Origin of the sequence: Nesterenkonia muleiensis, from assembly GCF_003600155.1 — a bacterium.
In the GTDB taxonomy this organism is placed as follows: domain Bacteria; phylum Actinomycetota; class Actinomycetes; order Actinomycetales; family Micrococcaceae; genus Nesterenkonia; species Nesterenkonia muleiensis.
Map to the genome: position 1 here is coordinate 224722 of NZ_QWLD01000016.1, position 57671 is coordinate 282392.

General features: G+C 61.1%; 50 protein-coding genes (2 of these 50 only partly in view). 12 read left to right on the plus strand and 38 right to left on the minus strand.

What is annotated here, in order from left to right:
• The 5 genes from DVO78_RS06050 to DVO78_RS06070 form a co-directional block, all read right to left on the minus strand.
• Positions 1-395, minus strand: partial view of an ABC transporter permease gene (locus tag DVO78_RS06050; RefSeq protein ID WP_120003907.1) — the 5' portion only. The gene continues 580 nt to the left of window position 1, outside the view; only the first 395 of its 975 coding nucleotides appear in the window; its start codon is at positions 393-395; the stop codon falls past the left edge of the window.
• Between the two features lie 115 nt (positions 396-510).
• The gene (locus DVO78_RS06055) at positions 511-2103 is read right to left on the minus strand and encodes an ABC transporter substrate-binding protein (protein WP_120003908.1); all 1593 of its coding nucleotides are present in this window, start codon (positions 2101-2103) and stop codon (positions 511-513) included.
• Positions 2104-2268: 165 nt separating this feature from the next.
• Positions 2269-3057, minus strand: coding sequence for an aspartate/glutamate racemase family protein (locus tag DVO78_RS06060; protein ID WP_120003909.1), 789 nt, complete (start codon positions 3055-3057; stop codon positions 2269-2271).
• Between the two features lie 12 nt (positions 3058-3069).
• A complete protein-coding gene (locus DVO78_RS06065) occupies positions 3070-3870 on the minus strand; it encodes an alpha/beta fold hydrolase (RefSeq protein ID WP_120003910.1) in 801 nt (266 codons plus the stop codon).
• A 126-nt stretch (positions 3871-3996) separates the two neighbouring features.
• Positions 3997-5196, minus strand: coding sequence for a PucR family transcriptional regulator (locus tag DVO78_RS06070; protein ID WP_162301570.1), 1200 nt, complete (start codon positions 5194-5196; stop codon positions 3997-3999).
• Positions 5197-5380: 184 nt separating this feature from the next.
• Here DVO78_RS06070 and DVO78_RS06075 point away from each other — a divergent pair, with 184 nt between their 5' ends.
• Positions 5381-6610 (plus strand): M20 metallopeptidase family protein, encoded by a 1230-nt coding sequence (locus DVO78_RS06075; protein ID WP_238385165.1) that lies wholly within the window; start codon positions 5381-5383, stop codon positions 6608-6610.
• A gap of 21 nt (positions 6611-6631) precedes the next feature.
• On the opposite strand, the gene DVO78_RS06080 is transcribed toward DVO78_RS06075, so the two are convergent.
• From DVO78_RS06080 to solA, 3 genes are read right to left on the minus strand one after another with little or no spacing between them, the layout of a single operon-like run.
• Positions 6632-7588 (minus strand): PDR/VanB family oxidoreductase, encoded by a 957-nt coding sequence (locus DVO78_RS06080; protein ID WP_120003912.1) that lies wholly within the window; start codon positions 7586-7588, stop codon positions 6632-6634.
• A gap of 3 nt (positions 7589-7591) precedes the next feature.
• Entirely contained in the window at positions 7592-8404 is an 813-nt protein-coding gene (locus DVO78_RS06085) for an MOSC domain-containing protein (RefSeq protein WP_120003913.1), read from the minus strand.
• A gap of 13 nt (positions 8405-8417) precedes the next feature.
• Positions 8418-9626 (minus strand): N-methyl-L-tryptophan oxidase, encoded by a 1209-nt coding sequence (gene solA, locus DVO78_RS06090; RefSeq protein ID WP_120003914.1) that lies wholly within the window; start codon positions 9624-9626, stop codon positions 8418-8420.
• Positions 9627-9809: 183 nt separating this feature from the next.
• Between solA and DVO78_RS06095 the strand changes: the two genes are divergently transcribed.
• Positions 9810-10130: a membrane dipeptidase gene (locus DVO78_RS06095; protein ID WP_120003915.1), complete on the plus strand. Its 321-nt coding sequence runs from the start codon at positions 9810-9812 to the stop codon at positions 10128-10130.
• Positions 10131-10447: 317 nt separating this feature from the next.
• Here the strand turns inward: DVO78_RS06095 and DVO78_RS06105 are convergent, their stop codons facing one another.
• From DVO78_RS06105 to DVO78_RS06150, 10 genes are all read right to left on the minus strand, one after another.
• The gene (locus DVO78_RS06105) at positions 10448-11476 is read right to left on the minus strand and encodes an oligopeptide/dipeptide ABC transporter ATP-binding protein (protein ID WP_202912100.1); all 1029 of its coding nucleotides are present in this window, start codon (positions 11474-11476) and stop codon (positions 10448-10450) included.
• A complete protein-coding gene (locus tag DVO78_RS06110; RefSeq protein WP_162301571.1) occupies positions 11473-12492 on the minus strand; it encodes an ABC transporter ATP-binding protein in 1020 nt (339 codons plus the stop codon). The genes DVO78_RS06105 and DVO78_RS06110 overlap by 4 nt, the downstream gene beginning before the upstream one ends.
• Before the next feature lie 10 nt (positions 12493-12502).
• Positions 12503-14056, minus strand: coding sequence for an ABC transporter substrate-binding protein (locus DVO78_RS06115; RefSeq protein WP_120003918.1), 1554 nt, complete (start codon positions 14054-14056; stop codon positions 12503-12505).
• 52 nt (positions 14057-14108) lie between these two features.
• A complete protein-coding gene (locus DVO78_RS06120) occupies positions 14109-15008 on the minus strand; it encodes an ABC transporter permease (protein ID WP_120003919.1) in 900 nt (299 codons plus the stop codon).
• Entirely contained in the window at positions 15008-16045 is a 1038-nt protein-coding gene (locus tag DVO78_RS06125) for an ABC transporter permease (RefSeq protein ID WP_120003920.1), read from the minus strand. The genes DVO78_RS06120 and DVO78_RS06125 overlap by 1 nt, the downstream gene beginning before the upstream one ends.
• A 12-nt stretch (positions 16046-16057) precedes the next feature.
• Positions 16058-17479 (minus strand): amidase, encoded by a 1422-nt coding sequence (locus tag DVO78_RS06130; RefSeq protein WP_120003921.1) that lies wholly within the window; start codon positions 17477-17479, stop codon positions 16058-16060.
• Between the two features lie 86 nt (positions 17480-17565).
• Positions 17566-18978, minus strand: coding sequence for an NAD-dependent succinate-semialdehyde dehydrogenase (locus DVO78_RS06135; RefSeq protein WP_238385166.1), 1413 nt, complete (start codon positions 18976-18978; stop codon positions 17566-17568).
• Between the two features lie 119 nt (positions 18979-19097).
• Entirely contained in the window at positions 19098-19877 is a 780-nt protein-coding gene (locus DVO78_RS06140) for an AroM family protein (RefSeq protein ID WP_120003922.1), read from the minus strand.
• 18 nt (positions 19878-19895) lie between these two features.
• Positions 19896-21527 carry a hydantoinase/oxoprolinase N-terminal domain-containing protein gene (locus DVO78_RS06145; RefSeq protein WP_120003923.1) on the minus strand — a complete coding sequence of 544 codons (1632 nt, stop codon included), beginning with the start codon at positions 21525-21527 and terminating at the stop codon, positions 19896-19898.
• Positions 21524-22675 carry a DUF917 domain-containing protein gene (locus DVO78_RS06150; protein ID WP_120003924.1) on the minus strand — a complete coding sequence of 384 codons (1152 nt, stop codon included), beginning with the start codon at positions 22673-22675 and terminating at the stop codon, positions 21524-21526. Before DVO78_RS06150 ends, DVO78_RS06145 begins: the two co-directional genes overlap by 4 nt.
• A 72-nt stretch (positions 22676-22747) precedes the next feature.
• Between DVO78_RS06150 and DVO78_RS06155 the strand changes: the two genes are divergently transcribed.
• Together DVO78_RS06155 and DVO78_RS06160 are read left to right on the plus strand one after the other, a co-directional pair.
• Positions 22748-24238 carry a PucR family transcriptional regulator gene (locus DVO78_RS06155; protein ID WP_120003925.1) on the plus strand — a complete coding sequence of 497 codons (1491 nt, stop codon included), beginning with the start codon at positions 22748-22750 and terminating at the stop codon, positions 24236-24238.
• Between the two features lie 123 nt (positions 24239-24361).
• A complete protein-coding gene (locus DVO78_RS06160; protein ID WP_120003926.1) occupies positions 24362-25261 on the plus strand; it encodes an alpha/beta fold hydrolase in 900 nt (299 codons plus the stop codon).
• Here DVO78_RS06160 and DVO78_RS06165 read toward each other — a convergent pair.
• From DVO78_RS06165 to DVO78_RS06185, 5 genes are all read right to left on the minus strand, one after another.
• Positions 25215-26036 (minus strand): FAS1-like dehydratase domain-containing protein, encoded by an 822-nt coding sequence (locus tag DVO78_RS06165; protein ID WP_120003927.1) that lies wholly within the window; start codon positions 26034-26036, stop codon positions 25215-25217. The two genes, DVO78_RS06160 and DVO78_RS06165, sit on opposite strands and share 47 nt — an antisense overlap.
• A gap of 2 nt (positions 26037-26038) precedes the next feature.
• On the minus strand, positions 26039-27283 hold the full coding sequence (locus DVO78_RS06170) for a CaiB/BaiF CoA transferase family protein (RefSeq protein WP_120003928.1): 1245 nt from the start codon (positions 27281-27283) through the stop codon (positions 26039-26041).
• Positions 27284-27298: 15 nt separating this feature from the next.
• The gene (locus DVO78_RS06175) at positions 27299-28291 is read right to left on the minus strand and encodes a hydroxymethylglutaryl-CoA lyase (protein WP_120003929.1); all 993 of its coding nucleotides are present in this window, start codon (positions 28289-28291) and stop codon (positions 27299-27301) included.
• On the minus strand, positions 28288-29559 hold the full coding sequence (locus DVO78_RS06180) for a hydroxymethylglutaryl-CoA reductase, degradative (RefSeq protein WP_120003930.1): 1272 nt from the start codon (positions 29557-29559) through the stop codon (positions 28288-28290). The genes DVO78_RS06175 and DVO78_RS06180 overlap by 4 nt, the downstream gene beginning before the upstream one ends.
• A gap of 132 nt (positions 29560-29691) precedes the next feature.
• On the minus strand, positions 29692-31527 hold the full coding sequence (locus DVO78_RS06185) for a helix-turn-helix domain-containing protein (RefSeq protein ID WP_120003931.1): 1836 nt from the start codon (positions 31525-31527) through the stop codon (positions 29692-29694).
• On the opposite strand from DVO78_RS06185, the gene DVO78_RS06190 reads away from it, so the two are divergent.
• The 4 genes from DVO78_RS06190 (at position 31526) to DVO78_RS18145 (ending at position 34923) form a co-directional block, all read left to right on the plus strand.
• Positions 31526-32752: a TRAP transporter substrate-binding protein gene (locus DVO78_RS06190; protein ID WP_120003932.1), complete on the plus strand. Its 1227-nt coding sequence runs from the start codon at positions 31526-31528 to the stop codon at positions 32750-32752. The genes DVO78_RS06185 and DVO78_RS06190 overlap by 2 nt on opposite strands.
• An 84-nt stretch (positions 32753-32836) precedes the next feature.
• A complete protein-coding gene (locus tag DVO78_RS06195) occupies positions 32837-33271 on the plus strand; it encodes a TRAP transporter small permease (protein WP_157983891.1) in 435 nt (144 codons plus the stop codon).
• Between the two features lie 8 nt (positions 33272-33279).
• Positions 33280-34563 carry a TRAP transporter large permease gene (locus DVO78_RS06200; protein ID WP_120003934.1) on the plus strand — a complete coding sequence of 428 codons (1284 nt, stop codon included), beginning with the start codon at positions 33280-33282 and terminating at the stop codon, positions 34561-34563.
• A 153-nt stretch (positions 34564-34716) separates the two neighbouring features.
• A complete protein-coding gene (locus DVO78_RS18145; protein ID WP_120003935.1) occupies positions 34717-34923 on the plus strand; it encodes an acyl-CoA dehydrogenase N-terminal domain-containing protein in 207 nt (68 codons plus the stop codon).
• A gap of 127 nt (positions 34924-35050) precedes the next feature.
• Here DVO78_RS18145 and DVO78_RS06210 read toward each other — a convergent pair whose 3' ends face one another.
• From DVO78_RS06210 to DVO78_RS06265, 12 genes are all read right to left on the minus strand, one after another.
• Positions 35051-35332: a CoA transferase gene (locus DVO78_RS06210; protein WP_157983892.1), complete on the minus strand. Its 282-nt coding sequence runs from the start codon at positions 35330-35332 to the stop codon at positions 35051-35053.
• A gap of 170 nt (positions 35333-35502) precedes the next feature.
• Positions 35503-36990: an amidohydrolase gene (locus DVO78_RS06215; RefSeq protein ID WP_238385168.1), complete on the minus strand. Its 1488-nt coding sequence runs from the start codon at positions 36988-36990 to the stop codon at positions 35503-35505.
• A complete protein-coding gene (locus tag DVO78_RS06220; RefSeq protein ID WP_120003937.1) occupies positions 36987-37631 on the minus strand; it encodes an FMN-binding negative transcriptional regulator in 645 nt (214 codons plus the stop codon). Before DVO78_RS06220 ends, DVO78_RS06215 begins: the two co-directional genes overlap by 4 nt.
• Positions 37632-37715: 84 nt before the next feature.
• Positions 37716-39347: a dipeptide ABC transporter ATP-binding protein gene (locus DVO78_RS06225; RefSeq protein WP_120003938.1), complete on the minus strand. Its 1632-nt coding sequence runs from the start codon at positions 39345-39347 to the stop codon at positions 37716-37718.
• The gene (locus tag DVO78_RS06230) at positions 39344-39934 is read right to left on the minus strand and encodes a GbsR/MarR family transcriptional regulator (protein ID WP_120003939.1); all 591 of its coding nucleotides are present in this window, start codon (positions 39932-39934) and stop codon (positions 39344-39346) included. Before DVO78_RS06230 ends, DVO78_RS06225 begins: the two co-directional genes overlap by 4 nt.
• The gene (locus tag DVO78_RS06235; protein WP_120003940.1) at positions 39931-41346 is read right to left on the minus strand and encodes a serine hydrolase domain-containing protein; all 1416 of its coding nucleotides are present in this window, start codon (positions 41344-41346) and stop codon (positions 39931-39933) included. The genes DVO78_RS06230 and DVO78_RS06235 overlap by 4 nt, the downstream gene beginning before the upstream one ends.
• A complete protein-coding gene (locus DVO78_RS06240; RefSeq protein ID WP_120003941.1) occupies positions 41343-42761 on the minus strand; it encodes a serine hydrolase domain-containing protein in 1419 nt (472 codons plus the stop codon). Before DVO78_RS06240 ends, DVO78_RS06235 begins: the two co-directional genes overlap by 4 nt.
• Entirely contained in the window at positions 42758-43648 is an 891-nt protein-coding gene (locus DVO78_RS06245) for an ABC transporter permease (protein WP_238385169.1), read from the minus strand. The genes DVO78_RS06240 and DVO78_RS06245 overlap by 4 nt, the downstream gene beginning before the upstream one ends.
• Positions 43641-44567 carry an ABC transporter permease gene (locus DVO78_RS06250; RefSeq protein ID WP_120003943.1) on the minus strand — a complete coding sequence of 309 codons (927 nt, stop codon included), beginning with the start codon at positions 44565-44567 and terminating at the stop codon, positions 43641-43643. Before DVO78_RS06250 ends, DVO78_RS06245 begins: the two co-directional genes overlap by 8 nt.
• Positions 44567-45961 (minus strand): M14 family zinc carboxypeptidase, encoded by a 1395-nt coding sequence (locus tag DVO78_RS06255; protein ID WP_120003944.1) that lies wholly within the window; start codon positions 45959-45961, stop codon positions 44567-44569. The genes DVO78_RS06250 and DVO78_RS06255 overlap by 1 nt, the downstream gene beginning before the upstream one ends.
• A gap of 88 nt (positions 45962-46049) precedes the next feature.
• Positions 46050-47645: a peptide ABC transporter substrate-binding protein gene (locus tag DVO78_RS06260; protein WP_120003945.1), complete on the minus strand. Its 1596-nt coding sequence runs from the start codon at positions 47643-47645 to the stop codon at positions 46050-46052.
• A gap of 226 nt (positions 47646-47871) precedes the next feature.
• The gene (locus tag DVO78_RS06265) at positions 47872-51411 is read right to left on the minus strand and encodes a proline dehydrogenase family protein (protein ID WP_120003946.1); all 3540 of its coding nucleotides are present in this window, start codon (positions 51409-51411) and stop codon (positions 47872-47874) included.
• A 127-nt stretch (positions 51412-51538) separates the two neighbouring features.
• On the opposite strand from DVO78_RS06265, the gene DVO78_RS06270 reads away from it, so the two are divergent.
• On the plus strand, positions 51539-52984 hold the full coding sequence (locus tag DVO78_RS06270) for a GntR family transcriptional regulator (RefSeq protein ID WP_120003947.1): 1446 nt from the start codon (positions 51539-51541) through the stop codon (positions 52982-52984).
• A 30-nt stretch (positions 52985-53014) separates the two neighbouring features.
• On the opposite strand, the gene DVO78_RS06275 is transcribed toward DVO78_RS06270, so the two are convergent.
• A complete protein-coding gene (locus DVO78_RS06275; RefSeq protein ID WP_120003948.1) occupies positions 53015-54430 on the minus strand; it encodes an aminotransferase-like domain-containing protein in 1416 nt (471 codons plus the stop codon).
• A gap of 52 nt (positions 54431-54482) precedes the next feature.
• On the opposite strand from DVO78_RS06275, the gene DVO78_RS06280 reads away from it, so the two are divergent.
• Together DVO78_RS06280 and DVO78_RS06285 are read left to right on the plus strand one after the other, a co-directional pair.
• A complete protein-coding gene (locus DVO78_RS06280) occupies positions 54483-55427 on the plus strand; it encodes a DMT family transporter (protein ID WP_202912101.1) in 945 nt (314 codons plus the stop codon).
• 9 nt (positions 55428-55436) lie between these two features.
• Positions 55437-56060 carry a LysE family translocator gene (locus tag DVO78_RS06285; protein WP_120003950.1) on the plus strand — a complete coding sequence of 208 codons (624 nt, stop codon included), beginning with the start codon at positions 55437-55439 and terminating at the stop codon, positions 56058-56060.
• Here the strand turns inward: DVO78_RS06285 and DVO78_RS06290 are convergent.
• Both DVO78_RS06290 and DVO78_RS06295 read right to left on the minus strand, forming a co-directional pair.
• On the minus strand, positions 56053-56490 hold the full coding sequence (locus tag DVO78_RS06290) for an NUDIX hydrolase (protein WP_120003951.1): 438 nt from the start codon (positions 56488-56490) through the stop codon (positions 56053-56055). The genes DVO78_RS06285 and DVO78_RS06290 overlap by 8 nt on opposite strands.
• Positions 56491-56514: 24 nt before the next feature.
• Positions 56515-57432 (minus strand): EamA family transporter, encoded by a 918-nt coding sequence (locus DVO78_RS06295; protein ID WP_120003952.1) that lies wholly within the window; start codon positions 57430-57432, stop codon positions 56515-56517.
• Between the two features lie 68 nt (positions 57433-57500).
• On the opposite strand from DVO78_RS06295, the gene DVO78_RS06300 reads away from it, so the two are divergent.
• Positions 57501-57671, plus strand: the start of a protein-coding gene (locus tag DVO78_RS06300; protein WP_120003953.1) for a LysR family transcriptional regulator. 678 nt of this gene lie beyond the right edge of the window; 171 of the gene's 849 nt are visible here — the first part of the coding sequence; its start codon is at positions 57501-57503; its stop codon lies off the right edge, out of view.

A 57671-nucleotide genomic window follows, 5' to 3' on the forward strand; every position in this document is an offset into this window, starting at 1 on the left:
AGGCCGGCGACCAGCAGTCCCAACGCCAGGGAGACAAGCACGGTGATGGCGATGCCGATCAGGGCAATGGATGCGGTAAAGGGAAGTCGTGCGACGATGACGTCGGCGACCTCGGTGGTGGGACGGCGCCACGAGTTGCCGAGGTCCAGCGTCAGCACACCGACGAAATAGTCCCAGAACTGCACCAGCACAGGCCGGTCCAGTCCCAGTCTCCCGCGGGTGGCCTCCACTTGCTCGGCGCTGGCGTCCATTCCGGCGATCACCCGGGCCGGATCACCGGGGACGAGGTGAACCATGATGAAGGTGAGCACCACAAGCGCAAGGAGCGCCAAGACGAACTCAAAGACCTTCCTTAGGAGGAATGCCGGCCAGGGCCGGGCCAGAACGGCGGGCATTGTTCACCTCTAGCAACTGTGGGGCAAAGATGTTCGGAACACATGGATTACATTAAGGGGCAGTGCCCGCCCAGCGACAGGACTCGAGCGGGCACTGCGGCCTCAGAAGGACTGGTCAGTCGAGGATGCGGAGGCTGGTCAGGTCTTCGTTGCCGCCGGGCCCGTAGATGGTGAAGCCGTCACGGATGACAAAGGTTCTGGTATCCATGGAGATCGGGATGAAGTCCACGGCTGCCAGTGCCTCCTCCTGGGCAATCTGGTAGTACTCGCACATCTCTTCCTCGGAGCCCGCGGCCAGCGCCGCGTCTAGGGCTTCGGTAGCCGCCGGGTTGTTCGACACGCTGGTGTTGCGGCCTCCCTCAGTGTGGGGAACACCGATGACGGTGCCCAGCCCCCAGGAGATCGTACCGATGTTGTTGACCGTGGCGAAGACGGTCACATCCCACCATTCAGGCTCCTCATAGATATCGGTGACCCAGGTGCCGACGTCGAGGTTCTGCAGCTCGACCTCAGCTCCCGCGGCGAGCAGCTGCTCCTGAACGTAGATGGCACCGGCACCGTTCTGACCGATGGCATTGGTGCCGATGACGTTGACCTGCACACCGTCGAGGGCCTCGGATGCAGCCTCCGCGTCGTAGTCCTCCAGCAGAGAGAAGTCCGTATTGGCGCATTGCATGTTCTCATCGCCGAGTGTGGCGATCAGCTCGCCGTTGGGATCGACGATCTCAGCCAGTGTCTCCCTATCGACGATCTGGGCCAGCGCCCGACGCATCTCCTCGTCCTGGAAGGGGCTCTGCTCCCCGTGGTTAAACAGGATGTAGAACTCTCCTGTAGTCACCGTGGTCTGATCGTAGCCTTCCTCGTCCTCGAAGCGATCGAGTTCCTGATCGGTCACCGGAGCGACGTCGAGCTCATCGGTCAGGAGCTGATTCGCGACGGTGTCATCAATGCCCACATAGAACTCCAGGTACTGCGCGGGCACGCCCTCGAGTTCCTCAGAATAGTCAGGCCAGCTGTCATAGCCCTCACGCAGCTCGAAGACGTAGCTGACCCCGTCATTGGCCTCGCTGAGCACATAGGGGCCGCTGAAGGCGGCCTCAACCTGCCCAGCGGCCGTGCTCTCGGGGTCCTCTAGACCGGCCGGGCAGACAATACCCGACTGCGGGATGGCAAGGCCCGCCGGCAGGTCCGAGTGGGGTTCGGAAAGTTCGATGACCACTGTGCTGGCATCGTCGTCGGCGGTGATGGTGGCCTCGCCGGGACCGAAGACACCGTCTCGCTGGACGGCACTTTCAGTCTCGTCGGCGAAGTAGGTGAGCGAGTCGGCCACAACTGTGGGGGTGATCTCCGTGCCGTCGGCACAGGTATGGCCTTCCCCGATGGTCAGAGTCAAGCCCGATTCCTCCAACTGGTAGTCATCGGCGATGCCGCCGATGAGTTCGCCGTCAATATCACGGCGCAGCACTGTATCGTAGAGCAGCCGTGCAGCGCGATAGTCGTCCGTTGCAGTGGTGGTCATCGGCAGGAATCCCACCGGGTCGGTGATCCAGGCGCCCCGGATGGTGTCGGTGTGCGGGCCGTCGCCGTTTCCCTCTGTGGTGCCGTCCGCTTCGATGCTTCCGTCCTCGGTGGTGCAGCCTGCCAGGGCCAACGCCCCGATGCACAGTGCGGCACCCAGCCTTCGGCCGCGCTTCGATGCCTGTGTCATGGTTTCCTCCCAGTCGGTGCGGTGTGGTGTAGTCCATCAAACCAAGGGGTCTGGGGCTGTTCATCGCGCAGGCGTTGAAAGATGCCCAGATCATTTACGACACATGTTGAAACTCGTGTGGTGTGCCGCCACGCACAACACGTCTGAAGGTGGTAGCACCACAGATCAGACGTGGCCGTAATGCTCACGGTGGTTGACCACTGAGTAGGCGTAATCGAGCAGCGTGCTCCAGCTGAAGAGGGGCAGATCGAGCTCACGCTGCACTGCACGGGCGAAAGGCTGGAATCCTGTGCACTCGAAGACCAACGCTCCGATGTCGGGATGCCGCTCGATGGCTTTGCGGCAGAGCGTAAGGAACTCGCGTTCGGCAATGGAGTAGTCAGCTGTGGGCAGCTCAGGCCTCTGGTCGCTGAGCCAGAGGTTGGCAAACTCCTCGATCGGGTGGTCCTCACGGTTGCCGATGAGGGCCACCCGGTCCTCATCCTCTATACCCACACTGTGCAGGTGGGTGTCGGTGAGCTGCTCCCGAGAGGCGCAGATGACGCCGACCTTCTTCTGCGGGCCGATGATCTGCTGTGCAAGCGGCACCTGCAGCAGGCTGGACATGAAGACGGGAACTTCGACGTGGGCGGCGACCTCACGCTGGAAGTAGGCGAAGTAGCCGCATTCGGCGGCAATGGCCCGAACACCCATCCGTTCGAGTCTCCTTGCTGCAGCGAGGATCGGCTCCAGGCAGGCTGACTTGTCCTCGGCGTAGACCAGCTGCTGGATATCGACACCGGCGGCGATGTCGTACTGGATGGGAAAGGGGTAGGCGCTGGCGTTGCGCACATCGCCGGGGAATCCAGGGTAGACCTCGTCGACCAGCATGATGCCGAGGCCCATGCCGTAGGCGTACTTTCCAGGCCGCGCGGTGATCCTGGTGACGCCCCAGTCGCGATTTCCGTACATCATGCTCTACAGCCCTCAGGCAGGCTGTAGGAAGGACAGAATCGCCGCATTGACCGCCTCCGGACTCTCCTGGGCCGACATGTGGCTGGCCCCGGGGATGAACCGGAGGGATGCCTCTGGAATAGTACGGGCCATCTCTTCGGAGGCTTCACGACTGATGTACTCTTCCTTCTCTCCGTGGAGCACCAGGGTGGGCGCCTCGATGCGCTTCAGGTCCTCCAGCACAAGAGTGGGCTGGGTGAGCCACACCTGGGTGACCAGTTTGATGAAGAAGCGCTCCCACGCCCGGGCGTCCGCAAAACGCCTCTTCGCCTTGCTGACGGCCTCACCCACGTGGGAGTGCAGGTCGGCAGTACTGCGGTAGACCTCAGGGGTAAGGGTCTTGTATGCCTCGATGACGCCCTCGCAGTAATTGGACGTGTGGTAGGGAGTGCCCAAAAGAACCAGCCGATCAACCAGTTCGGGATGTCGCAGGGCCAGCAGCAGCCCCGTGCAGCCCCCATCGCTGAATCCGACGATATGTGCCTTGGCCGCACCGAGCGCAGCCAGCAGCTCCGCCGCATCGTCGGCGAAGCGCTGATAGCTCAGCGGCTTCTCCGAGTCTGAGGAGCGGCCGTGGGCTCTGGTGTCCGGCGAGATGACTCGGAACATTTCGGCGAGCGCGGGGATCTGGTTCCCCCAGGATTGATGGTCGATGAGCCCGCCGTGCAGGAGAAGCACAGGAGGTCCCTCGCCATGCTCCTCAAGGTAGACCGAAATATCGTCAATGTCGATCACGCGTCCTTGGCCGCGGGTGGGCCGGATGAGCTCTTCCATGGTGTCAGCTCCTCAACTCCATAGATCGGTGGGCCGGTTCCATGCCATCAGAGGATCGCGTTGGTGTCACCGCGGCAATGGTGAAAGTTTTCACCTGGCTTTGCGACATCTGTTGCAGAGCCCGGCTCAGCGACGGTCGCGGATGGCCAGCCACAGCTGAAGGAGGAGTCGGTCGCGGCCGCTGTCAAGTGAGAGCCCAGTCTCCTTCTCGAACTGGCGAAGCCGGTAGTAGACGGTGGTCCGGTGCAGGTGGAGCAGCTCGGAGGTCCTCGCGGCGTTGCCGGCCTGATCGAGGAAACAGGCGACGGTGTGCAGAGTCTCCTCCGGCACGGACCCGACGTCCTCACTGAGCACCGGGGGCAGCCCGGCAGGATCAACGGTGGGCGCGATGACAGTCGCCAGCAAAGCCTCCAGCGGATGGTCGCTCCAGTGCGCCAGCGGCAGGTCCTTCTCCGCAGCGATCTTGGCTGCGGTCTGGGCATGGTCGTAGGAGCGCGACACCTGCCCCAGCTCGAGGGTGGATCCGATGCCGCAGCGTATCCTGTGCTTCAGACCCGGATCCAGCCGGCTCAGTTCGTGACGTGCCCGCTCGGCGACTTTGCTGAGTTCTGCCCCCGCGGTCACGCCGCGGCTGCCGATCAGCAGGAATCCACGGTTCTCGGTGACCGCAAAAGCCATGGAGCGCCGTCCTGCACGGCCTCCGGTGGCCTGTTTGAGGCCTCGGCGCAGCACAGCGGCGATCTCCTCGGTCGGGCGGGCGGCAGGGGGCTGCTCAATGGACACCGCCAGGACGGTGATATGCGTGGAGGCCTCGAAATACCCGAGGTCGGCGAGATCGCGGAGGGCGGTCTCCCGGTCTGCCGCGTCATCGGAGAGCAGCGTGAACAGCAGTGTCTCCACTTCACGATCGGTATCCAGGTCCGCCTGAGCCTGCCGGTCGAGGAGGCGCTCCATCTGATGGGCGACGGCCAGGCACTTCTTCATCTCAGCCTCGGTAAGGTCCCGTTCGTCGGTGAGGATCAGCCACATTACCCCCAGCAGCCCGTACCGGGAGCGCAGGGGGAAAGCCATCCGGTCGTACTCATGGCCCTCGATGCCCAATGCTTTGCCCCGCCGCGGCTCTCGCCACTGCAGGAAGCCGGCGGCGAAGGTCGCCTCACGAACAGGTCCCTCGATGCGGCGGTTGGCCAGCGAGCTCAGCCGCAAGGGGTCAGCGTCCTCGAAGTGAGTGCTGTAGCCCAGAAGACGCAGGTCGGCGTCGTCGACGGCTACGCTGCGCTTGATCTCCTGAGCCAGCTGCTCGGCTAGGTCTGTGATCGCATCCACCCCTGTCACCTCCTCCGCCCGGTCAGTTTCTCCATACCTTAGTGTGACATCGACATCGCTGGAATACCGGTGACCGAGCGACAAGACGCTCCAGGAGGCCATTCAACATCTGTATGAGTCACCGTCTGAGATTTTCGACGTCCACCCAGAGAACATGACCTTCGACCGTGGTTGACTCGTTCATATGATCTCCGGCCCCTTCCTGGCACGCCCCGACAACCCATTCCCGCAACGTGCTGATCACATGCTGGACGAACTCCAGCAGCTCAGACGCCGCTTTCACGCCATTGCAGAAGTCGGACTGGATCTTCCACAGACACAACGAAGCGTGCTGCAGGCCCTGGAAGGGCTGCCGTTGGAGATCACCCTGGGCAAAAGGCTCAGCTCGGTCACAGCGGTGCTGCGCGGGGGCAGGCCCGGGACCACGGTGCTGCTGCGCGGGGATATGGATGCCCTGCCGGTCGCAGAGGCCACCGGTCTGGAATACGCCAGCCCCCATGGGGCGATGCACGCCTGCGGGCACGATCTCCACATGGCCGGGCTGATCGGTGCCGCCCGGCTGCTCTGCTCTGTCCGGGATGAGCTTCCCGGGACGGTCGTTTTCATGTTTCAGCCCGGGGAGGAGGGCCACGGCGGCGGGGAGCTCATGATTGCCGAGGGCGTTCTCGAGGTCACCGAGGAGCACCCGGCCGCAGCCTACGCCGTCCATGTGGACAGCACGACGCCGTTCGGACACTTCATCACCCGGCCCGGCCCCCTGATGGCCGGGGTCAACGCCCTGGATATCCGCATCATTGGCACCGGAGGCCATGCTGCGGCCCCGCATCTGGCCGTGGATCCGGTGCCGGTGGCAGCAGAGGTCATCCTCGCTGTGCAGAGCTTTGCCGCACGCCGCCTCAATCCGGCTGATGCCGGGGTGATCTCCATCGGAAAGCTGTCCAGTGATTCAGCCGCCGGGAATGTGCTGGCCCGTGAGGTGGCCATGTCCACCAACATGCGGCACTTCTCTGACGAGGTGGGCACACTGTTCACCGATGAGCTGCCCCGGATGATCCGCGCCCTGGCCGAAGCTCACCGCTGCCGTGCCGAGATCACGCTCATTCCCTCCTATCCCGCCACCGTCAACGATGCCGCTGAAACCGAATTCCTCATGGACCGCCTTTCCGCACTTCACGGCACGCAGCGAGTGCGGCGGATGCCCGAACCGGCGATGGCTGCCGAGGACTTCTCCTATGTGCTCCAGAAGGTGCCCGGTGCCATGGTCTTCCTGGGAGCGAAGCCACCGGATCTTGCTGAGGATGACGTCGCTCCGATGCACTCAGAGAGGGTGCTCTTCGACGACCGTGTGCTGGCCGTCCAGGCCGCGAGCTTGGCGAATCTGGCCTGGAGCAGGCTGACACTCGGCACCGCGTGAGACAGGCTTAGCCGCAGCAGCTCAGTACCCGTAGAGCGGAGCGAGCTCGATCTCACCCTCAGCCCGGGAGACGCAGCACAGCATCACGTCCTGCCGCTCCAGGTCGCTGAGTGCAAGATCGCGGTGCTGGACTTTCCCGGAGAGGACCCTCAGCCGGCAGGTGCCGCAGGTTCCCGACCGGCAGGAGCTGCTCACCGCGACCCCTTGGTCCTTCAGCGTATCCAGCAGGCTCCGGTCGGCCGGGACATCGATCCGCGCACCAGTGGGCAGCCACACCGCGGTGAACGGCTGGGCGTGGGGGTCCAGTGCAGAGACACCACTGAAGTCCTCGAAGTGCAGGTGCTTTGCCCGCCAATGCATCGTCAAGGCGCGGACCTCCTGCAGCAGCGGCTGGGGGCCGCAGCAGAAGATCCGCCGGTCCCCCGGCTCAGCCAGCACGCTCCACAGGTCGAACCGACGTCCGGCGTACTCCTCCTTGGCGTGCAGGAGGACATCGATCCCGTCGAGCTCCTCCACGTACGCTGCATGAGCCCTCGAACGTGTGAGATAGACCAGTCGCGCCGGGGGCCCGTGACTGGCGATCAGGTGTCTGTAGATCGAGAGCATCGGTGTGATGCCCACTCCACCGGCGATGAGCAGCAGCTCCTGGGCCTCAGTGTCGATCCGGTACTCACCCTGGGGCGGTGAGATTCGCAGCAGTGTGCCCTCGGCGGCATGTGCGTGCATGCTGAACGACCCGCCCTCGCCGTGCGGGTCAAGGGCCACGGCGATCTCGTATCTGATCGGTGCCTTCTCCGGGACTGAGGTCAGCGAGTAGTTCCTGCCCAGCCCCGAGGGAGTCTCCACCTCCAAGTGCGCTCCGGGAGAGAACCCCGGCAGCGCGCCGGCGTCGGGACGCTGGAGATGGAACTCGACAATCTGCTGGGCCACCTGCCGGCGCCGGGCGACGAAGACGTCAATCCGCTCTGGCTCGCCCATAGTTCAGCGTCCGTCCCCGGCGTCAGCGCCCAGCATGTGGATCGGTGCTCCCAAGGTGACCGTGCCTGCGGCCTCCACCGTTGCGTAGAGGCCCATTTCAGTGTGCCCGTAATGCTGTTTGAGCAGGCGCGGCACGGGAATGTCGAGCTCTGCAGTGGCCCGGTTGACCTCGGTCGCTGCGCAGCGGGGTGTACCCATCTCCACAGTGAGCCCGGCTTCTCCCAGACCGAGCCGCTGCTGGGTCCAGTTCCGCTCCACCCAGGCCTCACCGGCGTCGAAGTAAATATTGGCGCGGAAGCGCAGCGGGTCGATCTCTTCGCCGACGCGCTCACCCAGCTCGCGCACTGAGGCGAGGTTCACTATGTGCACAGCACGTCCCATGCGGGCAGAGATCGTTGCCGTATAGGTGTAGTTGTAGTTTTCGCTCGTTCGGCGGATCAAGCGGGGGGCGTGGTGAGGGTCGAGGTCCAGGACCCGGGCCAGCAGCTGCTCCGCCTCGGCACGGTCTCCCTCATGCGCCAGGCAGCAGGAGAGCACCTGGTGCTCACGGACATAGACCTCGAGCTGCTGGGTCTCGGTGTTCAACTGGGTGCGGATTCCGGCCAGGCGCGGGTCATAGGTGGGCCCGTGATAGTTGTACGAGCTCAACGGCTTCTCCGGCAGTCGGATAGCTTCACCGCCGTGCCGTGCCAGTGCCCAGGCGCGATCGTGGGGAAACCCGCGTTCCGGGGAAAGCCGGACCTGCTCAAGGTGTTGGGCGCTCATCCCTCGGATCGGGTAAACGCAGAGGCCCGTGACGGTGCCGGTCGGTGCCATACCCGCACTCTACCTAGTCTGCGACAGCCGATTCGGCGGGCTCGGTCTCCAAAGCGAAGGTGATCGGGTACTCCGGGTCGGAGACAGCCGGCCGACTCAAGCTCATGGCCGAGATGTCGTGCTCAGTGCTTCCGGCAGTGGTGAGGTCGGCAAGGATCTGCCCCATGATGCTGCCGAACTTGGCAGCGTGACCGGCACCGTTGAACACCGCCACATGCGGATGGCCAGGAAGGGTGTCGAGCACAAAGCCGCGGTCCGGTGTCATGTCGTAGACGCAGGTGCGGTGCATCAGTGCAGGGCCCGCTGAGGCGGGCAGGTGCTGACGGAGGAAGTCGGCAAGCAGCTCGCCCTCCACACTGTCGCCGGTGAAAACCCGGTCCTTGCTGGCGATGAAGCGGCTGCGCATATCCCGGCCCAGCTTGGTGGCGGCCTCCCCGTAGACGGGGAAGCCGTAGTAGGTGTCCTCTGCTCCGTGGTAGATCCACACCGGGTGCTTGTCCGGGGTGAACTCGGAGAGCTTAGAGCTGGAGAAGTAGCTGACCTGTTCCTGGGACAGTGTCAGGGTGAAGCTCAGGCCCAGATCCTCCATGAGCTCGCCCATCCAGGACCCGGCGGCCACCAGCAGGTTCTCGGCGTGGATCGCACCGTCAGCAGTTCTGACCACGACGCCGTCGTTCTGAAGGTCGATGCCGAAGACCGCGCAGTTGCCGCGGAACTCCACCCCGGCAGACTGTGCCACTGACGTATGCGCGCTGACGGTGCGGCGGATGTCAAGCACACCGGCGTCGGGCTGGAAGAGGCCGAATGTCTCATCGGAGACCTGCCACTGCGGAAAGCGCGCACGCAGCTCTTCGGCGCTCAACGAGTCATAGCTGACACCGGCCTGGTCCATGACGCGCCGGGCGTTGGCGACGTACTGGGCACCTCGGGTGCCTTCCTCCGCGAGGTCGAGGCCACCGGTGGTGGTGATCAGCGGCAGCCCGCTCTCCTGCTCCACCTGATGCCACGCGGCGAACATGGCGTCGGTGAGGCGCACGTAGTCTGCCGAGGGGTAGACACGGCGAATGATGCGCGAGTGATCGCCGAACGAGCCGAAGGGGTGAAGCAGGTCGAACTGCTCCAGCACCAGCACTCTCTCCGCGCCGCGCTGGGAGAGCCAATAGGCGGCCGCGGACCCGACGGTCCCGCCGCCGACGACGATGTGTGAATAGGCCTGCGGCATTCGTTGCTCCTGAATAGACGTCGAAAGAAGTGGACCGAGTCCAGTCTCCGGCCCTGGGAGCAGAGTCCGCGACCGCTCGGCGTCGAATCTTCTCCGCCCGCACTGCAACAGCTGTAGGAAGCCCGATGCGGGGCCGCTCTGCTTGGATGGGCAGAGTTATGAACCGGCCTGTAGGGGGAAGCTTTGGAGCACGGAATCATCATCGACGGATGCAACCCGAGCAACTGGAACTCGCCTGCCGTCGTCGGCAGTCTGCTGCGGGGCAAGGTCAGCGCCGTCAACGCCACGATCGCGATCTGGGAGGGATTCGCGGAGACCGTCGACGAGACCGCCACCTGGCACCGCAGGTTCCGTGAGCAGGACAACCTGGTTCACGTCCGTGAAACCGCCGATATACAGCACGCCCATGAGACGGGAAGGCTCGGGGTGATCCTGGGCTGGCAGAACATCTCCCCGATGGAGAACTTCCCTACCCGCCAGACTGGTGTGAGACACCCGGGCTGATTGTGTATGAGACTGAGGACCTACTTGAAAGAGACCTCATCTTCCCCAACTAGGGATCCAGGACTTTGACGAAACCGGGGTAGTCGCCACGTGGCGAACGGGCTGCAGAACCATCGACATTGGCTGTCGCCATCGTTAGAAACAGGGAATGCGTGATGAACCGGTGCATGTGACGGTCGATGCAACCTGCACCTTGTCGTTGGTCCCTCAGCGGGCTCACCAATGAACTCGCGTACCCTCTCCTGAGAGATTGGAGCTGGGCACTCAGCCAGTCAGGGCAATAGTCCCGGATAGAAATCAGGCGAAGTCATCAAAGTCTACTCCTTGATGTCTTCGAAATGCTCAATAGCACTGGAAATGTCGTAGTCACGGGAACCGTCGTCGTTCACACGGTGACACGCGACACTACCACCGTCGGGCATGATGCGAATGGCTGGTCGCTCCTGCACACAGGTTTCTAAGGCGAAGGGACAGCGGCTGGCGAAGGGACAACCCTTAGTTTGGTTCTCCTGGCTGGGTGGCTCACCTCTTACTTGAATACGGTCCTTGGTAGTTGTCTTAACAGAAGGTAAAGCGCCAAGTAGAGCGACCGCATAGGGATGTTTGGGCTTGGCGAAGATCCCAGCGGCCGAGGCCTCCTCCATGATCTGGCCGAAGTAGAGTACGATCACCCTGTCTGCGATGAACTGCACCACGGAGAGGTCATGGGAGATGAAGATAGTAGCCACCTGGTGCTCCTGCTGCAACTGCTTCATAGAATTGAGCACTTGCGCTTGGACAGAAACATCCAGAGCCGAAACTGCCTCATCGGCTATTAGAACCTCCGGCCGGTTGATCAGCGCGCGCGCTATACTGATCCTCTGCCGTTGACCACCCGAGAACTCGTGAGGGAAACGGTCTAGGTAGCTCACGCTCAGCCCCACCGACTCGATTGCCTCCTCTACCCGGGAACGAATCTCACCGCGAACAAGTCCGTGGGGGCGGAGCGGCTCGGCTAAGGAGCGGCGGATCTTCCAGCGAGGGTTGAAGGACCCGAAGGGGTCCTGGAAGACCATCTGGCGTAAGCCGGGAATCTTTTTGGTATCCGAATCGGAGTCAGAGGCGTAGGTAACAGCTCCTTCAGTGACTGGCGCCATACCTAACAAAGCCTTGCCGATTGTAGACTTCCCTGACCCGGACTCACCCACGAGGCCGATTGTCTCTCCGGCCTCGATAAAGAACGAGACATCGTCAATAGCCACAACGTTGCGTCTACCTCTCAGCGGGTAGTGGACCGAAAGGTTTTCCACTATTAGAGGGGGCGTCTTTTCCTCGCCCCTTGTGCGCTGTCTCTCACGCATATTCATGCTGAGGCCACTCCCTCAACACGGTCGGCCAAGCGGTGACATCGGGTAGCATGCTCACCGCTAGTACGGTAAAGCGGAATATGATTACTGCTGCAGTCCTCCTGCGCCACCTGACATCGGTCAGCGAAGCGACATCCGGTAAAATGGGTGCCAGGCTGGGGCACTGTACCCGAGATGGTGGGCAGCACCTCGGAACCGATGTTATTCTCCGGAAGACAGTTCAGTAGCGCTACGGTGTAAGGATGTTGCGGGTCATCGAGCACGTGGCGCATATTGTTGCTGCGCTCCACAACCTGACCGGCGTACATTACCAGGATCTCATCGCAGGTTTCAGCCACCACTCCGAAGTCATGAGTGATGAACAGTATAGCGGCCCCCTCCTCTTTGCAGAGCTCAACAATAAGTTGGAGAATCTCAGCCTGAATTGTCACGTCGAGCGCAGTGGTGGGCTCGTCAGCGATGAGCACCTTCGGACGGCATGACATGGCCATGGCGATCATGGCCCGTTGCCGCATACCTCCCGACAATTCGTACGGAAAGCGACCAAGAAAGCTAGCGGGGCTTGAGATCCCTACGCGCTTGAGTAAGGCAATTGCTCTAGCCTGGGCGTCCTTGCGGCTCAAACCGAGGTGGATGCGCATCGGCTCGCAGATTTGAAACCCCACGGTAAAGGAAGGATTCATGGAAGACATCGGGTCCTGAAAGATCACTGCGATTTCCGAGCCTTGGAGCGAGCGAAGCTGCTTCTTTGGCAAGTCAAGGTAGTCCTTGCCCTGAAAAGTGACTTCTCCACTCACCTTGGCTTCCTTCTTGTCGAGCAGACCCATGAGCGCCAGCGAGATGGTGGACTTGCCGCAGCCCGACTCGCCAACTAGCCCACAGATCTTTCCGCGTTGCAGATCAAGGGAGACGTTCTCCACCACAGGAATGAGCTTGCGGCCGGCGCCAATGTACGACACCGATAGATTTCGTACGCTCAGAACTGGGCTATTTGGCCGGGTCAGCTTTGTGTTCATAGTCTTATCCTCAGTCCTCGTAGTAGAGCTCATGGAGGCGTGGGACGACGCTCACATAGTTGTAATAACCGCTCAGGTTCGAGCTGTGCGCCACGGTCACGTCAGGGGCATAGAGATAGATCCAGGGGACATCCTCGGCGAGGATGGCCTGGGCCTCGCTCCAGAGCTCCGCTTGGATTTCCTCATCCTCAAACTCAGCAGTTCGGACAATCTCGTCGAACTCCGGGTTCTCGTAGTTGGAGAAGTTGGCCGCGCCCTCGGAATCCAGCAACCAGCCAAAGTGATACTGGGGCTGGTTAATGTAGGAAAGCCAGTTCCCTATCAACGCCTGCGAATCAAAAAACTGCTCCTCGTACTGGGAACTGTTCAGAGTTTGGACACTCATGTCGATGCCGACCTCTGCATATGCATCCTGCAGAATAGTTGCAGTGTCTGCGGCGAAGGGATCTCCATTGTTAACTATGGCATCGAAAGAGATGTCCCCTTCAGAATAGCCAGCCTGCTCCAACACCTCTCGAGCCATACTCGGATCATATTCGTACTCCCAGACCTCTGAGGCGTAGTGGGGGGTAATCGGGGAGATGGCCGATTCGAGCCTCTGGCCGTATCCCATTAGTACTGAATCAATGACTTCCTCGTAAGGAGTAGCCCAAGCAAGAGCCTGCCTCACAGCGACATCGTCGAAGGGCTCAACCTGCACGTTCAAGGAGAGCCACTCTGTATTGCCGGCATCAGCGGCAATGACCTCAATATTTTCATCATCTTCGAGATCAGCGAGGTTCTGCGGCGGAATTGAAATAATCAGCTGAACATCATCCTGCTGAAGCTGTTGGATCTGGGTGGTCATTTCTGACACAAAACGGAGTGTGAACTGCTGGATAGCCGGCTCCTCTCCCCAGTAATCAGGATTTGCAGTCAGCACAGCCTCCGAGGAAGGGTCCCAGGATTCTAAGATGTAGGGGCCAGAGCCCGCTGCGTTGCTAGCCAGATAGGAGTCGATGTCATCAACCTCGTTCTCCAAGTACGCACTGTCCATAATGGACATCATGCCGAAGTAGTCGGGTAGGACAGGTTGCGGCGTATGCAGCTGGAACTCGACGGTGTGCTCGTCGATAGCCTCGACGCTCTCGATATTCGCCAGCTGATAAAGCGAACTGAGCTCGAAGCCCTCGAAGGACCAGAGCACATCAGCGGCAGTGAACTCGTTCCCAGACTGGAAGGTAACATCGTTGCGAAGGTTGAAAGTCCAGGTAAGGTCGTCTTCGCTGACCTCCCAGGACTCAGCCAACGCCGGGTCGTACTCCCCATCGACCTGGTTACCGTCCTCCCCAATGTGATTGGTAACGAGGGTATTGTAGGAGGCAAGCAAGATAGTATTGGGCACTGCACCATGGGCAGCTCTCGGATCAAGAGTGGCTCCACCATCAGTGAATGCCAGGGTGGCCGTATTTCCAACTACACCGGAATCGCCACCAGGACTGATCTCGGAATCGTCACCACAGGCACTCATCAACAGTGCCGCAAGGGCCAAACTGGCAAATATTCTAATATTTACTTTAGTCATAATTTTAATCCTTTTATTGAACGAATGAAATAATATTTAAAAGTGGATTTTATTATAATTTATATCGAGGATCAAAGACATCTCTTAACGTGTCACCTAATAGATTAAAGCTCAGAACTAATATAGCTATAGTAAATCCAGGAAAAAAGGTTATCCACCATTGCCCAGAGAGAATATAGTGCCTACCCTCAGAGACCATGAGACCCCATTCTGCATCCGGAGGTTGTGCCCCGAGACCAATAAAGCTGAGTGCCGAAACGTTAAGAATAGCGAAACCTAGAGCTAATGTGAGCTGCACTAAGATAGGGCTAATGCAGTTAGGAAGAACATGAGTGAACATAATCCGAAGGCTGCTAATACCTGATATCCTAGCTGCATAAATGAACTCGCTCTCCTTCATGCTCAGGACCGTGGAGTAGGTAACGCGAGCGAAAGGGGCAATAGCGCCAAAGGCTATTGCTATCACGGTGGTCCAGAACCCTGGACCAATAGCGGCGGCGATACTCATAGCGAGAATTAAATCCGGAAAAGAAAATAAAATGTCTATAAATCGGTTTATAATATTTCTAGTATAACCGGGGAAATATCCAGACACAAGGCCGAGAGTTACACCAAATATTGCCGATCCAAAAACAGCCAAGGCGGCCGCTGAAAGTGTAATACGACCGCCATTGATGACACGAGAGAAAATATCGCGCCCAAAGCTATCGGTGCCGAAATAAAACTCAGCTGAGGGTGCATTGAGTGCAGACATTGCGTCACGCGCGCTCGGTTCATGGGTCTGGATCCACGAGGCGAAGATAGAAGCGATTACTGCAATAAGGATCACCATAGCTCCAACAATGGCGAGGGGATTGCGCAACGCCCATTTCAAGGCAGAGCTAAATCGGATACTGGAGGCAGCAATTCTCGCGGTTCCGAGCCTTGGTGTTGTCACTACCGGATCTCTCATCAGACTCCCCTTGTTTTCGGGTCGACGATCATCTGGGCCACATCGGCCAACAAATTTACAAAAATGAACAACCCCGCAGTAAGCACCATTACTGTCTGGACGGGCGCGTAGTCATTGGCGTTAACCGCTGTGTAGATATAGCTGCCGATGCCGGGCCACCCGAAGATCACCTCAACAACTACTGCACCAGCAAGCAGATACCCCAATTGCATGGCGGAAATAGTGAAGATCGCCGGTGACGCATTCTTCAAAGCATGTCCACGAATGATAAAGCTAGGTGAAACGCCCTTAGCCCTTGCAGAGCGAATATAATCGCGTCGAAGGACATCCAGCATTGCGGAGCGAGTCATACGCGAGATGACAGCGACGCCAACTAGGCCAAGGGCAAAGGTGGGCAGTACCAGGTGTTGAGCAGCCATGATTGCGGTCCCCCACTCGCCCTGCAGAATCGCATCGAGTACGTAAAGGCCGGTGATACGCTCCGGGACATAGGCGTTAGCACTTAACCTTCCAGATGGGGCGGGCGCCACCTGCAGCTGAACATAAAAAATCTGGATGAGCTGAATGCCCAGCCAAAAGCTAGGAACAGAGAGCCCAACGAGGGCACCCACGCGAAGCAGCAGGTCCAGGGTGCCACCTGCCCGGGTCGCCTGCAGCATACCAATAGGTATGCCGATAACCAGAGCGAAGATGAATGCCCATAATGCTAGCTCAATAGTGGCTGGCAAGCGATTTCCCAAATCCTCCACCACAGGACGACTGGTGTGCCAAGCGATACCAAAATCTAGACGAAATAGATTCCAGATGTAATTCAAAAACTGCATCCACAACGGATCGTTTAACCCCATCTGCTCTCGCAAGGCCTCCAACTGGAGTTCACTCGCTTGGGTTCCGAGGACGGCGCGAGCAGGGTCCCCCGGCAGAACTCGGTTGACGAGAAAGGCAAGAGTAGCTACACCTAGCAAAGTAGGAATGGTACTTATCACCCGCTGTAGAATCATGATCGTCGGTAGCATGATTTTCTCCTCATCCTTCATGCCAGCTAAGGGTCAGACTCTTGCAGGCTCAGCAAGAAATTTGTGCCACTCGAAAACCGATTCCATCTCGGCTGCTACCTTCAAGATCAGATCCTCCCTGAAAAGTCCCCCCACCAGTTGCGCACCCACAGGAAGTCCATTCGAATCGAAATGAACAGGCAAGCTAATCGCGGGAAGCCCCGACATGTTGCACAAGCTTGTAAATGCGCAATCGCGTCCGAGGAGCGTGTTCTTCCAGACCCCAAGGTGAGCCTTATCCCTCACATCGTCATAGACTTCCCCCACTCGACTTGCCAAACTCGCCATAGTGGGAGTGACCAGGAGGTCGAAATCACGCCCCCACTGTGCCACGATTCGCCGAGACTCAAACTGCATCCTAAAAGCAAGATCTACATACTGGCCAGCATGCGCGCTCTCCGCGCGACTGCGCCATGTCTTGACATACGAGTCTGCTTTTTCGGGTTCGTCTAATGGAGTAGCCCAGGACGCAGCCCCGAGCAACAGATCTCCGAATCCATCGACAAGCTCAGGGCTGAACACTTCTGGTTCAACAGGGAACACAGTATGACCCGTGCCTTCTAGTTCAGTGGCAAGTCGTTTTGCGGCATCGACATTTTGGGGGTCGACATAAACATCAATAGGCGCCTCAGTCATAAGACCAATTCTGAGACGTCTAACCGGTCTATATAATGTATCTAAATATGTTTCATTTGGTATCGGTGGCGCATAACATGCGAGGGGATCTGGGACACTAAGAATATCAAGCAGTGCAGCCGTATCTTCCACGGTGCGAGTTATCACGCCGTCAGTAACGGCATCTTCCATACTTCTGATTATCGGGGTGATGCGACTCCTCGTAGGCTTGAGACCTATCAAGCCGGTCAGTGAGGCAGGAATTCGAGTGGAACCGGCTCCATCTGAGGCATGCGCTAATGGCGCAAGTCCTCCAGCTACAGCTGAAGATGCACCCCCAGATGATCCGCCTGAAGTGTAATCGATATTCCAAGGGTTTCGCGTTTTGCCAAACCTCACGTTCTCAGAAACACTCAATAGGCCAAGTTCCGGTGCATTGCTATGCCCCATAAGAACAAACCCAGCCTGTTCAAGGCGTTCTACGGCTGGCACACTGAAGTCCGAGAGCCTCTCCCTGACTCCGTATGATGCGTTGCTGAATGGCTGACCTTGCACTGGACTAAGGCACTTAATAGGTATCGGGACTCCTTCAAACTGGCGCGCCTTGCCACTGGTGATTCGGCGATCCGCTTCATGCGCGCGATTCATGACATCTTCGTCATCAAGCCAAATAATGGAATTAATGTCACCGTCAATCTCGTGTATTCGTTTCAGATAATACTCCGCTGCTTCAATTGCTGACACATCTCTGCTTCTCAATTTGTCTCTTAATTCATGTGCAGTCAGTGACGGTTTTAACATTAAAATATCTTTCTTTTATTTATTAATCTGATATAGGTCGCTTTGGTTCAAGTTTTAATGTTCGTTCCAGTTAACATTTTATCTAACTAATGAAGGCCACTTTCATTTATATATAATAGCCTTTTATTGACAAACTCATCCATTCCTAGCGGGCCAAGCTCACGACCGAAGCCGGACCGTTTAATGCCTCCAAAGGGCATGTCAGGCGCTCCCGACTCCCCAATATTCACCTTTGCCATGCCACATTCCAGCTGCTGAGCTATTTCGCAGGCCAACTCTTGATCCTCAGAGAACACAGCTCCTCCCAGTCCATAGGGCGAGCTGTTAGCGATAGCTAATGCTTCTTCAGCGGTCTTCACACGATAGAGCGATATCACTGGCCCAAAGACTTCCTCATGATAGATATCCATCTCCGGCCCTATCCCCGACAGGACAGTCGGTTCCATCCATGCTCCAGGCTGGTCCGGCCTACCACCTCCTACGTGAAGCACCGCACCTTGTTCCACTGCGTGTCTGACCTGCCGATGAACCCTCTGTGCGGCCACCTCCGAAGAGAGTGGTGAATAACTGTTTCTAGCAGGGGCTAGCTGATCGCCTGGAAACATTTCCGAAGCAGCTTTGCTGACATGGTCGACAAACTCATCGAAAATGTCATCATGAACAAGTAGCCTCTTATTGGAAGTACACGATTGACCCATATTCTGCATTCGCTGATTGAATGCCTGTAGGGCAACACTTTGAACGTTTTTGGCATCGAGATAGATATGCGCATCTGATCCACCGAGTTCCAGTACCACCTTCTTCAGATTCCGCCCAGCAACCTCAGCGATCGCCGAACCAGCACGTTCGGAACCCGTAACAGAAATTCCCTGAACCCGAGAGTCGCTAATCACAGTCTCCACCTGCTCATGAGTGGCAAAGATGTTTTGATATACTCCTTGAGGCAAGCCGCTATGCTTCAAGAGACCTTCTACCGCTAAGGAGGCTTGAGGACATATCTCTGCATGCTTCAGGAGGATGACGTTTCCTAGAATAAGATTAGGAGCCGCAAAACGTGCTATCTGATAATAAGGAAAGTTCCAGGGCATTATGCCCAAAATCACACCTAAGGGCCTCGATTGTATGATCGCTTTATGGCCACCTTTATTCTTGATTAGCTTATCCGCAACCAAGTCCTCAGCGTTGTCAGCGAAGTACCGGAAGATCAGTCCGCAAAATTTGACTTCTCCCTGCGCGGCAGGTAGTGACTTCCCCATTTCTCTCGTAGCGATTGCTGCGAGCTCTTTCTGCCTCTCATCGAAGGAGTCGGCGATCTGGTATGCAATATCAGCACGCTCCTTCATACCCAAGCGTGACCAAGACTCATAGGCTTCCTGAGATTTATCTAAGACAACCTGAAGAGATTCATTTCTTAAATATTCAAAGCGTTTTTCTATTTCATTAGATGAAGGGTTTTGTGTACGAAAACCTTTTTCTTCTGTTATTTGTAAATTATTCAAGATTTAACCTTTTTCGCCAATTTTGCATTTATTTTCCATTAAAAATTGGGTATAAATATTACATAAATATATAATGCAGCTCATTTTCTCACCGTACTTCACATATTCTTAGAGGACGATCACTTGGCGCCCAGCAATTTCAGCATTTCAGCGGCAAATTCGGCAGCTGCGTAACGAGCGTGCACAACTTGAACCCCCGTCTTTTCCGCAAGAAAATTTCTTTGTTCTCTTGTGTAACCCATGCAGTCTAATATTATTAGATCAGATCCATTTTCCTTGAATTTCCTCCCTACTTCAAGAAAGTTATAAATATTTTCTGCGTATGGAGAGCAGTTTTGAACTTGTAGTTTTCTAATCGAGGGCAGTCGGGAAAACTTTTCTTCAACTAATCCGATCTGTTCAGGAAGAGGACAAATAATGCTCACTCTGTTGTATTTTTCTGCTAGTTCTCTAACTGTGTAATACACCGCGTGCCCTGAAACTATGAGAGGCTTAGAATGAGGAATCTCCGAGAATTCTCCTGTGCAGGCAATCAGAATCGCATCGCACTTGTCTTCCACTTCCAGCTTCTGCACCGCAATTGTCGTACGAGAGGAGACCAACGCTTTGCTGACCACAACACTCTCTCCGCTCCTGAGCTTTGTCACGAGTCCAGGAGCATCCCCCACAGCTTTGCTCGAATAGATCTCATCTTCGGATGTATCGTCAAGAGCGCCTCGTTCAATAAGTTGAATGCCTGGCAAGAGACTTCTTAACTCGCTCATCATACTCACCCTTGGTGTTTGTCCTACTGAAATAATTCCCATTCTAGGATTCTCATACGATATTTTGTTTGTTAAAGAAAATTTGATCACTTCACGAATTTTTGATGCGTCGACTAGGTCGATTTTTTCTTTCATTCCTGCTTTCTCCTTGATTCAGGTCCCGATTGGAAGTATCGGGCTGTCAAGGCGGGCCAAAGGTCCGGCTACTTTGACGGAAATCCGTATGTTTTGTTGAGTGCTATACGACATTGGAGACTCCGATACGTCAACAACTTCAACTAGCAGAGGATCTGCTCCCGCTTCGATAGCTTTGTCGATTGCAGCCCTAGAGGCTGCATCAATCGCCACTTTGCGCTCCTCGAAATTGCTGACCTGCTGAGCACGGCCTCCCACCAGGGATAATGCGGCCCCAACAGCGTTGGCCACACCTCCATGTTTGGGGTACACGATTCCTTCTACGCCAGTTAGACCTTCTGGAACCAAAAAACCACCTCCACCAACGATAACGAGCGGAAGGTTTGCTTTTCCGTGAGAGAGGCGGTCGACCGCGTCTTGTATACGTTCATGGGCATTGATCAGGGCACACTGCATAGCTTGTCCTGTGCCAGAACTCAAATGAGAGCTGATTTTCTGACGCTCCTTTCTGCTCAAGATATTCGTCTTGACTCCACAGGCAACTGCTGCGTCAGTGAGAGTGGGGGTGGATCCGCCGAAGATCAGTGCTTCAGTGTGAAGGTGATGCCCAACGGAGCCAGAACCAATATCTCCGGTGCTGGGATCAATGCGAGTGCCCCCACCAACTCCGATGCTGATGATGTCCGGCATTCGGAAATTCGTACGTACCCCACCGATCTCCCGAGGCAGTGTCGATTCTCGGGGGAATCCACCGGTCACCACGCCTAAGTCACTCGTAGTGCCCCCTACGTCGACAACGATCGCGTCTGTGACTCCGGAGAGCAAGGCTGCACCGCGAATGGAATTAGCCGGCCCAGAACCAATGGTCAGCACTGGGAAACGTGCAGCATAGTTCACTGCCATAAGCGTGCCATCATTCTGGGCAAAGTAGACCGAGGAGTTCTCTAGGCCTTGTTCGTCGACGACAGTCATGAGGCCCTGAGTTACACTCTTAGCTACTCCATACAGCGCAGCATTGATCACTGTGGCGTTCTCCCGCTCAAGCAGACCAATAGCCCCGATATCATGGCTGCGAGAGACCGGCACTGAAAGCCCCAGATGATCGAGGACGATCTCTTCGACTTCCCGCTCCTGCTCCGGGAAGGAAGGGCTGAAGATCCCACAAATGGCGACGGCGTCGATAGGGCCTTTGATGCTATCGAGGAAGCGCCGGATAGAATCCTGATCAAGAGGACTGATCGGCATGCCATCGGCCATGAATCCGCCTGGCAGCACCGCTGATCCAGCAAGAATTGCTTTTCGAAGATCTTCAGGCCAGCCCATCAGCGGAGGAAAGCCCGTTGACGCGGGAGCGCCGAGACGAAGGACCGCAACGCGACCTAGATTCCGGCGATCCACAATTGCGTTAGTGGCGTGAGTGGTGCCCAACATGACTCTGGAGACTCGCGAGCGTTGATCTCCCAGGCTGTCGAGTACGGACTCGAGCGCTGCGCGAATTCCACTGGTTACATCTTCCGTTGTAGCTTCCTTAGTGGAGGTCAGAATGGTGTTGTCCACGTCCAACACCACGGCATCTGTATTCGTCCCTCCCACGTCGATGCCAACAGAGTATCCACCCTGCTCGAACTCGTTCTGAAAATGCGCTGTCATTCAATATCCCCCTGATTATCAGGGCGCATCGTCTGTGCGAGGCGTTTCAACGGTTGGTAATCGATGTCGTAGCCAAATGCCCGAGGGCCGGCAATCTCCAGCCCTCGAGTAGTACGCCACAAGGGATCACTAGGCCAAGCCAACACTGAGATGCGCTGGCCGAAGCGCAACTGTTCGGTAGAGACGGCGTGACCCGTCTCGCTGTCCACAACGGTCACTAAGTCAGGAACACTCGCCAGCACTTCTCCAGCTTCCAGAACCAGGAGATTCTCATTCTGCAGTTCCACCCGAAGCAGCCTGTCGCGCTGTTCTCCAAGACCCGCCACAGTGACCGCGCCCCGGACAAATCCGCCTTCTGTACGGCGCTCAACGTCGACGATTTTACCGGTGATGAACTTCTCCGCGCCGAGACTGCCTACTAGAGAAGAAACGGGATCCTCAGAGTTGAGCAGAACGTGGCCAACCTCGATCACGCGGCTGACTGAGCGTTCGATGACGGCACCGGGAACATGTTCAGCTTTAAGTGGTGAGGCAGCCAGACAGATAGAACCGCTCGCTACGGTCGATGCCCGAACGTGCCTCTCCAGCCATGTAGCGTTAATGGTTCGAATAACCACAACATTGCCTACCACGTCGCTAAGGACGCGGAAGTCGCGAGGCACCCCGGCGACATTCATCGCGACCATCGTTGCTTCGGGGAAGGCTCTACCCATCCCATCGGCGTCGAGGACGTCCAGCCCGAGCTGTGCTGCCCAACCGGCAGGAGCTACTCCGTTACTACCGCCAATCTCGCCAGGCATAACTGCTGTAACAGGCCGGCCGAGAGTCTGTTCAATCTCACGGAGAAGAGTCTCCGGTTGGTGCTCCGCAGAGAGCATCTCCACTCCCACTGTCGGCGCGCCCACTCCCGACATCACTATGACCAGGTCGTCGTCGGTCAGTTCTTCGACCTGGCGCAAACGAACCGTTCCGTGTTTCTCTAACGCAGCCTTCACCACGATCTGTGCACTATCGACTGATCCACCCCCGCCGGTGCCGAAGATTGCCGCCCCAGCAGCTAGCGCACTCACGTCAGAAGCAGCGATGGTCTTATGACCTGTCTGGAGACCATCAAGAGTCGCGAGATCATTGTGTGTGTCGATCACCATTCTTAGAGCTTAGGCAGCAACAGCCTCAGCTCAATGTTGTATTGACACATAAAATAATTACAATTTGTAGTTATGGCACAAATTTTGATCGAAAAGCTCCTTCAGCAGGCGTCGCGACTCGGCATTACACCGATCGCAGGGCCATTGAGAGGAGTACCTGTCTCCGGAGTTGAGATCGCCGAGATCGGTCAACTCAACACGTTGTCTCCCGGAACCCTTGTAGTAGCAGACTTAAAGGAACCACCCCCTTCGTATCGGCTGGACATCGCCGTCCGGCAGGCCAGCGCCCGGCGGCTGGGCGGGCTGGTCCTCCCTGCCGATATGAGCCTCTCGATGACCTCGCAGGATCTAGCAGAGCGCGGAGGCGTCCCCATCCTGTGCGCACCCGGGGTCACGCCTTCTGACCTGGCTGTGGCAGTGGACCGTATGGTGGGCGCCGGTGCCGCCGACACCGTCACCCGGGTGCAGTTCGCGGTCAGCCGCGCACGCGAGGCGGCCCTGAACGAGCCCGAGGAGCCGGTCGAAGTGATTCTCGCCGCAGCTGGCCAGGCTCTCGGGGCCGCCGTGGAGCTCCAGGAGGATCCGGCGGTGAGATGGAGCGAACCGGCCGCCGTGTTCATCGGTGAGGTTCCCCGCGGCAGACTAGTCTGCCGGGCCCCGGCGGAGGACCCGGTCGCCGACGCCGCCCACCTGGCGCTGCCGGTGATCGCCTCGGTGCTCTCCCGGGCGCTGCAACGACAGGTCGAACACCGCTTCGCGCCCAAACAGTCATCAGCAGAGCTCATCGCCCAGCTGGTGCTCGCCGACTCCTCCCGGGTCGAGACTCTGGCTGCGCAAGCCTACGGCCTGGGCTTTCCGGTCCAGCATTCCCACGTGGTCGGCTGGATCAAACCCACCGCCCGCGAGGACGGCTCAGGGCGTCCGCCCAGGGCGCTGCAGTCAGCGGTGGAACTCTACGCACTGGAGCTGTTCGAGTCGCGTGCGGAGCTGTGGCACATCGCCTTCAGCCGCGATGACGCCATTCTGGTCTCCACGGAGCGGCCCGGCTCCGGGGATCACCAGCGCAGGCTGCGGGAAGTGGCCGCCGACATCGCCGACTATGCTCAGACTCTGGCCGGCGAGGACTGGGACGTCACCGTCGGCCTGGGCACCCCGCAGACGGGAGCGGCGGGTCTTCGGCAGTCGGGGACGGAAGCGCACATCGCCGTTGAGACGGCTGTGGCAGGGGGGCGGGCCGGGCATATTCAGGTCACCGATGTCACCGGACTGCGCCGGGTGCTGCTGGACTTCTATGCCTCTCCGACCAGCCGCGAACTGCTCCAGGACATGCTGCGACCGCTGGACGCCCCCGGCAGGGCCAAGGCGGACACTGCGGTGCGCACCCTGCTGGCCTATCTGAGCAACCGAGGCTCACCAGCGAAAGCAGCCGCTGAGCTCAATCTCCATCCCAACGCCGTCAGCTACCGGATCCGGAACATCGAAGACAAGCTTCAGCTCGATCTCAGAGATGCGGACACGCAGTTCGCCCTGCAGCTGGCCTGCCGAGTGCGACTGCTGAGCTGACTATTGTGTTCCTCACACAGATTTTGCCAATCATCTGGTGATCAATCACAAGACTGCACCGGTGATTGCCCCTACTCTGAGGACGAATCAGGAGCACAACGCCCACCCCGAGGAGAGATCCCAATGCCGTATGCGCTCATCGCCTCCGGTCAGATCTACTACGAGACCGACGGCGACCCTGACGCGCTGCCGCTTCTGCTGGTGGAGGGCGGGTTCACCCAGCTGATCGGCTGGGCGCCGGACTTCGTCGAGCAGCTCACCGATGCCGGTTTCTTCGTCATCCGCGCAGACAACCGTGACACCGGGCTCTCCACGCACTTCGGCGGCCCGGAGGATCTCGACGGCGGCTACCAGCTCAAAGATATGGCCGATGACATGATCGCCGTGCTCGACGACGCAGGTGTGGACTCCGCCCACTGCGCCGGTCGCTCGATGGGCGGAATGATCAGCCAGGTGATGGCCCTCGAATATCCGCAGCGGGTACGCAGCCTGGGCCTGTTCTACTCGATCCCGGGACAGGACCCCCGGTACATCCTGCACGGACCGCGGGAGGAGCTGAGCACCCCGCAGCCCCGCTTCTCCGCCGCGGAGCTTCTGGAGCGGGCTCTGGCCGCACACCGGGCTTTCATGCCGCACGGTGATCTCTGGGGGGAGCAGCAGTGGTATGAGGAGGAGACCCGGCGCTACATCGGCGACTCCTACGCCCGGCGGTACTCCCCCGACGGCGCCCCTCGTCAGTGGAACGCCCTCAAACGTGCGCCCGAGCGCCTGGCAAAGCTGAGGTCGGTCACCGTCCCCGCCGCAGTGGTCCATGGCCGCGAGGACCATGTGCTGCACTGGTGCGCCGCAGTGGACATCGCCGAAGCGATACCGTCGGCAGAGCTGCACGTGTATCCGGGAATGGGGCATTTCTTCCCGCCAGCGCTCATCCCGGAATTCGTGCAGATCCTGCGGCGGACCGCTCAGCTGGCTGAGCTCACCATTCCACCCGGCCGGTCGCGGCAAGCTCCCCACTGTCGTTGACGGCAACCGCCTCAGCGGCGTCGTCGTCATCCCTGCCGGCCAGCGTGATGGTCCGGTCCACGAACAGCGGCGCCGTCGCGGTGAACCGGTATCCCGCCGGACACTGGCCCGGATGGTGTGCCAGCACCGCGTCCAACAGCAGAAGCCGGGTCAGCGGTCCGTGCACCAGCAGGTCCTCGAGCCCTTCGGCCTCCCGGGCCCACACACGGTCGTAGTGCACACGGTGGGAGTTGAAGGTGATCGCGGAGAACCGGAAGAGGTGCCGTGAGTCAGGCGTGATGGTGGTGCTCCACCAGGAAAGGTCAATCTCAGCAGGTCTCAGCTTGGCCTCAGGTGCCTCGGCGGGCAGGAAGACGTCATGCCAGATGCTCTCCACGCAGAGCTCACCGTCGACGAGATACTGCCGGTGAATATCGGCGAAGACCAGCCGCCCGCTGGTGCCGGACTTCTCAGTGACCTGCCCCAGGCTGGTGTGCTGCGCCACCGTCTGGCCGATCTGCAGCGGTCGGTGGAAGCGGGTCTCCTCCCCGGCATACAGACGCCGCGGAAGATCAATCCCGGCAAGACCGTCGTCCTGAGGCGTTCCGTCGGGGCGCAGGCCGGCGATCGGGCTGGAGAACGGGAAGTAGAGCCCCTCCCAGCCGGGCGGGAGCGCATCTCCTTCTGCGAGCTCCGGCCGGTCCGGAACGAAGGTGCCACGGTAGTTCTCGGCAGTCGCGGCGTCGATCTGCTGAGTGCGGGCCTGGCTCTGCCGCCCGGTATCAGCCCCACTCATCGTCAGAGCACCCCCTTCTGGCGCAGCTGGGCGATCTGCTCATCGGAGTAGCCGGCCAGGGCGGAAAGCACCTGGTCGGTGTGCTCACCCAACCGGTTGGCGGTCCGGGCCGGGTCCGCGGGAGTCTCGCTGAGCTTGACCGGCTGGCCGAACATCGTCAGCGACCCCAAGGGTCCGTAATCAGCCTCAACAAGCATCTCCCGCTCAGCAGTGCCCGGCTCCTCCACCACATCGGCAATACTGCGCAGCGCAGTCAGCGGCACGGTGTCCCCGGCCAGGTCTTCCAGCTCCTGCTGCGTGCGTCCGGCGAACCACGAGTCGACCAGGGGTTTGACCTTGCGCTGGTAGACCTCCGGGTCGAAGCGCTTGCGCATGGTGTCGATCTCCGCATCCTCCGCCGCCTCGGGCGTGCCGAAGAGCTCGCAGCTGACACGCCAGAGCTTGTCGGTGTAGCCGCCGAAGAACACCTGACCGTCGGCACAGTCGAAGAGCTCGTAGGGGCGAACCCAGGCATGGGCGTTGCCCTGGGGAGCGGCGACCTTCTTGTCCACGGTATAGTCCACAACGGCGGTCTCGGTCAGCGCGATGACGCTGTCCACCTGGGCGATGTCCACCAGCTGTCCGCAGCCGCCCTGCTCCACATGCCGCAGCGCAGCAAGCGTGCCGATCACGGCGAACAGCGAGGCGGAGAGGTCTCCGATGGTGACCCCCACCCGCACCGGGGGCTGGTCCGGATACCCTGTCATCGACCACAGCCCCCCAGCGGCTTGGGCCGTGCTGTCGAAGGCCGGGCGGCGGCTGCGGTACCCGGTGTGGCCGTACCCGGAGATCGCGGTGTAGATCAGCTTGGGATTGATCTCCTTGAGCACCTGGTATCCGACTCCAAGCTTGTCCATGGTACCGGGCCTGAAATTCTCCACCAGCACATCCGCGCCGGCCACCAGGTCCTTCAGCACCTGCTTGCCCTGGTCCTTCGCAAGGTTGAGCGTGAGGCCCTTCTTGCCGCGGTTGTACTGGGCGTAGTAAGCACTGAACTCCTCCTGACCGTCTTCCAGGTACGGCGGAAAGCCGCGGGAGACGTCCGGATCCGCAGGGTTCTCGACCTTGATGACGGTGGCGCCGAGGTCTGCGAGGAACTGAGCGGCATAAGGTCCGGCCAGAACCCGGGAGAGGTCCAGGACGACGACGCCGCGCAATGCGCCCTTGGCTGCGCCAAGGCTGCGGATCATCTCTTCGGTGGCGGTCATGGACTCCTCAGCTCCTCAGGTGGTGTCAGGGTCGGTGATTCGGCGGTGGGCGGCTCGGGCGCTGAAGGCCCGGACCACCCGGGACGGTGAGCGTCTTCCCAGGTGACCGGAGATCCAGCCGGAGGTATCGGCCAGCAGATCCAGGTCGAGACCGGTGTCCACGCCGAGCCCCTCGAGCATCCAGACCAGGTCCTCAGTGGCGAGGTTCCCGGCAGCTCCGGGTGCATAGGGGCAGCGCCCCAGTCCGCCAATCGAGGAGTCGAACTCCGTCACTCCCTCCTCCAGGGCAGCATAGACGTTGGTGAGCGCCAGGCCGTAGGTGTCGTGCATATGCAGAGCCGTGGCCTCAACCGGCAGTCCGGCGGCGGCTGCCGCAGCGAGCACGTCCTTGGTGTGCTGCGGTGTGGCGGTGCCGATGGTGTCGCTGATGGCCACTGTCGAACACCCCAGGCGGTGCAGCCGGGCGGCGAACTCGCCGGCTTTCTCCGGAGAGGTATGGCCTTCCCACGGATCGCCGAACGACATCGACAGATATCCCCGGACCGGTATTCCCGCCGGTCGCGCCGCTGCGACGATCTGCCCGACACGCTCGAACGCCTCCTCGGCGGTGGCATTGAGGTTCGCCCGGGCGAAGCTCTCGGTGCAGCTGGCCACCGCAGAGACCTCTCGGTAGCCGGCGGCCCGGGCACGCTCCAGCCCATGCAGGTTGGGGACCAGCGCAATGCTGCGGGTGCTCTGCGGAAAGCTCAGCGCGGCGGTGAGCTCCGCGGCGTCGGCCAGCTGTGGAACCCACCCCGGCGGGACAAAGCTGGTGATCTCCACACTCTGTGCTCCTGCGTACCACAGGCGTTCGCAGAGCTCACGCTTCACAGCACTCGGGAGCGGCTGCTGCTCCGCCTGAAGGCCGTCACGGGGGCCGACCTCGACCACACGCACCTTCTCTGTGGCCCCTGGCTGCGGCCGGCCCAGCGGTCGTGGAGACCAGAGTGCTTCCTCCGGGGTGGTCATGCCTGGGCTCCACGCAGCTCCACCAGCACGTCCCGGGCGTAGTCGTCCTTGATGCGACCAGCCTGGACCAGGCGGACTGCCACCTGAGCCACCTCTGCCGGAGTGGCGCCTGCCGAGGCGGCCACGGTCCGGGCATGGAGGGTCATATGTCCGCGCTGGATGCCCTCAGCGGCCAATGCCCGGCAGGCGGCGAGGTTCTGCACCAGGCCCACCGCCGCGATGACCTGGCTGAGCTCTGTGGCGGTCTCCACCCCCAGCAGGGAGATCGCATCCCGAGCGGTGGGGTGGGCGCGTGTGGCACCTCCGACCAGTCCGACTGCCAAAGGAACCTCCATGGTTCCTTCGAGGTGGCCGGCCGCATTGTGCTCGAATCGCGACAGTGCCGAATATACGCCGTGACGTGCGGCGTGTGCATGACAGCCTGCCTCCACCGCACGGGTGTCATTTCCAGTGGCGAGCACCACGGCGCTGATGCCGTTCATGATTCCCTTGTTGTGGGTGGCGGCGCGGTAGGAGTCCGCGGCGGCGAGATCGCTGGCGAGCACAATGTCGCGAACCACCTCTTCTCCGCCCAGCAGTGCGGCGTCGAACTCTGCCCTGACCCGGAACAGACGGCGGTCTGCCTTATTGCTGAGAATGCGCAGCAAGGGGCGGCCACCGGCGATCTCGGCCAGGCGGGGGGCCAGGGCCTCGGCCATGGTGTTGACGGCGTTGGCGCCCATGGCGTCGCGCACATCGACCAGGATGTGCACGATGACCTGTTCGCCTGACCGCGTGGGGACTGTCCGGACCTGCACGTCCAGGGCGCCGCCACCCAGGGAGACCAGCACCTGATCCTGGAGGTTGGCCTTTTCCAGGATCTCCTCCCGGGCCTCCAGAATTTTCAGTCTGGCGGCCTCGGGGTTGTCCACCTCCACCAATTGGATCTGAGCGATCATCACTGGCGCAGTTGCCGTCGCGTGCACCCCCCCGAGTCCGCGGCAGATCCGGGCGGCATTCGAGGCGGCGGCCACCACGCTGGGCTCTTCGGTGGCCATCGGCACCAGGTAGTCACGTCCGTTGACGGTCAGATTGGTGGCCACACCTACTGGCAGTGCGATACGGCCGATGACGTTCTCGATCATGTGATCGGCCTGGTCATCGCTTATGCCACCGGTTCCGAAAGTTCCGAGCGCGTCCTCGCTCAGTTCCGCGCTCTTGACTACTGCAGCCCGACGCTCCTGCACAGAGAGCTCACGCAGCCCAGAAATCCGGCTTTTCACCACCACATCTACCTCCAGTGTCTTCTCAGGCTGATCGCTGCGTGCTCAGACGCAGCCTTGGGAGAGAGCATATGGCTGACGATGTGATGACTACCATGTGCCAAGGCCCCAGAGGATCTGCCAAACTATGTGTTGGAGCTACATGCTTCTGCCGAATCCTCGTTCCTGCCCCTGCACTTGTTCCCGGACCTCGTCGAGCCGGACGGCCAGGGATATCCTGAAATAGCGCTCGCCTTCCCTCCACCCTGGTTCCAGCAGGCGGTCCAGACGTTCGAGCCGCTGCAGGATGGTGTTGACGTGGTAGTTCATAGCCCGTGCGGTCTTGGTGGGGCTGGCCCCATGCGTGACGTAGGTGCGCATGGTCTGCAGCAGTTCGGTTCCGCGCTCGGTGTCGTAGCGCCTGATCTGGCCCACACATCCGTCCAGGAACATCTCCATCTCCGCTGCGGTGGTCTCGAAGATGGCCGCATAGGGCAGGTAGTCCTCAGTCTTGGCCAGTCTCGCGCGCACTCCGAGCGCTTCGAGCAGCCGCACCGTGCGCCTGGCAGCCTCGTAGCCGCGCCCGATGTCACCTGTAGGCGGAGTGACCCCGAGTACCTGGCGGCCCAGCCGCTGACTGACTGCCCGCCGGATATGCTCAGCACGCCCGGGAAGGCTCTCATCGCTCAGCACGACAACAAGACCTCGGTACTCTCCGACCAGCGCGGGCGCCTCAGCTGCGGCAGCAGCACTCCGGGCGGCCTCAGACCTGCTCTCTGACCGAACAGAGAGCACCAGCACAGAGGTGAAGTCAACCACCTCCATACCGCGTCGGCGCGCGCGCTCCAGCAGACTCCGGCGCTGCTGCTGACCCGAGGAGAGCAAGTCCGCGACCAGCTCACTCTGAGCCTTGTGCTCTGCCTGCGCCACCGCTTCCTGAGAGAGAACCAGCAGGGCGCCGACCTGAGCAGCCCGCTCCACTGTTCGCACGTCAATGTCCTCTAAGCCGAACTCTCCCTCACCGAGCAGAATCGCGCCGAAGTGGCGGTCCCCGGCGGCCATGGCAGCCGCCCCGGTGATGTGGTGATGCACCCGGAGCCGGACGAATGTGCCGGAGACGCGGCTGCTCTCCAGCGCCGGCGGCACCTCGTTCTCCCACTCGGACCCCTGCCGACTGCCGGCCCTCCCAGCTTGGGCAAGACACCGGCCGGCGTCGTCGACGACCAGGACAGGGCGGGCGAGCTCCGAGGCCAGTGTTTCGGCGACCGTGGGAAACCCGCCACCTTTGAGCACGGCGTCGACGAGGTTCCGGTGGACGGCGTGGGCGCGGTCGCGCTGGACCACATGCTCGCGAAGGTTCTCAATGGCCGCGCGAGACTCCTCTTGAGCCACACGGAGGTCTCGCAGAGTTCTGGCGGTCTGGAGAACCACCGAGGCATGGTTGGCCAACGCGGTCATCAGGGCGAGGTCTTCGGCACCGAAGACTCGCTCCTGCCGGGTGGCCACGAAAAGGACTCCCAGCACTTCGTCATCGGCCAGCATCGGCACCCCAGCCATGGAAACGATGCCCTCCGAGTCCACCGCGGCGTCGATCTCGGCCACGTGACGTTCGGCCTCGAAGTCCGTGTAGCGCCGCACGGCTCCGCCGACGCGCTGCTCGACCACCAGACTGGCCAGCCCCTTACCGGGCGGGACCCGCAGTGAGCGGAAGTCTGCCGAGACGGAGCCTACCGTTGTCCGCACAAAGAGCTCTTTGCTGCTGGGGTCGTACTCGGAGAGGTAGCTCAGGTCACCGGCCATCATCTGGTGCGCGCGCTGAACGATCCGCTGCAGCAGGAGATCGCTGTCCTGGATGGCCGCCAGCTCGCCGGCGCTTGAGAAGAGCACCCCTAGCTCATGCTCCCGTCGGCGGAGACGGGAGAGCTCTCTCTGAGCCTCCTCATTGTGCGCCACTGCCTGGTCCAGAGCAGTAGCGGACTCACGATACAAGGTCATGGAGTCTCATCTCATAGATCTTGGTGTTCAATGTGCTGAATACACATACCACAGTGTGACGCGCAACACTAGCATTCGAAGAAGGGGCTCTGGTCCGCCCACTCGACCAACACCAAAGAGGAGAGACATCATGACACAGAGATTTGGGAGCCTAGAATCCCTGTCTAACGGGCAACCGCGCAAAAAGCACTCCGTCGGGCTTCTCCGACGCACCGGAGGCGCGCTCGCAGTTGGCGCGATGCTCTCCCCCCTGGTGGCATGCAATGCGGCTCCGGATGAGGAGGAGCAGTTCACGCTGAGCCTTGCCGACTGGATCCCGCCCAGCCACGTCTTCTCGGTGGATGGCGCAGAGCATTTCATGGAGAGCGTCGAGGAGAGGTCCGATGGGGCGATCACCTTTGGCCACTATCCAGCTGAACAGCTCGGCGCCGCAGCGGAGCTGCCCGGACTGCTGGAGTCCGGAGCAACGGATATTACGTCCATCGGCCCTGCTTATCTGCCGTCCGACTACCCACTGACGAGTGTCTCAAATCTGCCAGGCCTGGGCGGTGAGTCCTGTCATGTATCTGCGGCGATCATGGAGCTTCTCTCACCAGGCGGGAGCCTCTATGAGCGTGAGTTCGAGCCGAAGGGGTTGCGGCCGCTGTTCGTGACGATCTCGACACGGTACGAAGTATTCACCCGGAATGAACAAGTCAGAGTACCTAACGACCTCCAAGGACTTCAGCTCCGATCCGGCGGAGGGGCGCAGGACCGTGCAGTCAGAGAACTTGGAGCCGCGCCTGTCGCGATGACCGCCTCCGAAATGTACGAGGCTATCCAGAGGGGAACAGTAGACGGAACTGCTGTGAACGCCATTTCGGTTCTGCCGTACAACCTGCAAGAGGTCGTTGACTACGGCACTATCGGTGCCCCCATGGGAAACTTCACTGCCATATATACGATGCGGAATGACGCATTCGAAGAACTTCCCGAAGACCTTCAGGAGATTGTCCTCGAGTCTGCAGCGGAGGCCAATCAGAACGTCTGTGAGGCCATTGAACGGGAGAATGAAGAGGCGAATGAGATCCTGCTGGAGGAAGGCACCGAGCTCTATGAGCTGACTCATGACGAGTTGGCCGAATGGCTGGAAAGGGTCGAACCGGCAGTCTCGCAGTGGGTCGAGGACCTGGATGGTGCAGACATTCTGGAGGAGTACGAGGCCGCTCTCGAGGCACATGAATAGGATTCCACGATGACACGAATATTCGTAGGTGCACGTTATCTGGACAGTCTAGGCCTATGGATTTCGTGCATCAGCCTGACCGGCATGACACTCCTGATCATTTGGAGTGTGGCGCAACGGTACATCCTCGCGAGTCCCATCGCCTGGAACATCAGCTTGATCGAGACGCATCTGATGCTCGCTTTTCTGTGCTTCTCTCTGGCCAACACCGCCCGAGCCCAGGAACACGTCACCATCGACAGCCTGTACCGGCTGTTCTCCCGCCGCTACAAGGTGCTCGCCAATACGGTGGCTGACGCAGTGACTGCGATCGTGATCATATTGTTCATATGGGCCAATTTCGCTGACCTTCGTTCTTCTTGGGTTACCCAGAGTGCGCCGCCACGCGGATCATCGCAGCTCTTGCTTCCGAACTGGACCTCCGACGTTCTGATCGTCGTCGGCTTCGCCATTTTCTTGGTAACCGTCGCCTGCCGGCAACTCGAACCGGATGCAAGACGTCTTATGGCTGATAGTTAGGTGATGAATTGCAAGTTCTCCTGATAGTCCTCCTGATAGTCGTTCTCCTTGCGTTGAGGGTGCCTGTAGGCATTGCTCTCGCTGCGGGCGGTTCGCTTGGCCTGTACCTCATGGGCGGTAGCACGCTCCTGAAGGGGATTCTGCAGTCTGCCCCCAGCATGGCTGCATCGTATTCTCTGACTCCCATTCCGCTGTTCATCCTCATGGCGCAGTTTGTCTTGGCAGCCGGTGCCATGACCGGGATCTTCAAGGCGGCCCAGATCTGGGTGGGACGTGTGCGCGGAGGAACCGGAGTTGCCACGACGCTGTCTGGTGCCGTTTTCGGGGCGGTTTCGGGATCCACCACCGCTGCTGCGGCGACTCTTGCCAGGACGACCTGCAAGGAGCTGATCAATGAGGGGTACAACCCGAAGATCGCAACAGGGCTTGTCGCAGTCGCCGGCACATTGGCTGCGATGGTGCCGCCGTCGATCATTCTGATCTTTTATGCGGTTCTTGCGGAGGTGAGCGTCGCCCGTGTGCTGATAGCCGGCTTCCTGCCGGCCGTCCTGGTCACGCTGGCGATCATTGTTACTCTGGTGATTATCATGGCCATCCGGCCCGAATATGCCCCCAGGGGCACAGCCTACAGCTTTCGGGAGAAGCTCGCTTCAGCCCCTTCTGTTCTGCCGGTGCTCTTTCTCTTCGGCATCGTCATCGGGACCATGTACTTCGGCATCGCGACTCCGACAGAGTCCGCCGCCCTGGGCGCATTGGGGGCGTTCCTCCTCTACGCCACGACAAAGAACTTCTCGTGGCAAGGGGTCGGCAAAGCCCTTGTGGACGCGACGCGTGCGAGCGTCATGATTCTTCTGATCATCATTGGAGCTGCCATCCTCGGCTATTTCATCACCATGTCGGGAGTGGCGCAGGCTGCGGTGGATCTGGTGAGCGCCATCCAAGCTCCCGCTCTGGTCATCATCGTCGTGATCGCCATCTTCTACATCATTCTCGGGTTCTTTATGGAGCAGATGGCGATTTTGGCACTGACTGTTCCGATCGTTCTTCCTGTGATTATGGAACTCGGATACGACCCGATCTGGTTTGGCGTCTTTGTCGTACTGCTCGCTGAGATCGGTCTGGTGTCTCCACCGTTGGGACTGAACGTCTTCGTGGTCTCTCGCGCCGCTGACCGTGATGCAGGAGAGGTCTTCGTTGGGGCTCTTCCATTCGTTGTTTCAATCCTGGCAGTTGTGGCACTGTTTGCGGTATTCCCTGAGATGGCCCTCTGGCTTCCTAACAGCCTGTCGTAATCTTGTTGCTCTATATTATATTTTATGTTATTAGAAAATAGTATGTCTCAAATGGTCGTCTCCTCAGCTTGAGGGTCAAGCTGGACCAGGTGTGGTCAGCGTAGAATCAGTAACCCCAGTCGAGTCTGAAGAACCCGTGAGTAAGGACATCTGATGACCGCGCTGCTATCCGAGGAGCACCAGGTCCTGGCTGAATCGGTCCGCGAATTTGCCGAACAGGTGATCGCCCCGGTCTCCGTCAAGCACGACGCTGAGCACGGCAAGACGCAGACCCAGCCGTCCGCGCATTGGTGGGGCGTTCTGCTGAAAGCCACTGTCCGCTACCACCCAGCATCGCCCAGGGGCGGGGTGAAGGTGTAGGCGCCCAGTCCTACTCCGCGAGGCTGAAGTCCACCATGACATCCACCTACTGGCCACTCCTGGTGGTGAAGAGCCGCCAGGACAGCATAGACGATGGTGATCCCGCAGATTCTTATCGTCCATGATGTTAGGACGCGAAGCGGGGCCGGCCCAGGAACTTGGCGTAGATGTCACATACCCCGGAGGCCGCCTGGGGATTCAGCTCACGCCCCGTCTCCCAGTCGAGGCCATACTCCCGCCTCCTGCGCGGGGGATGGCTCGTGAGCAAGACGCCCGAGACCGCGATCAGCGCCCGCAGCTTCTCCCGGCACTGCTCGAACTTCAGGTCCACGGCGATACTGAGCTTGCCGTCCCCATGGAGAGCGAGGCTCCGGTGGAGCCCCGGCTGCCTCCCGGCGAAAGGGGCCATGATGACACTGGAGACCTCCAGCACTCTGACATCAGCTAGAGGGCCGGATTCCTTGCGCGACTTCTATCCTTCCCCATCCTCTTGTGCCCGAATATGCGGACATTTGTCCTCAATAGTAGAGACATTCGGGAGTGGGGATGGGTGAAGTCAATGGATGGAGCACCCTCCTTCTACTGGAGGCCGAACCATGTGAAGCGGCCGCCCAGGAGCGTTGCCGCCACCGGCATGCTGCGCAGCTGGTCGCCGCTGCAGGTGTAAGGGTCCCTGTCCACCAGAACCAGGTCGGCAGGATCGCCCACCCGCACCCCGGTACGGCCACGGGATGAGGCGGCCAGCGCTACCTCCAGCGCAATGCTCTGCTCGGGATGCCAGGGCTGGCGGTCATCGCGGCTGCGGGTCACCGCTGAGGCGATGGCACACCAGGGGTCCAGTGGGGAGACGGGAGCATCAGAGCCCAGGTGCAGAGCCACCCCGGACTCATGGAGAGTCCGAAGCGCGAAGGCACGACCGGTACGGTCCGCCCAGTAGGCATCGGCGACATCACGGTCGTCCATGGCATGTTCGGGCTGCACGCTGGCCGCCAGTCCCAGTTCAGCGAATCTCGGGAAGTCCGCCTCGCGAATCAGCTGGGCGTGTTCGATGACTCCGGTCATTCCCAGTGACTCGAATGCATCCAGCACCGCGGTGTTGGCTCGGTCTCCGATGGCGTGGATCGCTGCGCTGAGCCCGGCGTCCCGGGCGCTGCCCATGAGTTCCTGCAGCTGGTCAATCGGCACAGTCTCCGTCCCGCAGGCATGCGGATGGGCAGGGTCAAGGCCCGGGTAAGGATCCCAGCACCACGCCGTTCGGGTGTTCAGCGACCCGTCCACCACCACTTTCAGCGGGCCCATGGTGATGAGCCCACGTTCGTCCACAGGGTCACCGGTCTTCAGGCCCGCACTGATGGCTCCCTGGAGACGGTCCGGCCAGACGGAGATCTCCACTCTGAGCGAATCCACACCGTCGGAGACCCGATGGGGCCAGAGCGAGATATTGTCAGTGTTCTCGAAATCGACGACGCCGACCACACCTCGGCGAGCGGCGTCCCGGGCCACCCTCGCATACTGCTCGCTGGTCAGATCCGCAGGGTTCTGGACTTTCTCCAGCGCCCCGAACCATGCATCCTCGCGCACCAGTCCGTCCTGCTCTGCCTGCACCTCCAGGAGCTGCTGAGCAGCAGTGTTGATCCAGGCGCAGTGCAGGTCTGCTGAGATCAGTACCACCGGAAGTGCACCGGAAACGGCGTCCAAGGCAGCAGCCGAGGGCACATCGGGCCAGAGCCCATCCCTGAATCCGTATCCGACCAGGGGCCCGCCCTGCTGCTGCTGGACAGCACCGCGCACAAGGGTGAGGCATTCTGCGGCACTGGATGTGCTGCTCAAGTCCAGGCGCTGCTGCTGGATGGCCCATTGGGCGAAGTGCACATGGTTGTCCCAAAGGCCCGGCAGCAGCCAGCGCCCCGCGGCGTCAAAGACTTCGACGCCTGGCGGACGTTTCGTGCTGCTGGGCGTCACAGCCTCGACGGCGCCGTCGGCCAGCAGAACGTCGACTGCGGGGCTCTGACCCTTACGGGACTTTCCTGGTAGGCGTACATCAGTCAGCAGCAGCGGCTCCGTCACGGGGTGCCTCCCAGGGTGTCGGCGTTGACATGCTCCATCCGGTCAGCCAGCGCGGGGCTCTGATACGGCCCTGGTTCTCTGAGAGTCGCGATGATGTTTCGCACCGACTCCGCCGGCTTGTCCTGGTTCATCTTCTCTTTGGCCTCAATGTGCTCCACCCTCATCCGGAACCCGACCGTTCCTCTGACGATCCGTTGTGCGTACTCGGAGTTCTGCTGGGTGGCGTGCAGCAGGTGCGGGTCGGGCAGCACCTTCTCAAAATGTTCGACCAGCCGGTCCAGCACCGCGAGATTCTCTGTATCCGGAAGAATCTCCGGGGTGCCGCGCAGATGCGCGGTCGTGAAATTCCAGGTCGGCACGTTGGGACGGTAGCCGTACCAGCTTGGCGAGATGTAGCCGTGGGGCCCCTGGATGATCACGAGCATCTCATGGCGCCCCAGCTGATGCTTCACCTCGTCCGGGCGGCCGACATGTGAGAGCAGGACGACGCCGTCCGCCTCTTCGTCCAGCAGCACAGGATAGTGCGAAGCGATCAGTCCCTCCCCCGGCACATGGCTCACGAAAGTGGCCCAGGGGTTCTCACGGACGAGGTCCTTGACGCCTTCGGGGTCGCTGAACGCATAGTCAGGGTTGTCGCGCATAGATCCACTCTTCCATGGCCGCTAGTCGGTTCCACTGTGCGGGCACAACACAGAACCTCTCCGCTCTTGTGCCCGGATCACGTACTACTTCGCGGCCACATGGGCGAGCCGGTGTTTGCGCTGTTGGACAGGATCCGGCACCGGAGCGGCCTCGAGGAGACGACGGGTATAACCATGCTGCGGATTCTTCAACACATCGGTGCGAAGGCCGTGTTCGATGATTTTTCCGTGGTGCATCACAGCGACATGGTCAGCGAGTTCATCGACCACTGCCAGGTCATGACTGACGAAAAGACAGGCGAAACGCAGCTCCTGCTGGACTTTCCTGAAGAGCTCTAGGACAGTCGCCTGCACGGAGACGTCCAAAGCACTGGTGGGCTCATCGGCGATGAGTAGAACCGGGTCCAGGCTCACCGCCCGAGCAATAGACACCCGCTGCCGTTGGCCTCCGGAGAGCTCGTGAGGGAAGCGTTCGGCCCAGGCACGCGGGAGCTCGACAGAATCAAGCAGCTCGTGCACCTTGGCCTCTAACGCAGGTCCACGCAGCTTTCGGTGCACCCGCAACGGCTCTCCTGTGGCTTCGCCGATGGTCAGCCTGGGGTCGAGTGCGCCGAGGGGGTTTTGGAAGACCACGCCAATGCGCTTACGCAGCTTTCTGAGTTCCTTGCCGGATGAGTTCACCGCGTCTACACCGTCGACCCAGATGGATCCATCCCGTACAGGAGCCAGCCCGATGATGGCCTTGCCGATCGTGGATTTTCCAGAACCGGATTCTCCGACCAGTGCAGTGACCTCCCCGGGACGGACTGTCAGACTGGCGCTGTCAACAGCTGTTACGGTGTGCAGCCGGCGCTTGTACTCCACAGAGATTCTTTCAACTTTCAGCACTGGATCCTCAGCGGAAACTGTGGGGCGCGGCTCAGCCTTCAACCGGGGCACGGCCTCCAGCAGTTCTCGCGTGTACTCGGCCCGTGGAGAGGCGAACAGGGAGCGAACCCCCTGGGTCTCTTCAACCCGGCCGTGGCGCATGACGACGACGCGATCAGCAACGTCTGCGACCACCCCCATGTCGTGGGTGATCATCAGCACTGCGACTCCGACCTCTTCGCGCAACCGCATCAGCACGTCAAGAATCTCCCGCTGCACGGTGACATCAAGGGCAGTGGTGGGCTCATCGGCGATGAGCACTTCAGGGTCGCAGGCCAGCGCCATGGCGATGACGACCCTTTGCGCCTGCCCACCGGATAGCTGGTGCGGGTAGGAGGAGACCCGCTTGTCCGGCTCGGGCAGGTCCACTGTACGCAGCAGTTCGACAGCCCGTTCCTTACGCTCTGCCCGAGTCATCTTCGGAAAATGCCGTTTGAGCATCTCTCGCAGCTGGAAACCGACGGTGAATACTGGGTCCAGCGCACCGAAAGGGTCCTGGAACACCATGGAGATGCGTCTGCCCCGCACCTGGGAGAGCACGGACTCGTCAGCGTTGAGCAGCTCCATGTTCCCCAGCCGGATACTGCCGGAGGTCTCGGCGTTCGGCGGAAGCAGTCCCAGGACGCTCATGGCAGAGACCGACTTCCCCGATCCGGATTCACCGACAATCGCTAAGACCTCACGGTCGTACAGGTCAAGGGAAACATCTGCGACAGCCTGAACCATACCTCCGTCGGAGGTACGAAAATTGACGCCGAGATGATCAATGGTGAGCACCGGCTCGCTCATACTGAATCCTCCGAGTCAGGGGTTGTCTCTCCGAGTGCGTTGTCGATCTGGTCACGATAGGTTTGCCAGTCCTCCAGCATCTTGCGGTGGTATCCGGTCAACCACGTCATGTATCGGTCGGCATTAACCAGCCGCCGCCGCGGCCCTTCGTGCTGCCCTGCCGGGGTTTGAAGGCCTCTGCGCACAACGGCTGACATTTTTCGAAGGTAGTCTCTCTCACCAGCCAGGAAGGCACCCCAGACATCGTCCTCGACCCGATAAAAATGCCTTCTGTCCCCTGGGACTGTGTGCTGATTGACAAACCCAATGGCCACAAGCTGCCGTGTCGCAGTCGAGATGGCTCCCGCGCTGGCGTGCAGGAGACGCCCTATACGGCGGGCGGACATGTACGACTCGTCGGAGATGATCAGCAGCCCGAGAACCCGTCCCTCCATGCGTGAGCTGTTCATGCTCTCCCATGCAGTCGCAAAGTTCTCTATGAACGCAGTCGCCCCCTCATCAAGCGACTCGGGAAGCTCCTGCGGTTTATCGTCCTTCACCGAGTCCTCCTCAGTCTCAACACCGGTCGGGGCGTTCTGCACGATCATAGGGGAAGGTGCTCCATCGGCCTAAGAGGGTCGATGCTGCTCATCGCACGCTGAAACGTGTCGATCGGCCACACTGTCTTGGCCCCAAGGTGGACCGATTCGGCCTGCTCGCCCGCCCAGCGGATGTGTATGGGCTCTCCCGCTGTGGCAAACCCTGACCCAGGCTCGCTGATCAGTCTCCCGTCTTGCACCGTCAGACGCTGATGGGCTGAGGCGGGTTCCGGCATACGAGGCGTTATCACATGCAGAATTCCCCCAAGATCGACGATGTCCACGACTCCGCTCAGGTTCTCAAAGCGACCTGTGAGGTAGAACTCTTGGGGGTTCTCAGGACGGTCCTCCTTCGCAGCGGCCTCGGCCAGGTTGATCAGTTGAATGACTCCAGTGACGATGGCGTCCGCTGGTCCGTCGTAGTCGTTCGTCAACCCGGATACTACGAGACCCTCCTGAGGATCGATCCAGGTGCGGGTAATATGACCGGGATACCCACCGGAATGGCCAACAAGCTCTCGGTCTCCGATCGAGGACAATTCCAGACCCAGGCCGTAGTACCGCATGGCACCTCCGGGAAGCTCAACCTCAGACTCCTTGCGCTGCATAATCCGTTTAGATGCATCCGAGAGCAGGGTCTCGTTGCCGAAGACGTGCGAACTGGCGTAGTGTGCCAACTCGTCAGCGGTCGAGTACCACCCCGTGGCCGGCGCCAGGGACCGGGTATTGATGTGGGCAACTGTGCGGCGCTTCGCACCGTAACGCACCCGGCCGGTATGACCGGCGGCATATTCCAAGGTACGGGTCTCGTCGTGCTCCGGACCGGTGCGGCCCAGATGCAGCGGCCGGACGATAAGATCTTCGGCCAGCTCGATGTAGCTCTGCCCCCGGACCCGCTCAGCGATCAGCCCCAGCAGGCCATATCCGATATTGGTGTACTTGAAGTGCGCATTAGGGGAGAAGACCGCACCCTCCTCATAGAAGACCTGAAGTAGTTCATCACGGCTGAGAAACGGTCGGCGAAGCTGCCAGAAGTCTCCCTCTATGGAGTCCCGGACGATCCCTCCTTGATGACCCAACAGCTCCCGCACGGTGACGTTCTCGACCGCGGTGTCGGCCAGCTCGGCCACGATCTCTCCGACGAGGTCATCAAGGCGCAGGTCGCCGTCTTCGACCAGGCGCAACACGATAACCGCCGTCATGGTCTTCGAATGGGAGGCGATGCGAAACAGGTGCTGGGGTGTCAAGTCTTCACCCGTGTTCAGGTTGGCCTTGCCCCAGGCCAGGTTAAGAATGGAATCACCTTTGTACCGAACGGCAAGCTGAAGCCCGGTGGTACCTCGATAGTCAGCCTGATACGTCGCCCACTGCTCCAGGTAGGGAGCGATGGAGCGCAACAGAGCAGTATTGTCGCCGGTCACAGTGCCATCCTCTCCAATGCTTCCCCGGGTTTACGGGTAGCCATAGCCGCGCGGAACCGTTTAATCGGCCATGCACTTATAGCCCCGAGCCTCACGGCAAAGATCTCGCCGTCATCGCCGTATGTGGCCTCAACAGCTTCGCCGGTGGTGCCGTATCCGGGCTTACGCTCATAGATGAGGGCCCCGTCCTTGACCTCAAGTTTTTGATGCACCGACAGCGGATCTGGACTGCTGGCGGGAATCACGTGCAGGACACCACCGAGGTCCGCGATGTCTGTCACACCCCAAAGCGCTCCGAACCGGCCGGTGACCTTCAGCGCATCTGGTATCGGTTCGGGCTCGGCCTCCGCTGCGTGGAAGGCGAGATTGATCAGCTGGATGACTCCGGCGACAATGGCGTCTGCCGGTCCATCGATGGCGTTCGTCAACCCGGATACCACCAGGCCCTCCTTGGGATCAATCCAGGTGCGAGTAATGTGACCGGGATACCCACCGGAATGGCCGACCAATTCACGGTCACCGATCTTTCCCAGATCCAGACCCAACCCGTAGTGGCGGGTTTCACCGCCGGGAAAGGTCACCGCGGACTCCTTGCGCTGCATGAGTCTTTTCGATGAATCCGTGAGCAGTGTCTCGTTTCCGAATACGTGTGCTGCCCCGTAGGTGGTCATCTCCACAGCAGTGGAGTACCAGCCGGTCGCCGCAGCCATGGCACGGGTGTCCACATGGCCGATGGTGCGCCGTACATCGCCGTAAGCGGTACGGCCTGTGTGGCCCGCAGCATATTCCTCAGCACGTTCAGCCACGTATTCCGGCCCCGTGCGGGTCAGCGCCAACGGTCTCACGATGAGTTCCTTCGACAATTCGGCATATGTTTGGCCTGTCACCCTCTCCAGGATGAGACCGAGGAGGCTATAGCCGATGTTGGTGTATTTGAAGTGTTCGTTAGCCTCGAAAACAGCGCCCTCAGCACGGAGGATATGCATGAGCTGCTCACGGTCCGGGAACGGGCGGCTGCGCTGCCAGAAGTCCCCGTCCGAGGAGTCACGAATCACACCTCCTTGATGCCCGAGCAGCTCACGTACAGTCAAGGAGGCTATTGGGCTGTCCAGCAGCTCGGGGACGATCTCACCGCTCTGGTCGTCAAGACGCAACGTACCCTTCTCTATGAGCTGCATCGTCAGCACAGCGGTCATTGTCTTCGAGTGGGAGGCGATCCTGAACAGATGGTCTTCTGTGAGGTCCTGGCCAGTCTCACCATTTGCCTTCCCCCACGCCAGATTGACGACAACCTCTTCGTGATAGGCGACTGCTAGTTGAAGTCCGGTAGCGCCTCGATGCTCAGCTTGGTGACTTGCCCAGCTAGCGAGGTACGGAGCAGCGGATCGCAGCACAGTCAGCTTGTCGATGGTCATGAACGGCCCTTCGGGTCTAATGCGTCGCGGAGCGCGTCACCGAGTGCGATGAGGCTCAGCACAGTGGCTGTCAACAGGATGCTGGGGAAGATCAGAGTGTGAATCGCCGTCTGGAAGTACCCTTGAGCGACGGACAACTGCAGTCCCCATGAAATGGATGGCTGAGTCAGCCCGACCCCCAGGAAGGTAAGAGTCGCCTCTGCCACGATGACACCACCGACCATTGTCGTAGCCACCGCCAGTGCAGGAGCCAATGAGTTGGGCAACACATGCCCCAGAATGATCCGGGCGTGCGAGAATCCCACGGCGTGTGCAGCCTGAACGAACTCCCTCTCCTTGACCGATCTCACGGAGCTGCGAACCAGTCGCGCAAGAGTCGGCCAAGCAAAGAACGCCAGAACCAGGGAGAGGATCAAAGGAGTCCGTTCAGGAACGCTGTTGAGAACGACGATGGCGCCGAGTAGGAACGGGAAGCCTAGAATGACGTCAGCCAGCCGGGCAATGATCCTGTCGGCGAGACCCCCGAAGTAGCCAGCAATAGTTCCCAGAGTGACCGCTACCACCAGGCAGACACTGGTGGTGGCCAGCCCAATGAACAGGGAGGTTCTGGTTCCGTGCAACACGTTGGCCATCACATCGCAGCCCTGGATGTCGGTGCCGAACGGATGCCCGGCACTGGGTGGCTGATTCGACTCGACAAGGGGACATACGCGCGGGTCTGATTCTCCAAAAAAACCGGCAATCTGCCCGGGAACGGCGGCGATGAGCAGCAGCAGAATCAATGCTGCAAGGCTGATCCAGAACTGGGGACGGCGGCGTACGGTGGTCCAGACGCCGCGTCTGGAGACCGTCGTGGATATCTCTTTGGCGGCTAGCTGCTCAGTCATGGCGGATCCTGGGGTCGAGAACGGAACTGAGAACATCAACAAGCACGTTGACGACCAGGAAGACAAGAATGAGGGCAGTGGCCACACCCACCACAAGGGGCCCTTGCTGTGTGCGGATGGCATCGAAGAGAAGACCGCCGACACCGTGAATGTTGAAGATTCCTTCGATCACGATCGTGCCTCCGAGGAGGAACCCGAGTTCAATCGCCAAAAAGGTCAGAACCGGCGCGGCGGAGTTGCGCATCACGTGTACGCCGACGATCTGCCTGGAGGGCATCCCCTTCGCCACCAAGGTGCGCACGAAGTCAGAGCGGAGTGTGTCGACCACACTGCCGCGCATCAGACGGGAGGCACTGGCCAGCCCGTACAGCGCGACAATCAGCGCCGGAAGGACATATGCCTGCGGCCACCCCTCGCTCGTTCCGGCGATCGGCACCCAACCGAGTTCCAGACCGAAGATGAGCTGTGCAGAGACGCCCATGACGAAGACCGGAATAGAAGTGGCCAAGACAGTCACGAAAAGGATGGTTCGATCCGTGAGAGTGCCATAGCGCAGCCCAGCAACCAACCCCAGAACCACGCCAATGAACAGCTCCAAGGCCCACGCTGTAAGGGCCAGCGCGATAGTGGTGGGCCAGCGCGCGGCTAACTGATCAGCAATCGACCTGCCGTCGTACGTTGTTCCAAGGTCAAAGGTGAGCAGACCGCCGAGATAGTGCAAGTACTGCATAATCAGGGGCTCGTCGAGACGGTACTCAGCTCGCAGACGAGCGACGACGTTGTCCGGCAGCGGCCGGTCCCCTCCCATGGAGGCGATGGGATCCCCGGGCAGACTGAACACTGCCGCATAGATGATGAAAGTCACTCCAATAAAGACAATGACCAGCTCTATCACGCGCCGAAGGAGAAACCGGGACATCAGGAGACCTCCGCCACGGCTGCGGCTGCCACGGCTGTTAAAGTTCCGTACTGCACGCCGACTAGCTTTTCGATGGGCCAGGTTGTCAGCCCGGTGACAGAGCGTGCCTCCTCATACCATTGGTCAAGATACGGCTTGAGGTACGCGGCCGCATTCCGCACCTGAGGAGCTGCCGTGCCAGCCAATATTTCGGTGTGAAAAGTGCGGTACAGCATAGAGCCGAAACGTAACCGGAAGCACCGGACCAGGTCGGCGTTGGAGAAGACTTCGGCTACTGTCGCCGTCCGCTGGGAGTCCACCCGCTCGGCACGCTGATCCTCTGCGTCGCTGATCTCCTGCATCATGGAGGAGAACACCGCGGCCGCTCTGCTCAGCTGAGAGTCAATGCGCAGGTGCTCAGAGCACATATCCAGTGCTGTGACCAATACTGTTCCCAGCTCGGAGAGCTCTCTTCCCTTTCTGCGGAGCACCTCTACGTAGAGCTCGTCAGCAGGGTCGGCACTGTCAGAGTCAGGATGCGACCAATAGGGCAGCTCCGCCACGAAGGTCAATGTCCCGTATGCCTCCAGGTAGTCGGCGAGGCCACCTCCCTGCACACGTCCGACCGGATCGACGCCGACCGCCTCCATGCTGTCGTATATATCCCGTGCCCGAGGGGCAGGGAATATCGCGGTGCCAAGTGGCTCCACTCCTGAAATTTCTGGCTCGCCCTTGTCAAGTGGGAGACCCAACTGCTGAGGAATGCGTTGAAGTGCCTCCTCAAGCGCTTCGGAGAGCCTGCTGATGTAGTAGTAAACTCCGCCCAGCTCTCCGTTGTGAAGTCCCACAGCCATAATCGGGTGAATCTGGTCCACCACGCGCATGACAGCTTGGGTCTCAGGAATAGAACGATCGAAGTAGGCACGCTTGTGATCAAGTGGAAAGGACCACTCCACCTGCTCTATGGGTGCCGGGCGATAAAAATCCTTGGCGTAGGTGACCCGGTCTCCCGGATTCTGGAACCATGACTGATTCAGTCGAGCTCCGTCAGGATCGATGCACGGCAGGATCTCCCAGGTCACTGGAAGTTTGGCGGCCGGCCCCCTCTGGAGGGCCACATCCTCCATCAGTTGCAATGCAGTGTGAAAACCGATGGGCTCATTGGGGTGGACTCCGCCGATGACCAGGACCGCTGGCCCTGATCCCACCGTGTAACGGTAAAGCGGCTCACCGAGACGACTCGTTCCGACCCTGGTCCTCCGCACACTCCCTGAGCTCTCAGCCATTATCTGATCGGCCCGAGACCAAATCTCATCCACAGTGGGGAACTCGGTGAGGGCATCGAACTGCCGGATGTGCCTCAGCAGCTCGTCGATGAAGTCTGCGCCTACCGTCGTTCGCGTTTCGATAGCCAAAAGGGAATCTCCAGTGCTTCTCTGTACAGGCGGCAGGGAGCGAAGAAGCGTTACAGCCCTGCGGTCCCCTGTCACGTCAACTGTTGGTTCAATCCTCGTCGACGAGGACAATGTGACTCAGCCGTGGATTCCCACCGGGCTGTGTCACCAACTCTTCGACACGCTCACTGGTTGCGTACGAGTAAGTCTCGAAAAACATCGGAACAACAGGGAAGTTCTCCTGCAGGATTTCGTGCACCGCCGCATAGGCCTCGCCGGACTCATCTCCTGTCGCGTCCGCTTCTGCCAGAGCTTCCTCAATCTCAGGGAGGTACATCGGAACGCAGTTGGTACATCCACCGGTCTCAAGGTACATCTCACGTATCGTTGCCTGCTGGCTGGGATAGAGCGCACCCCAGCGGGAGAAGAACGGACCGTCGATCTCTGCGTTCTCACGTCGTTCGGCAAACTCGGCCCAGTCCACTGTAGGGGCGGCGACAGCTTCGATGCCGAGGTTCTGACGGATGTTGTTGGCGATGGCGTTGTAGTAGTCGTCTTGACCGCTGCCGCCTGGGAAGACGATCTCCATATCGCCCTCAAAGCCCCCGGCCTCCTCAAGAAGCTCAGCGGCAGCTTCGGGGTCGTATTCGCAGTATTCACCGCAGATTCCTTCCGGGGTTCCCGGCATCACGGCAGGAGTCCAGGCGGTGGCGGGCTCCCATGCGCCTCCGAAAACGACATCGTTGATAGTCTCGCGATCGATTGCCAAAGAGATCGCCTGACGGACCCTGATATCGTCGTACCGCTCATCCCAGAGCGGGAGTCCCAGATGATTCATCCCCGGTGCCTCGAAATTGTAGTTGCGATCTGCGCCGAAGTCGTCCTCGGCCTGGGTACGCCTATTAGCCGGGACACCTGATACATCGATATTGCCGGCCAACGCGTCGGTGTAGGCGGTTACCTGGTCCGAGTAGGCCACGAACGTGATCTCTCCGATGTTCGGCGGATCGCCCGCATAGTCCTCGTAGGCCCGGACGGTGATGGGTTCGCTTTCCACATAGGTGTCGACCATGGCGAACTGGCCGTTGCCGATCGGATGTTCATTGTAGGCGTCGAAGTCTTCGAAAGCAGACGGCGGCATCGGAAACAGTGCCGTCTGGGCTTGGGTGAGCTGAACGGGGAACTGACTGTCTGGACCGACCAGTTCAACCTCGAACGTCAGCTCGTCGACGAGGTTCAGCCCTTCCATCTCATCAGTCTCAGGCTCACCTTCGGCTGGGTTGAGATCATCGAAGCCAACGATATTGGCCAGCTGCCCCGAGTTCTCGAAAGCATTGGGCCCGTAAGCCACCGCATTCCATGAGTCGATGTAGTCCTGGGCAGTTACTGGTGACCCATCATGGAAAGTCCATCCCTCACGCAGAGTGATGGTCCAGGTAGTCTGGTCATCACTTTCCACCGACTCAGCCTGAATGTAGTTCAGCTCGCCGTCCAGCTCAAGGTAAATCAGCGGCGACCACACAGCCATGCCAAAGTCAAAGGCAACAGACTGGCGTCCGGGGATGAGTATCTCCGGCTCCGTGACCGCCATGCTGATCGATCCGTCAATGTCACTTGCCTCTAGCTCGTCATCTGCGCTGTCCCCGCAAGCGGTGACGGCAAATGCCAGGCCCAAACCTAACGCTACCGCGGTACGAGTGTTCATTCGAGTCCTCCTCTGGATGCGAGCAGCACTGTCCACTCAGTGCGCATTTTCGAACAGTAGCACCCGAAAAACACTCTGTATATTGAAGTTTCACTATTTAATGAAACTTCAATATACATGTAACACAGTGGAAACACCTGGCTGTTGAGCCCCAGGAGTAAAGCCCTCCGGGACCCTTAGCGCGGCAAAATCACCGGTATCGCCTTTTGGGTGGCGGCCCAAGATTTCATGACTTCAGCCGCGCGGCGAGGTCGTGGAAGGCCTGGAACGGGTTGCCGAAGCGGTGCAGTGTCATGGAGACCGCCTGTTCTTTGACCCAGTAGCGCAGCTCCACCCTGCCGGAGGCCGTGACCGGGTCATCCAGCAGTGCGACCTCAGGACGCTCAGCCACAGCGTCCCAGACGTCTGGATCCAGCCCGCCGAGAACCCGGACCCGGACGCCGACGCCGGCGTCATGATCTCCTTCGGAGAGTGCTGCGGCGAAATCGGAGTCATTCTCCTTGGCTGGTTTGGCGCCCAGGGCCTTGAGTAGTTTGACCACAGGCTTGGGGGTTTTGGGGTGCCGGGAGATGCTCAGCGTGCTTCCGGCGGCCGCCGCTGCGGCCAGCGCCCGGGCCACCTCCTTCGGCTGCGCCCCCGGCCCCACACGCAGCAGGACCTCGGAGGGGCGGTAGCGGAAGATATTCGCCTCCGAGCTCAGACCGGTGCGGTCCTGGGCTGTGCCGAACTTCTTCTTCCACCAGCGGGCGTCGTCGGCCACAGCAATCTGCAGGAACTGCATGGCTTCACCCTCCAGCAAGCCCTTGGACTCGATGATCTCCAGCAACTCACCTACCTCGGGAGTCGCCACCTGTGCTGGGGCAGTTCTCGTCGGATCAGTGAGTTCCTGCCAGGTGCCGAAGAGCATCACGTAGTTGGGACCGCCGGCCTTGGATCCCAGTCCCACCGAGGATTTCTTCCAGCCGCCGAATGACTGGCGCTGGACAACCGCACCGGTGATACCGCGGTTGACGTAGGCATTGCCTACCTGGACCTCGTCCAGCCACTGGGTGACCTCTTTGGTCTCCAGGGAGTGGATCCCGCCGGTGAGCCCGAACTCCACCTGGTTCTGGTACTGGATGGCCTGCTGGAGATCCGTGGCCTCCATGAGCCCCAGCACCGGTCCGAAGACCTCGGTGAGGTGGAAGAAGCTGCCGGGCTGCACCCCGGTTTTGATACCGGGACTCCAGAGCTTGCCGGTGTCATCCAGCGGCTTGGGCTTCAGCAGCCAGGCCTCCCCTGGTTCCAGCGTGGTCAGGGCACGCTCCAGCTTCTCCGAGGGCAGTTCGGTCAGCGGACCGATGGTGGCCGAGAGGTTCTGCGGCCAGTCCACCACCATGGACTGGGCGGCGTCGATGAGCTGGCGGCGGAAGCGCTCCGAGCGGTACACGCTGCCCACCAGAATGCCCAGGGAGGCCGCCGAGCATTTCTGGCCGGCATGGCCGAAGGCGGAGTTGACCAGGTCGGCCACCGCGAGATCACGGTCGGCGGCCGGGGTCACGATCAGCGCATTCTTTCCTGAGGTCTCGGCGTTGATGGTCATCTGCGGGTCCCAGGAGCGGAACAGTGCGGCAGTCTCTGAGGCCCCGGTGAGGATGACCCGGTCCACACCGTGGTGGCTGACCAGCTTCTTGCCCGCCTCACCTTCGAAGGGGTAGACCCCGTGCAGCGCCTCGTGCGGTACACCGGCGTCCCAGAGCGCCTCCAGGATGGCCATGGAGCAGTGCGGTGTGGGTTTGGAGGGCTTGTGGATCACCGCTGCCCCGGCGGCGAGCGCGGCGAAGGTGCCGCCTGCCGGGATCGCCAGCGGGAAGTTCCACGGCGGGGTGATCAGCACCAGCTTGTCCGGAACGAATCGGGCGTGGTCGACAGTCTCCAGCTCCAGGGCGCTGTGTGCGTAGTAGCGGGCGAAGTCGATGGCTTCGGAAATCTCGGCGTCGGTCTGGATGATGGACTTTCCGACCTCGGCGGCGGCCAGGCTGAGCAGGTGCCCGCGGCGGGCGGCCAGAATATCGGCCGCCCGGTAGAGGATCGCCGCCCGCTCCTGAGCCGGACGGTGGGCCCAGTCATCAGCAGCGGTGCGCGCGGTCTCCACCAGCTGGTCGATATCTGAGACACCGACGCTTTCAGGGACCGACTGCTCAGCCAGCCATTCGGGAGTGGCCCGGGCGATGATCTGCTCAGCCCAGCGCTGGTTGGCCTCCAGGGCGGGATTGGTGTCGGGCTCGTTGACGAAGGCTGGAATACCTGAACTGTAGTCGCTCGGCTCCTGGGACTCTTCGGCGAACCGGTCCTGGGTGTGGGCAGGTGAGGGGACGGCGTCGTCGTTCTCCAGGATCTCGGTCAGAGTCTCCAGCGAGGCCCGGAACCGGGCCTCCTCCCGGATGAAGATCTCCGAACCCTGCCCGTTCTCATCAACGGCAAGGTCGAAGATTCCGGACATGAAGTTCTCCCGGTGAGCGTTCTCCTCCAGCCGGCGCACCAGGTAGGAGATGGCGACGTCAAACTCGGCCGGGCGCACTGCGGGCACATAGAGCAGCAGCTGGCCGACGTCGGCGCTGATCGGTCCCTGCTGCTCAGCGGCCATTCCCTGCAGCATCTCGAACTCGAGCCGGTCGCTGACACCCTGCTCAACCCCCAACAGGTGGGCGAAGGCGATGTCGAACAGATTGTGCCCGGCCACTCCCAGCCGCACTCCCCGCATCCGCTCAGGCGTCAGCAGCCAGTGCAGAACCAGTTTGTAGTTGGCGTCTGAGGCCTGCTTGGAGGCACAGGTGACCACCGGCCAGTCATGGATATCGGCATGCACCTGCTCCATGGCCAGGTTGGCACCCTTGACCAGGCGGATCTTGATGCCCGCTCCTCCGGCGTCGAGGCGGGCATTGGCGAACTCGGCGAGCTCCTGGACCGCGGCCAACGCATCGGGGAGGTATGCCTGGATGACGATGCCGGCCTCGTAGTTCTTCATCTGTTCCATGGCCAGCAGCCGCTTGAACACCGCGATGGTCAGCCGCAGATCCCGGTACTCCTCCATGTCCAGGTTGATGAACTTCGAGCCGGCCGGCGCCTGGGCGGCCTCTTCGTAGAGGGGGATCAGACGCTCGACCACGTAGTCCACGGTGGCCTCGAAGCCCCACATCGAAATCTGGGAGGCGATGGAGGAGACCTTGATGGACACATAGTCCACATCCGTGCGGCGCAGCAGCCGGAACGTGTCGTCCAGGTGCTTATCGGCTTCGTCCTCGCCCAGCACCGCCTCACCGAGCAGGTTGATGTTCAGCCGGTTGCCCTGCTTCTTGATCTTCGCCACGGCCTGGCCGAGCTGCTTGTCGCGGGCGTCGACCACCATATGACCCACCATAGAGCGCATCCGCTGCCGGGCTGCCGGCACCACCACGTTCGGCAGCAGCTTGCCCAGCGCGGAGCCGGCCTGGATCTGGGCGCGGTCGAGCCGGCCGAGGGTCTCCGGGGCGAGGCCGCCGAGTTCGCTGAGCGCCTTGGCCGCAGCCTTGGAGTCCTCGGTGCGGATCACCCGGTCCACGAATCCGACGGTGAAGTCTAATCCGGTGGGGTGGGAGAGTACCGTAGCGAGCCGCTCGGCGGACTTGTGCGGCTTGGCGCCGGAGGCTTGGGTCTTCTGCAGCCACTGGGCGACCTTCTCCACCGCAGCATCAGAGAGCCGCTCCAGCTTCTGGCGGGTAGGACTGTCCTGGACGTGGGGGACCATAGATTCGCTCCTCTAGCACGGCTATTGTCTGCTGTCCTCCCAGTCTGCGAGCTGCCGGTCCATCCCGGAAGGAGAACGACGACGCCCACACCACCTTTTTGAGTCAAAATAGGGCAGACTGGTGGGTATGGACACACTGACTCCTGGCCGGCCGCGAGTTCAGGAGACTGTCGATGACATCGTGGCCTCGGTCCTGGCCACTGCCGGACCCCGGGTGGGAACCCCTGCCTACTCGACCCGCAGCATCGCCGAGCTGACCGGGCTGAGCCAGACCCTGGTCTCGCGCGCGGTCCGGCGCATTCGCCGCCCCGGCAGCATCATGGCAGCCGCGTCCGGCCCGCCTCTTGCTGCGGGTTCCTCCGCCGATCCCAAGATTCCGGCGTTGCAGTTGGCCGAGTTCGGTGTGGAGTTCCCTCAGATCACCCTGCGCTTCGAACCGGCCGACGCGGATCCTGCCTTGCGCCCCCGGGTCTTCGAGCGCCGCGCTGCGGCGGTGATGGCCGCGCTCTGGGTCTCCGGGGCGGCGTCGTGGCCCTCAGCGGCGGGTGTTTCACGCAACACGTGGACCGAAACTGTTGAAAGACCAATCGAAGACCCCGGAGTTCCCACCGTTTCAGCACACCAGTTCCTGGTTCACTGGAATCCAGCCGCGTGCCGCTGGGAGACCTTCTTGGCCCAGGTGGCCGGGATGCTGGATCACTGCGTCACCTCTCCGGAGGCGATTCCCGCCGGCCTGCTCAGGCTTCTGGCTTCCCGGGTGGGTCACGCACTGCACGGGGTGCGCTGGGCCCGGGGGTCAGCCGAGGCGCCGGAAACTTCTTCACATTTTGACTCAGAACGGGTCACCGTCGCGGAGTTCCCCTCCCCCGGCCGCTCGGAGCACAACCGGTGGCTGCCGCGGGTGGAGCTCTCAGCCACCGAGCAGATCGCCGTGGCTCTGCGCAAGGAGATGACCGACTCGGGCTTCGCCCCAGGCGGCAGGATCAGCGCCTCGGGCATGGCTCAGCGGTTGGGCCTGGACCCCTCCACCGTGCGCACAGCCATGCGTCAGCTTGCCGATGATGGTCTGCTGGCCCGCAGTGACCGCGGGTTCCGGCTGCCGCTGCTGACCGGGGCGGATGTGATCGATCTCTATGCCTCCCGTCTGCATGTGGGAATGGTCATCCTGCGTGCCTGTGCCGCTCAGCCGAAGCATCGGCTGCTGCCTGCCCGGCTGGCACTGGGGTCCTTGGAGGCTGTGGCTGCACGGGGTTCCCGGGTTGACTCCGGAGAGGCAGACCTGCGGTTCCAGCAGGAGCTGGCCGAGGCCTCAGGGCTGCCGCAGTCAGCGCGGAGCTTCCACGCCCTGACCCTGCGGGTGCGGATGTTCATCTCAGTGCTTCAGCTGGACTACTCCCCGGCCGCAGACCGTCTGGTCAGCGACAATCGCCGGATCCTCACCGCGGTGCTGGAGGGCCGGGCCGGGGAGGCGGTGCGCATCTGGCGCAGCAAGCAGGACAATGCGGTACGCCACATGTCAGCCCTGGCACCGGACACCTTCGACGCCGCCCTCTGGGACCGCCTGGCCCACTGAGCCAGACCAAGGGCACTGTGCGCCCCGCTGTCATGGTGCCAGATGCTGCTGGAGCACTTTTCCCATGATGCGTGCGGCCTGCGGGTAGTTTCCGGGGTCACGGCCGGCATAGGTGAGACGGATGCAGGGAGCCACCGGTTCGGCGGGGAAGAGCTCATCGCCCAGAACAACGCTGACGCCTTCCATCTCAGCTTCACGGATGAACCGCCCCAGATCAGTGCCATCAGGCAGACACGCCCAGAGGTTGAGTCCACCCCGAGGCCGAGTCTCGACCTGCAGCTCTGGGGCGTGCTCCCCCAAGCTGGCAAGCAGAAGGTCTCGGCGTGAGCCGAGCTGTTCGTTGAGATTCCTCAAGTGGGTCTTCCACGCTGGCTGAGTGACCACATCCAGCGCCACCGCCTGCAGCATTCCGCTGACGTAGATCGACTCGGACTGGGCGGCGTGCAGCAGGCGGTCGCGAACCGGGCCCCGAGCCACCACACCTGCCACCCGCACTGCCGGGGAGACGCTCTTGGAGAGCGAGCGCAGATACACCACATGTCCGAGGTCATCATCAGCGGCAAGCGGACGGGGCTCGGAATCGATGGAGAAGTCACAAGCCCAGTCATCCTCGATCAGGAAAGCCCGGTGCTTGCGGACCACTTCTAGGATCTTCTGCCCCAACCCGCGGCTCCACTGCGCCCCGGTGGGATTCGCATACGTCGGCTGGGCGTAGAAGGCTCGTGCGCCGGTCTGAGCGAAGGCACGCTCCACATCCATCGGGTCTGGGCCAGCGGATGAGCTCGGGATCGGCACGATCTCCACGTTCGCCTGCGCTGCCGCCAGGATCGCACCCCAGTAGGTGGGTGACTCCATGATCAGCGGCTCACCCGGCCCGGCCAGTGAACGGAAAGCGGCGCTGAGTCCGCTCTGACTCCCAGGCAAGATAATGACATCCTCTGCCGACGGCGCAGCCAACCCGGCGGGGACACTGGCTGCGAGTTCTGCGGCAAACCATGCACGAAGCTCAGGCATTCCTGCCGGTGAAGGGCCGGCCAGGAATGAGCGGGTACGCGCAGCCCTGGTGAAGGCTGCGCGAATCAGCCGCTCAGGCAGCAGCTGCGGGTCAGGGAAGCCGAGGCTGAGGTCGATGGTGCCTGGACGTGCCGGCCGCAAGGCTGAGGCCATCTGCACCGACCGGGACCGCCCGGCACCCAGCGCGTTGGTCTGCCAGGAGTAGTCATGAGGCCTGACATCCCGCAAGGAGCGCACGAAGCTCCCCACACCGGGCCTGCTCTCCACCAGTCCCTGCACGGCAAGGCTGCGCAGAGCCTTCTGGACGGTCACGGGACTCGCGCCGTATTCAGCGACCAGGCTACGAGTGCTGGGCAGCCGTGCACCGGGAGCCGCACCGCTGATCCAACGCGTGAGCCCCTCCACGATCCGGTGACTGCTATCCTGTTTCATGAGAATAGATAATAGCGCTACTGCTTATCGCTCTTCTGTGCTACTCGCTGAGATGCCGTCAGCCAGAGGGATCCTGTGGGGCTTCCTAGGCGTAGCGATCTTCTCCCTGACCGTCCCCTTGACCCGTATCGCGGTATCGGACAACGGGCTCGATGCCCTCTTCGTCGGCGCCGGACGCGCCGTGATCGCCGGTGTCTTGGCCGCTCTGGCCTTGGGACTGACCCGGCAGCACCTCCCCCGAGGAGCACAGTGGGGGCGGCTGGCGGTGATCGCCGGCGGCATCGTGATCGGATTTCCGGTGCTCACCTCCTATGCCCTGACTGCCTCGACAGCAACTCATGGGGCAGTGGTGATCGCGCTTCTGCCGGCTGTCACTGCGGTGGTCGCAGTGCGGCGCATCCGGGAGCGGCCAGGCGCGGTGTTCTGGGCCGCGACTGTGTTGGGCGCCGTCGCCGCAGTGGGCTTCGCCGCGGCGCACGGAGGGGGCCTCGGCGGCCTGCACTGGTCGGACCTGCTGCTTCTGGCTGCAGTGGTTGCCGCAGCTTTCGGCTACGCAGAAGGTGGTCTGCTGGCCCGGGAGCTCGGCGCCTGGCAGACCGTCTCGTGGGCTTTGGTGATGAGCCTGCCGGTGATGCTGGTGCTGACCGGAGCCTCCGCGGTCAGCCAGCCGCCCTCAGGAGGCCCCGCGCAGTGGGCCGCATTCGTGTACCTGGGCCTGATGTCGATGTTCCTGGGGTTCTTCGCCTGGTATCGCGGGCTCGGGATCGGGCCTGTCTCCCGGGTCAGCCAGGTGCAGCTGGTCCAGCCGGTGCTGAGCCTGGGCTGGGCCGCGCTGCTGCTGGGTGAGCCGATCACGGCAATCACTGTGCTTGGCGGTGTCGCGGTCATCGCCTGTGCTGCGGTCGCGGTGAACGCCAGACTCCTGGGCTGGGCGAGGAAGAGTCCGGTAGCTGGAACACCCGGCGGTACAGATGTCACGGCCTCGGCGGGGAAGTAGGTTATCCAAGTGACGACGTTTCTGCCACTGATCCTGTTCTTCATCGCCGGGGCCGGCACCCCGGGGCCGAACAATACGATCGCCATGGCCTCCGGCGCCAACTACGGGCTCAAGCGCACCTTCCCGTGCGTCGCCGGAGTCAATGTCGGATTCCCCGTGATGCTGATCCTCATAGGACTCGGCCTGGGCGGAGTGCTCACCCAGTGGCCCTGGGTGCTGGATGTGCTGCGGCCCATCGGCGTGCTCTATCTGCTGTGGCTGGCCTGGCGGATCGGCACCGCACTGACTGACCTTGAGACCCGCGGTCAGGGCAGGCCTCCGGGGTTCGTGCAGATGGCGCTGTTTCAGTTCGTCAACCCCAAGGCGTGGACTCTGGTGGTCGCAGCCGTTTCGACCTATACCGGGTTCTGGGACAACTTCTTGGCAGAGGTGCTGGTCCTCGCCGCATTCGCCGTGGTGTTCAGCACCCCCTGCACAGTGGCCTGGGCGCTGCTGGGGGTCGGAGCCGGCAAGGTCATCTCCACGCCGCACCATCTGCGCATCTTCAACCTGGTGATGGCGGCTCTGCTGGTGCTTTCGCTGATCCCTGCGGTGGTCGAGACCGTTGAGTCCGTCCAGCTGCTGCTCAGCTGAGCAGCCCCGCCAGACGACGGGCGACGTCGACCAGTGAGACCCTGTCCAGCTCATCGATCTCCGGCTGAGTGAACCAGGCGACGTCGTCGGTGGATCCGTCGGTCTCCACCGTCAGTTCCCCGCCGGTGATATGCGCCCGGTAGATGATCCGCAGGCTCTGCAGGGGGATTCCGTCCCGTCCGGAGGACGGGGTACGCTGCTCACCCGGAACAATCCTGTTGTCGATGCCCAGCAGTTCATCGATCGCTACGTGGTATCCGGACTCCTCGAAGACTTCGCGTACTGCGGCGTCGGCTGGGTCCTCGCCCGGGTCCAGGCCACCGCCGGGGAGAGTCCACCCGGAGGCAAAATCCTGTAGATGCCAGTGAGGCAGCAACATCCGGCCCTCGGCGTCGGTGATGACCGCATAGGCGGCAATGCGGGTATCCATAGCAGTAGAACCTATCAGCGCAGACTACATCGGGGACGCAGAACGACGCCGCCCGCCGCGCCTGGGCAGCCGCAGGCGCGGCGCCGCTCCGGCGGCAGACTGCGGACCAGTCAGCGTCAGCCCGTTGCTGAGCACCACCAGCAGCACCCCTGCCCAGGCGAGCAGCGGCAGCTGCTGCTGCAGCACCACCAGACCGATGGTCGCGGCGAAGAGCGGATGCAGCGACATCCCCACCCCGAAGATCAGCGGACTGATGTGCCGCAGCACGATGAGGTCCAGGGCATAGGGCACCGCCGTGGAGAGCAGGCCGGCCACGGCGGCGAAGAGGTAGGCCTCCAGCGGCGGTTGCGTATGCCAGATGATCATCACCAGCACCGGAAGCAGGCCCAGCGAGGAGAGGATGGTGGCCGCCGCTGTGCCTTGGACCCCGGGTACCCGCTGGCCGACCACACGGTTGGTGAGGATGTAGCCGGCCCAGCTGACGGCACCGATCAATGCGATGCCGATTCCCACGAAGTCTGTGGTGGGACCCGGTCCGGTCAGCAGAATCACTCCCAGCAGCGCCAGTCCGGCGGCGAGGATGTCCCGGCCCCGCCGGGAGGACCAGATGGCCACCGCCAAGGGGCCCAGAAACTCGATGGTCACCGCGGTGCCCAGCCCCACCCGGTCAATGGCCATGTACAGTGCACCGTTCATCGTCGCGAAGAAGACTGCCAGCAGGATCACCGGACGCCACTGCGCGCCGGTGAAGCTGCGCAGCCGGGGCCGGGCGATGGAGCAGAGGATCAGCGCAGCGGCAATCTGCCGCACAGCGACCACACCCAGGGGGCCGAGCGTGGAGAAGGCGAAGGAACCTACTGCCGCCCCGGTTTGGGTGCTGAGCGCACCGGTGACGATGCAGGCGAACCCCCGCCCCGGTCTTCCCTCGAGTTTGCTGGTCATACGAGCATTCTCCAGCCACTGCGGGAAAGCGCATAATACCTCCAGCCGCACTGATATACGCTAAATACATGGACTGGGATCTTCGTCATATCCGCTGCTTGGTGGCGGTGGCTGAGGCTGGAAGCATCACCGATGCCGCCCTTGAGCTGGGCATCTCCCAGCCGCAGGCATCACGCACGCTCAAGGCGTTGGAGACGGCATGGGGTGTGAAGCTGGTCTCCAGAAGCACCCGGGACACC

Excerpts from the sequence above, each read along its gene's own strand:
- DVO78_RS06055 (WP_120003908.1), bottom strand. The coding sequence starts at position 2,103 with ATGACACAGGCATCGAAGCGCGGCCGAAGGCTGGGTGCCGCACTGTGC.
- DVO78_RS06060 (WP_120003909.1), bottom strand. The coding sequence starts at position 3,057 with ATGATGTACGGAAATCGCGACTGGGGCGTCACCAGGATCACCGCGCGG.
- DVO78_RS06065 (WP_120003910.1), bottom strand. The coding sequence starts at position 3,870 with ATGGAAGAGCTCATCCGGCCCACCCGCGGCCAAGGACGCGTGATCGAC.
- DVO78_RS06075 (WP_238385165.1), top strand. The coding sequence starts at position 5,381 with ATGATCTCCGGCCCCTTCCTGGCACGCCCCGACAACCCATTCCCGCAA.
- DVO78_RS06080 (WP_120003912.1), bottom strand. The coding sequence starts at position 7,588 with ATGGGCGAGCCAGAGCGGATTGACGTCTTCGTCGCCCGGCGCCGGCAG.
- DVO78_RS06085 (WP_120003913.1), bottom strand. The coding sequence starts at position 8,404 with ATGGCACCGACCGGCACCGTCACGGGCCTCTGCGTTTACCCGATCCGA.
- solA (WP_120003914.1), bottom strand. The coding sequence starts at position 9,626 with ATGCCGCAGGCCTATTCACACATCGTCGTCGGCGGCGGGACCGTCGGG.
- DVO78_RS06105 (WP_202912100.1), bottom strand. The coding sequence starts at position 11,476 with ATGAATATGCGTGAGAGACAGCGCACAAGGGGCGAGGAAAAGACGCCC.
- DVO78_RS06110 (WP_162301571.1), bottom strand. The coding sequence starts at position 12,492 with ATGAACACAAAGCTGACCCGGCCAAATAGCCCAGTTCTGAGCGTACGA.
- DVO78_RS06115 (WP_120003918.1), bottom strand. The coding sequence starts at position 14,056 with ATGACTAAAGTAAATATTAGAATATTTGCCAGTTTGGCCCTTGCGGCA.
- DVO78_RS06120 (WP_120003919.1), bottom strand. The coding sequence starts at position 15,008 with ATGAGAGATCCGGTAGTGACAACACCAAGGCTCGGAACCGCGAGAATT.
- DVO78_RS06125 (WP_120003920.1), bottom strand. The coding sequence starts at position 16,045 with ATGAAGGATGAGGAGAAAATCATGCTACCGACGATCATGATTCTACAG.
- DVO78_RS06130 (WP_120003921.1), bottom strand. The coding sequence starts at position 17,479 with ATGTTAAAACCGTCACTGACTGCACATGAATTAAGAGACAAATTGAGA.
- DVO78_RS06140 (WP_120003922.1), bottom strand. The coding sequence starts at position 19,877 with ATGAAAGAAAAAATCGACCTAGTCGACGCATCAAAAATTCGTGAAGTG.
- DVO78_RS06145 (WP_120003923.1), bottom strand. The coding sequence starts at position 21,527 with ATGACAGCGCATTTTCAGAACGAGTTCGAGCAGGGTGGATACTCTGTT.
- DVO78_RS06150 (WP_120003924.1), bottom strand. The coding sequence starts at position 22,675 with ATGGTGATCGACACACACAATGATCTCGCGACTCTTGATGGTCTCCAG.
- DVO78_RS06155 (WP_120003925.1), top strand. The coding sequence starts at position 22,748 with ATGGCACAAATTTTGATCGAAAAGCTCCTTCAGCAGGCGTCGCGACTC.
- DVO78_RS06160 (WP_120003926.1), top strand. The coding sequence starts at position 24,362 with ATGCCGTATGCGCTCATCGCCTCCGGTCAGATCTACTACGAGACCGAC.
- DVO78_RS06165 (WP_120003927.1), bottom strand. The coding sequence starts at position 26,036 with ATGAGTGGGGCTGATACCGGGCGGCAGAGCCAGGCCCGCACTCAGCAG.
- DVO78_RS06170 (WP_120003928.1), bottom strand. The coding sequence starts at position 27,283 with ATGACCGCCACCGAAGAGATGATCCGCAGCCTTGGCGCAGCCAAGGGC.
- DVO78_RS06175 (WP_120003929.1), bottom strand. The coding sequence starts at position 28,291 with ATGACCACCCCGGAGGAAGCACTCTGGTCTCCACGACCGCTGGGCCGG.
- DVO78_RS06190 (WP_120003932.1), top strand. The coding sequence starts at position 31,526 with ATGGAGTCTCATCTCATAGATCTTGGTGTTCAATGTGCTGAATACACA.
- DVO78_RS06185 (WP_120003931.1), bottom strand. The coding sequence starts at position 31,527 with ATGACCTTGTATCGTGAGTCCGCTACTGCTCTGGACCAGGCAGTGGCG.
- DVO78_RS06195 (WP_157983891.1), top strand. The coding sequence starts at position 32,837 with ATGACACTCCTGATCATTTGGAGTGTGGCGCAACGGTACATCCTCGCG.
- DVO78_RS18145 (WP_120003935.1), top strand. The coding sequence starts at position 34,717 with ATGACCGCGCTGCTATCCGAGGAGCACCAGGTCCTGGCTGAATCGGTC.
- DVO78_RS06210 (WP_157983892.1), bottom strand. The coding sequence starts at position 35,332 with ATGGCCCCTTTCGCCGGGAGGCAGCCGGGGCTCCACCGGAGCCTCGCT.
- DVO78_RS06220 (WP_120003937.1), bottom strand. The coding sequence starts at position 37,631 with ATGCGCGACAACCCTGACTATGCGTTCAGCGACCCCGAAGGCGTCAAG.
- DVO78_RS06225 (WP_120003938.1), bottom strand. The coding sequence starts at position 39,347 with ATGAGCGAGCCGGTGCTCACCATTGATCATCTCGGCGTCAATTTTCGT.
- DVO78_RS06230 (WP_120003939.1), bottom strand. The coding sequence starts at position 39,934 with ATGATCGTGCAGAACGCCCCGACCGGTGTTGAGACTGAGGAGGACTCG.
- DVO78_RS06240 (WP_120003941.1), bottom strand. The coding sequence starts at position 42,761 with ATGACCATCGACAAGCTGACTGTGCTGCGATCCGCTGCTCCGTACCTC.
- DVO78_RS06245 (WP_238385169.1), bottom strand. The coding sequence starts at position 43,648 with ATGACTGAGCAGCTAGCCGCCAAAGAGATATCCACGACGGTCTCCAGA.
- DVO78_RS06250 (WP_120003943.1), bottom strand. The coding sequence starts at position 44,567 with ATGTCCCGGTTTCTCCTTCGGCGCGTGATAGAGCTGGTCATTGTCTTT.
- DVO78_RS06260 (WP_120003945.1), bottom strand. The coding sequence starts at position 47,645 with ATGAACACTCGTACCGCGGTAGCGTTAGGTTTGGGCCTGGCATTTGCC.
- DVO78_RS06265 (WP_120003946.1), bottom strand. The coding sequence starts at position 51,411 with ATGGTCCCCCACGTCCAGGACAGTCCTACCCGCCAGAAGCTGGAGCGG.
- DVO78_RS06270 (WP_120003947.1), top strand. The coding sequence starts at position 51,539 with ATGGACACACTGACTCCTGGCCGGCCGCGAGTTCAGGAGACTGTCGAT.
- DVO78_RS06275 (WP_120003948.1), bottom strand. The coding sequence starts at position 54,430 with ATGAAACAGGATAGCAGTCACCGGATCGTGGAGGGGCTCACGCGTTGG.
- DVO78_RS06280 (WP_202912101.1), top strand. The coding sequence starts at position 54,483 with ATGCCGTCAGCCAGAGGGATCCTGTGGGGCTTCCTAGGCGTAGCGATC.
- DVO78_RS06290 (WP_120003951.1), bottom strand. The coding sequence starts at position 56,490 with ATGGATACCCGCATTGCCGCCTATGCGGTCATCACCGACGCCGAGGGC.
- DVO78_RS06295 (WP_120003952.1), bottom strand. The coding sequence starts at position 57,432 with ATGACCAGCAAACTCGAGGGAAGACCGGGGCGGGGGTTCGCCTGCATC.